We start from the raw sequence: 53,995 nt of genomic DNA on the forward strand, positions 1-53,995 counted from the left end.
GCCCAGGGCGTGCTGTTCTCGGTGCACCTGAAGGCCACCATGATGAAGGTCTCCGACCCCGTCATCTTCGGCCACGTCGTGTCCGTGTTCTACAAGGACGTGCTGGCCAAGCATGCCGACGCGCTGAAGCAGGCCGGTTTCGACCCCAACAACGGCATTGGCGACCTGTACGCCAAGATCCAGAGCCTGCCCGCCGACCAGCAGGCCGCCATCACCGCCGACATCGACGCCGCCTACAAGACGCTGCCCGCGCTGGCCATGGTCAACTCCGACCGCGGCATCACCAACCTGCACGTGCCCAGCGACGTGATCGTCGACGCCTCCATGCCCGCCATGATCCGCGACTCGGGCAAGATGTGGAACGCCGCCGGCGAACTGCAGGACGCCAAGGCCGTCATCCCAGACCGCAGCTACGCCGGCGTCTACCAGGCCGTGATCGACGACTGCAAGGTCAACGGCGCCTTCAACCCGGTCACCATGGGCAGCGTGCCCAACGTGGGCCTGATGGCCCAGGCCGCCGAGGAATACGGTTCGCACAACAAGACCTTCGTCATTCCGGCCGCCGGCACCGTGCGCGTGACCGACGCTTCGGGCAAGGTGCTGCTGGAGCAGGCCGTCGAGGCCGGCGACCTGTGGCGCATGTGCCAGACCAAGGACGCCGCCGTCCAGGACTGGGTCAAGCTGGCCGTCGCCCGCGCCCGCGCCAGCAAGACGCCCGCCGTCTTCTGGCTGGACGAAAACCGCGCCCATGACGCCCAGGTCATCGCCAAGGTCAAGCAATACCTGAACGACCACGACACCACCGGCCTGGACCTGCGCATCCTGAGCCCCGTCGAAGCCACCAAGTTCTCGCTCAAGCGCATCCGCGCCGGCCAGGACACGATCTCGGTGACCGGCAACGTGCTGCGCGACTACCTGACCGACCTGTTCCCCATCATGGAACTGGGCACCAGCGCCAAGATGCTCTCCATCGTGCCGCTGGTCGCCGGCGGCGGCCTGTTCGAAACCGGCGCGGGCGGCTCGGCCCCCAAGCACGTGCAGCAGTTCCTGGAAGAAGGCTTCCTGCGCTGGGACTCGCTGGGCGAGTTCATGGCGCTGGCCGCCTCGCTGGACCACCTGGGCAAGGCCTATGACAACGCCCGCGCCCTGGTCCTGGCCAAGACGCTGGACCTGGCCACCGCCAAGTTCCTGGACGAGAACAAGTCGCCCGAGCGCAAGGTCGGCGGCCTGGACAACCGCGGCAGCCACTACTACCTGGCCATGTACTGGGCCCAGGCCTTGGCCGCGCAGACCGACGACCGCGAACTGGCTGCCCAGTTCGCCGCCGCCGCCCGCGCCCTGGCCGACGGCGAGGACAAGATCCTGGCCGAACTGAAGTCTGCCCAAGGCAAGCCGGTCGACATCGGCGGTTATTACCAGCCGAACGAAGCCCTCGCCAGTCAGGCCATGCGCCCCAGCGCCACGCTGAACCAGGCGCTCGCCGCCATCGCCTAAGCGGCGTCGCCACAAAAAAACCGGCAGCTTTCGGGCTGCCGGTTTTTTTTCGCGCCGCCTTCCTAAGGCATCAGCCGGTCCAGGCGAAGCCGGCCGCGGTCATCGGTGAGCCGGCGCATGGCGCCGTAGGCCGCGCCGATCGCCGCCATGCCGCTTGCGCCGCACAGCAGGAACATCAGCAGGATCTGGTATTTCGCGGCTTCTATCGGGTCCATGCCGGCGATGATCTGGCCGGTCATGATGCCCGGCAGCGTGATGATGCCGGCGGCCGACATCTGGTTGATGCTGGGCACGATCCCGCGCCGCACCGACTCGCGCAGCAGCGACGAGAACGCCAGCCTGGCGGGCGCGCCCAACGCCAGCCGGGCCTCGATGGCGAGCTTTTCCCGCCGCACTCCGGACAGCATGCCATCCAGCGCCAGGCTGGCGGCATTGAGCACGCTGCCCAGCACGATGCCGATCAGCGCGATCGTATAGCGCGGGTCGTACCAGGGATCGGGGCGCAGCGCCGTATTCAGGATGAAGAGCACGGTAATGACCGTGGTCCCCGCCACGGCCATCGCCCCCACCCAGCCGTTGCCGCGGCCGGCCAGCCTGGCCTTGGGCCGCGAGGCCACTTCCCTGGCGGCCAGCGCCATCATCACCGCGACGACCAGCGCGGTCAGCCAGGGGGCCGCGTGGGCGAACACGATGCGCAGGATATGTCCCACCAGCAGCAATTGCACCACCGTGCGGACCGCGGCCCAGAGGACCTGGCGCTGCATGTTCAGCCGCAGCGCGAAGGAGATGCCCGCGCTCAGCACCACCAGCAGCGATGCGACCGCCAGGTCCAGCGCCTGCAGTTTGATCACGTCCATAGCGGCTCCAGCCTGCCCTGCTCCATGCGCCAGCTGCGGCGCGCCATGCGCTGGGCCTGGTCCGCGCTGTGCGTGACCATCAATATCGCGGCGCCGCCCTGCAGGCAGCGCCGCAACTCGTCCTCCACGCGCCCGGTGGCCTCCTGGTCCAGCGCGGCCGTCGGCTCGTCCAGCAGCAGCACGCGGGGGGCGAGCGCCAGCGCGCGCACCAGTCCGAGACGCTGGCGCTCGCCGGTGGACAATTCGTTCACCAGCGCATCCAGTTTGTCCTCGGCCAGGCCCAGCCGGACCATGATGGCCGCCGCCGCGGCGCGGTCCGCGAAATGCGGCGCCACGCGGTCTTCCCACCAGCCGGCCTCGGCCTGGCAGTACATGACCAGGCGCCGCCACTCGTAGCCGCGCATGCGGGAACGGGGCCGGCCGGCCAGCTCGGCCTCGCCGTGGCCCGGATCCAGATCGGCGATCTGGCGCAGCAACAGCGACTTTCCGGCTCCCGAGGGACCCATGACGGCCGCGCATTCCCCAGCGGCGAGATCCAGGCTGACGGGCGACAGGCGCGGGCTGTACAGCCCGCGCAGACGGAGCAGCGGCTTGTCGGAGGGAGCGGCAGGCATGGACGGACGTCGGCCGGCGGCCCGGCTCAGAGCATGTGCGCCAGGAATTCCCGGCTGCGCGCATGCTGCGGCGCGCGGAAGAATTCGGCCGAGGGAGACTCCTCGACGATGCGGCCTTCGTCCATGAATATCACGCGATGCGCGACCTCTCGCGCGAATCCCATTTCGTGAGTGACGACCAGCATGGTCATGCGTTCGTCGGCCAGCTGCTTCATGGTGCGGAGCACCTCCCCGGTCAGCTCCGGGTCGAGCGCGGACGTGGGCTCGTCGAACAGCATGATGTCGGGTTCCATCGCCAGCGCCCGGGCGATCGCAACCCGCTGCTTCTGGCCGCCCGACAGGCGTCCGGGGTAGTTGTCGCGCTTGTTCAGCAGCCCGACCTTGCGCAACAGCTCCTCGGCCTTGGGAACGATCTCGGCGCGCGCCATGCCCTTGACCGTGATGGGGGCCTCGATGACGTTCTGCAGCACCGTCATGTGGGGGAACAGGTTGAAAGACTGGAACACCATGCCCATCTTGCGGCAGATGCGGCGCACGTCGGCGTCGCTGGCATACTGGCTGCGGCCGCCCTCGACCGCGCGGGCCATGACCTCGCCCTCGACCTCGACACTGCCCTCGTCTATGGTTTCCAGGTGGTTCAGGCAGCGCAGAAAGGTGCTCTTGCCGGAGCCGGACGGGCCGATCACCGCCACCACCTCGCCCTGCCCCAGGGTGAGCGACACGCGGTCGAGCACGCGGTGGGGGCCGAACGACTTGACGATGTCGCGCGCCGCTATCATGACGGGACGCTCCGACGGCGGGTTACTGGTCATATTTGGCATAACGCTTTTCCATGTGCTGGAAGAACCACGTCAACACCAGCGTCATGATGAGATAGAAGGCCGCGGCGACCAGGAATGGCGTGGTCGTGAAATCGCGCTGCACGATGCCGCGCGCCGTGCGGAGAATGTCATTGAGCGCCAGCACGTAGATGAGCGAGGTGTCCTTGACGAGCGTGATGGTCTCGTTGCTCATGGGCGGCAACACGCGCTGCACCATCTGCGGCAGCACGATGCGGCGCAAGGTCTGCAGGTAGGTCATGCCCAGCACCTTGCTGCCCTCGTACTGGCCCCGGTCGACCGACAGGATGCCGGCGCGGAAGATCTCCGCGAAGTAGGCGGCGTAGTTCAGCGCGAAGGCCACCACGGCCGCGGGAAAGTCCGGCAGGCGCACGCCCACCACGGGCACGAAAGGCAGGGCGAAATAGATGAACAGCATCTGGAGCATCAGCGGCGTGCCGCGCATGAGCCAGATGTAGCCGTTGACGAGGCGGCTCAACAGCTTCCATTTGGATATCCGCACCAGCGCCAGCACCAGCCCCAGGGGGACCGCCAGCGCCAGCGTGATGAAAAACAGCGTCAAGGTGACTTTCGCGCCTTGCGCCAATGGCCCCAATAGGGAGAGTACGTAGTCCATGCAGTGGGTTCGCGCCGCCAGGGCAACAGGGAATCATGAGCAAGCCCGCCTGGCGCGCGCTGGCGCTGCGGCGGGCTGCGAAAACAGGGCGAGAGGCGCCCGGCCGGCGGGCCGCGGGCGCCTTCCGCCGCTTACTTGATGATGTTGGCGCCGAACCACTGGGTCGCGATGCGGCCGGCGGTGCCGTCCTGCTTCATCGAATCCAGCGTGGAATTCAGCTTGCCCAGCAGTTCGGTGTCGTCCTTGCGCACGCCGACGCCGTAGTCTTCGGTGCCGAAGTTCTCGTCCAGCACGCGGTATTCGCCCGCGCGCTTGCTGATCAGGTAGCGGCCCACCACTTCGTCGACGACGATGGCGTCGAGGCGGCCGGCGGCCAGGTCCATCAGGGCCGTGACGTTATCGCCGAACTTCTTCACTTCCTTGATCTGCGCGGCGACCGGGTCCTTGGCGATGGCGTCCGTGGCGCTGCTGCCGTCCTGGGCGCCGACGACCTTGCCGGCCAGGTCGGCCTTGAGCTTCACGGGCGACGCGTTGCCCACGATGATGATCTGGTGGTTGGCCATGTACGGGGCGGTGAAGCTGATGTTCTTCTTGCGCTCCTCGGTGATGGTCAGGCCGTTCCACAGCACGTCCACGCGCTTGCCGTTCAGCTCGGCTTCCTTGGCGCTCCAGTCGATGGGCTTGAATTCGACTTCCAGGCCCAGGCGCTTGCTGGCTTCCTTGGCCATATCGATGTCGAAACCGACGATCTGGTTGTTCGCGTCCCGAAAGCCCATGGGCGGGAAGTTGTCGTCCAGGCCGACGACGACCTTCTTGGCGGCGGCGGGCGCCTGCGCGCCAGCCGTGGGCGCGTTGTCGCCGGGGCCGCAAGCCGTGAGCATCGCGGTTGCGGACACGAGAAGAAGTGCAGTCAGTTTTTTCATAGTTATGGGCGCCCGAGGCGCTGGAATGAAGAAAGCCGGGAGGCCGGTAAAAGCCGCGAGCCGGTATTTTAGCCTCCCCGCCGGTCCCGGGCATGGGGCCCCGCCGGATGCCCGCGCTATCGCGGCGGGTGGAAACGCTCCAGCAGGCGCAGGAATAGTTCCACCGCCCGGGAGGCCGGCCGCGAGACCTCGGTGATGGCGCAGATCGTGTTCTCGTACGCGGGCCCGCCGGGCAGGCGCGTCAGGGCATGCCGCCGCGAGACCGAATCGGCGTAATGCTGGGGCAACAGGCCGACGTGCTAGGCTAGCCGGCCGATACACGACACCAACGGCGGCAATGAATATCGACGACCTCCACGCGGGCGCAGGCCACGGCCGGACCGGCGCGCAACACGGGGATGCGGCATGAGCCCGGCGATCCGGCTGGGCCCTTTGGTCTTTCCCACCGAACTGGCCGTGCTGGCCGCGGCCGTTCTGGCCGGGCTGCTCGCGGCGCGCCTGTGCGGGCGCGCGCGCGCGGCCGAACTCGGCACGATCCTGTGGCGCGCCCTGTTCATCGGCCTGGCGGTGGCGCGGCTGGCTTTCGTCTGGCAGTACCGCGAGCACTACCTGCCCGAACCGCTGCGCATGCTGGACCTGCGCGACGGCGGCTGGCACGGCATGGCCGGCCTCGCCGCGGCCTGGATCTACGCGCTCGGCGCGGCGTTGCGGCGCCAGGCGGCGCGGGTCGCGCTGCTCGGCGCGCTGGCGCTGGCCAGCGCCGTCTGGATCGGCGGCGGCCGCTGGCTGGCGCCGGCGCCCGAAACCCGGCCCGAACTGGCCGCCCTGGCCCTGCGCCAGCTGGACGGTCAGCCCGCCACGCTGGCGGCGTTCCAGGGCAAGCCCACGGTAATCAATCTGTGGGCGAGCTGGTGCCCGCCCTGCCGGCGCGAGATGCCGGCGTTCGCCGCGGCGCAAGCCGCCAATCCGGACGTGAACTTCGTTTTCCTGAACCAGGCCGAAACGCCGGACGACGTTGCCGGCTTCCTGCGCCAGCACGCGCCGGCGCTGCGCAACGTGCTGATCGATCCGGCCGGCGAGGCCTCGCGCGCGATGAGCAATCGCGGCCTGCCCGCCACCCTGTTCCTGGACGCGCAGGGAAGGCTCACCGATTTGCGGGTCGGCGAGCTGTCCACGGCCTCGCTGGCCCAGCGCCTGGACGCGATCAAGGCGCCGGGCGCCGGCCGCTAGCCGCTAGTCGGCCCGGCGCCCGCCCGCGCTAGCCCATCGCGGCGAGCATGAGGTCCAGGTTCTGCACCGCCGCGCCCGACGCGCCCTTGCCCAGGTTGTCGAACACGGCTGTAAGCAGGACTTGGCCGTGCTGCGCATTGCCGTAGACTGCCAGGCGCAGGTCGTTGGTGCCGTTCAGGGCCTGCGGATCCAGGTGCGTGTGCGCCGCCGCATCCTCGGGCGCGACCACCCGCACGTGCGCCGCGCCGGCGTAGTGCCGGCTCAGGCAGTCGTGCAGGCGCGCGGCATCCACGCCAGAGGGCAGCAGCCGCAACTGCAGCGGCACGGTCAGTACGATGCCTTGGCGGAAAGCCCCGTAAGCGGGCACGAAGACCGGCCGCTGGGTCAGGCCGGCGTGCCGTTCGATTTCCGGGGTGTGCTTGTGCGCCAGTCCCAGCCCGTACAGCTGGAACGCCGGCCCCTGCGGGCCGCCCGGTCCTTCGTAGGCCTCCACGCTGGCGCGGCCGCCGCCCGAATAGCCCGACACGGCATGCACCGTGACCGGGTAGTCCGCCGGGACCAGCCCCGCGCGCACCAACGGCCCCAGCAGCGCGATGGCCCCGGTGGGATAGCAGCCGGGATTGCTCACGCGCCGCGCCCGGGCGATCAACCCGCCCTGCTCCGCGTTCATTTCGGGGAAGCCGTACACCCAGCCGGGATCCGTGCGATGGGCCGAACTGGCGTCGATCACGCGGACCGCCGGGTTCTCGATGGAGGCCGCTGCCTGGCGCGCCGGCTCGTCGGGCAGGCAGAGGATGGCGACGTCGCAGGCGTTGATCGCTTCGGCCCGGCGTTGCGGATCCTTGCGGTCCGCGAACGGCAGGGTCAAGAGCCGCAGGTCGGCGCGGCCTTGCAGGCGTTCATGGATCTGCAGGCCCGTGGTGCCTTGGTCGCCGTCGATGAAAACAAGAGGATGGGTCATGGCGCGATCTTCCTGGTACAGAGGGATGTGCGGGGAAACAGGCTCTATCATCTGCCGGCTCGCCAGATAGCAAAAGTCGAATATCATGACCATAAAATTCATGTTTTCTGAACGATTCAATGACAAGCCATGCGTGAAATCAGCCTGGACCGGCTCCGCACCCTGGTCGCCATCGCCGACCTGGGTTCATTCGCCGAGGCGGCCCGCGCCCTGCATCTTGCGCCGCCCACCGTCAGCCTGCACGTGGCGGACCTGGAGGAGCGCATCGGCGCGCCCCTGCTGACGCGCAAGCGCGGCCAGGTCCGGCCGACCTCGATCGGCGAAACGCTGCTGGAACGCGCGCGCAGGCTGCTCGCCGAGGCCGACCAGGCGCTCGACGACGTGCAACGACAGGTGCAGGGACTGGCCGGGCGCGTGCGGCTGGGCGCCTCGACCGGCGCCATCGCCCATCTGCTGCCCCAGGCATTGGAAACGCTGGGGCGCAATCACCCAAGCATAGACGTGCAGGTCGCCGTGCTGACCTCGCACGAAACCCTGCTGCGCCTGGCCGACGGATCGCTGGACGTAGGGCTGGTGGCCTTGCCCCAGCCGCCCCTGGACGGCATCGTGCTGCGCCCGTGGCGGCGCGATCCGGTCATGGCCTTCCTGCCCGCCGGCTGGCCTGCGCCCGCCCGCATCGCGCCGGCCTGGCTGGCCGAGCGCCCCCTGATCCTGAACGACGCCAGCACCCGGCTGTCGCGCCTGACCGCCGAATGGTTCGCCGCCGCGGGCCTGAACCCGCGCCCGCGCATCCAGCTGAATTACAACGACGCGATCAAGAGCCTGGTGGCAGCGGGCTATGGCGCCACGCTGCTGCCGCACGAAGCCACGGCGCCGCAGCCCGATCCCCGCATCGCCATGCGTCCGCTGCGGCCGGCGCTGTGGCGCCCCCTGGGCATCGCGCACCGCGCCGGCCAGGTGGAACGGGCCACCCAGCACGTGCTCGACGTGCTGTGGGAACTGCGCGCCGCCAATCCGCGCGGCGCTCAGGCCCCGGAGGGCGGCGACCTGCGGAAATAGCGGGTGCGCTGGCTTTCCTCGCGCAGGCGCCGGGCCCGCGACCGGAACAGGTCCTTGCGGCCCACGATGCCCACCAGCCGGCCGCTTGCTCGATCCAGGATGGGCACGCGGCCCGCGCCCGACAGCGCCATGCGGTCGGCGATCTGGCTGGCCAGTTCCTCGGGGTAGCCGTAGACCAGTTCGCGCCCCTGCAAGGCTTCGGCCAGGGTCCGCTCATGCCGGTCACCATCCAACGCCCAGCCCAGCGTGTCGGCGCGGGTCACTTCGCCCACCACGACGCCCTCTCCGTCGAGCACCGGATAACTGGTATGGACGGGATGCGCGGTCGTGAAGTGCTCGATGGCCTGCCCTACCGTCCAGCCTTGCGGCAGCGTCTCCACGGGCGTGGTCATCACGTCCCGCACACGCAGCAGATCGAACGGATCCACCCGGTATTCGCGGCTGATATGGTGGCCGCGCCGGGCGATTTTCTCCGTCAGGATGGAACGCTTGAGCAGCAGGACCGTAACGCCATACGCGAATACGCAGGCGGCCAGCACCGGCAGCAGCGCGCCGACGTCGCCCGTCAGCTCCACCGCGAACAGGGTCGCGGTGAGCGGCGCGCGCATGGTGCCGCCCATCATCGCGGCCATGCCCAGCAGCGCCCAGAAGCCGGCGTCCGCCTGCGGCAGCAGCGGCGTCGCCAGCGCGCCCAGCGCGCCGCCGAAGATCAATAGCGGGGCCAGCACGCCGCCCGAGGTGCCCGACCCCAGCGCGATCGACCAGATGAGGACCTTGACGACCAGCAACAGCAGCACCGCCTGCAGCGCCAGGTCGCCCGCCAGCAGGTGCCGGATGTTGTCGTAGCCCACGCCCAGCGCGGCGGGATCGATCAGGCCGCCGATGCCGATCGCCAGGCCGCCGAAGGCCGGCCACCACATCCAATGCAGGGGCAATTTTTCGAACAGATCCTCCGCCGCGTAGACCATGGAGGTCAGGACGCCCGATCCCAGCCCGGCGATCACGCCGACCGCCGCGGCGGCCAGCAGGTGCACGGGCGTGAACGGCAGCGTGCCCGCGTAAGCGAAGATCGGCCCGGCGTCCAGCGCGTAGGCGCGCACGGCGGCCGCCACCAGCGCCGCCATCGCGACGGGCAGGAAGCTGCGCGGCTTCCATTCGAACAGCAGCAGTTCCACCGCCAGCAGCACCGCCGCCAGGGGCGTGGAGAAAATGGCCGTCATGCCGGCGGCCGCGCCGGCCACCAGCAGCGTCTTGCGCTCGCCGTCGTCCAGGTGGATGGTCTGGGCCAGCAGCGAGCCGATCGCGCCGCCCGTCATGATGATGGGGCCCTCGGCGCCGAAAGGGCCGCCCGTGCCGATCGACACCGCGGAAGACACCGGCTTCAGGACCGCGACCTTGGGCTGGATGCGGCTCTTGCCGATCAGGATGGCTTCCATGGCCTCCGGAATGCCATGGCCGCGGATCTTCTCGGATCCGTAGCGGGCCATCAGGCCGATGATGAGGCAGCCGACCACGGGAATGGCCACGGATGCGGGCCCGAGCTGGCCCGTCGTGATGGGTTGGTCGGCGAAGGAGAACTGGCCGTGATAGGCCAGGTTGGTGCATAGCGCGATCAGGCGCAGCAGCATCCACGCGGCAACCACGCTGGCCAGGCCGACCGGTATGGCCAGGCCCATGAGCAGGACGACGCGTTTGTCGGTGGTGAAATCGCCCAGGCGCAACGCGGCCCGGGCGGAAGAGGAAGTGGGAGGCATGTTCGGGAAACGGGGGAAGTAATCCGCGGGAATTTGCGGCGCATCAATATATCGTATCACGACATATATTAGAATCGGTCGGGTGAAAGCGCCCCCATCCCCAACCAGCCTCTCCCCCGCGGACTACGAACTGCTGGCCGATTTCCGCTACGCGCTGCGCCGCTTCGCGGTCTTCAGCGAGGGCGCCGCGGCCCGCCTGGACCTGATGCCGCAGCAGCACCAGGCCTTGCTGGCCATCAAGGGATCCCGCCAGGGCGCGGCCGGCCGGCGCGGCCTTTACGTGGGCGAAATCGCGGAACGCCTGCTGATCCGTCCGCACACCGCCGCCGAGCTGGTCGGCAGGCTGGCGCGCCTGGACCTGGTCCGCCGCGAACCCGATCCCGAGGACGGCCGCCGCGTGGAGGTGGTGCTTACCTCGAAGGCCGAGCGCCTGCTGGAAGACCTGTCCGCCTCTCATCTGGAAGAGCTGCGCGCCATGCGCCCCCTGCTGACCCGGCTGCTGGCGCGCATCGGCGAGGAGCCCGCCCGCTCCTGACTGCGTCTTGCGGCATAAGCTTATGCTGCACCGCAACCATTCACATGCTAAATTATCGCCCCGCGACATAATCGAAGGTCGCGAGGAGATCGTTTTGGGTGTTGCAATCAAGCGCTGGCTGGGCTCGTTCGCGCCAGCGCCGGTGGGTGTCAACGGACGCGAAAAGCTGTTAGGCGCGGTGGGCGCGCTCCTGGGGCTCTTCTGTACGGAATGGGTGGGCCGGCACGCCCTGGGCAGCGCCAGCCCGTGGTTCATCGCGCCGATGGGCGCCTCGGCGGTGCTGTTGTTCGCCGCTCCCGCCAGCCCCCTGGCCCAGCCCTGGTCGCTCATGGCCGGCAACCTGATCTCCGCGCTCATCGGCGTCTTCTGCGCCCAATTCATCCCCGTGCCCGGACTTGCCGCGGCCGCCGCCGTGGCGCTGGCCATCGGCGCCATGTTCTCGCTGCGCTGCCTGCATCCGCCCAGCGGCGCGGTGGCGCTGACCGCCGTGCTGGGCGGGCCGCCCGTCGCCAGCCTGGGTTACGGCTTCGCCCTGTGGCCCGTGGCGCTGAATTCCCTCATCCTGCTGTGCATCGCCGTGGTCTTCAACGGCGCGCTCAAGCGCAACTACCCGCGCCGCCACGCCGACACGGCCGGCGGCCACCACACCCGCGACCTGGCGCCCAGCGCCCGGCTGGGCTTCAGCCTCAGCGACCTGGACGAAGCGCTGAACCAGCGCGGCGAGCTGCTCGACATCAGCAAGGAAGACCTGGAGGAAATCGTGCTGGCGGCCGAATTGCGCGCCAGCGTCCGCCGCTTCGGCGACGTGCGTTGCGCCGACATCATGTCGCGCGACGTGGTCACCGTGCGGGCCCACGATCCCCTGGACTACGCCGTGCGCCTGTTCGACAAGCACCGCGTGCAGGCGCTGCCGGTGCTCGATCCGGAGGGGCGCTACGCGGGCATGATCGCCCAGGACGACGTACTGGCGCGCCGCAACCGCCTGGCCACGGTGGCCGCGGACGCGACCGGGGTGCCGGATCTGGTGGTGGCCGATTGCATGCACAGCGAAGTGCCCTTCGCCACGCCCGGCCTGCCCGTGATCGAACTGGCGCGTCCCATGTCCGACAGCCTGCACTGCGTGCCGGTGCTGGACGAGTCGCGCGACCTCGTCGGCCTGGTGACGCAGTCGGACCTGGTTGCCGCGCTGTACCAGATCGCCGTATCTTCCAGCGCCCAGGCGGACGACCCGCAAGCCCGGAAGCTGGCGGCCTGATCCCCGCCCCTCCGTAGCCATACGGATTCCTGCGGGCGCGGGCCTCAAGGCATAATTTCAGGCGTGAATCCCCTGTCGCGCTCAAGCGCCCTTCTTTGCTGGCTGGTCCTGTTCTGCCTCGGCGCCTTCTGGATCGGCCGGCAGGAATACGTGGACCAGCACGAACGCTTCCTGCAAAGCACCAGCGTGGCGCAGCGCATGCTGAGCCAGAAAACGGTGCAGCACGAAGCCGTCCTCGCCACGCTCGCCGCCCTGTCCCATCCCCCCGCGCCCGAGCGGCTGTTCCCCAGCCTGCAACCGGCGATGCCGCAGCTCCTGGGGCTGGGGCACCTGCCGGGCGGCGTCTGGAGCGGCAGCGTGGCGGAACCGCCCGGCCTGGCCGACGCCGTGGAACGCGCCCGCAAGCTGGGCCGTCCCGTCACCCTGCCCGTGGACGACGCCCGGTACTGGCTGGTGGCGCCCTCCGGCTGGAGCCTGCTGCTGGACGCCCGCCAGTTGGTCCCTCCGGCCGACTTCCCGCCGGGGCTCGCCACCCTCACGCTCGCTGTGGGGGCTGAACCCTTGCGCCTGCTCGACAAGCAGCCGGACGACGGCGCCCCGGGCTGGCGCCTTGCGCTGCAAAAACCCCTGGGCGCGGCCAGCCAGCCTTTCCAGATGCGCAGCGAACGCAGGCTGACGCCCGACACCTGGCCCTGGGCGGCCTGGCTGGCCTGGGCGCTGGCCAGCGCCTTGCTGGTTGCGGGGGCCGTGGCCTGGCTGCGCTCGCGCGCCGAAACCCGCCGGCAGCAGGAACAATTGCGGCTGGGCGCCATGGCGCGGCTGAGCACCCTGGGCGAAATGGCGGCCGGCATCGCCCACGAACTCAACCAGCCCCTGACGGCCATCCTGGCGCAGACCCGCGCCGCCGAGCGGCTGCTGGACGACGAGGACGAACGTCCCGCCGTGCGCCACGCGCTGCTGGCCAGCGCCGAGCAGGCCAAGCGCGCCGCCGACATCATCAGCCGCATGCGGGCGCTGGTGCGGCCCAGTTCTCCGGCGCGCCGCGAAGCCCTCGATCCGGACGCGCTGGTGGCGTCCCTGCGTTTCCTGCGCGAACCCGAACTTGCCCGGCAGGGCATCCGGCTCGGCTGGCACAACGCCAGCCCCGGCGCGCGGCCGCTGGGCGACCGCGTGGCGCTGGAGCAGATCCTGCACAACCTGGTGCAGAACGCCGCCGACGCGCTCGCGGGCTCCGCCGGGCCGCGCCAGATTTCCCTGGAGGGCCGCGCCGACGGCATGCACTACCTGTTCAGCGTCAGCGACACCGGACCCGGCATCGCGGCGGAAGCGCTGCCCCGCCTGTTCGCCCCGTTCTACACCACCCGGCCGCAGGGCATGGGCCTGGGGCTGGCGCTGTGCGACACGCTGGCCGGCTCCATGGACGGCCGCATCTCGGCGCGCAACCTCAGCCCGGCCGGCGCCTGCTTCACCGTCAGCCTGCCCCTTTCGGGCGGCCGGGAGGCCGCCGCAGGAATCTCCCATGCATGAACAATCCCCGCTGGTGTACCTGGTCGATGACGACGACGCCGTGCGCGACGGCCTCGCGCTGCTGCTGCGCAGCGTGGGTCTGCGCAGCGCGGGCTTCGGCGACCCGCAGGCGTTCCTGGCGCAGCTCACCGCGCAGGCCATCGGCTGCGTGGTGCTGGATATCCGCATGCCCGGCATCAGCGGGCTGGACGTGCTGAGCCAACTGGCGGAGCGGTCCGACCTGCCGGTCGTCATGCTGACCGGCCACGCCAACGTGGACCTGTGCCGCCGCGCCTTCAAGGGCGGCGCCATGGAGTTCCTGCAAAAGCCGGTGGACGACGACGTGTTCCTCGACGCCGTGCAGGCCGCGGTGCGCACGCACATCGCCAGCCGCGAAAAGCTCGCGGTGACGCAGGCGGCACAGGAACGGCTCGATAAGCTGTCGGGGCGGGAACGCGAGGTGCTCGAACGGATCGTGCAGGGCCTGAGCAACAAGGAAATCGCGCGCGAGTTCGACCTGTCTCCGCGCACGGTCGAGACCTACCGGGCCAACGTCTTCGCCAAGCTGGAGGCGGAAACGCTGGCCGGCCTGATACGGGAGTACGCCGGGCTGCTGGCGTAGGACGCCTCCGTAGCCCTACGGAGCCCCCAGCGTAGCCGACCGAATACCGCCGATCGGCCCCGGTCCTTAATCTGTCTGCTCCTGTTATCGATCCCTGAAAGGAACCAGACATGTCGCCCAAACTCCTCGCCTCCGCCGTCCTCTTCGCCTGCGCCGGCGCCGCCAACGCGGCCGTGCTGACCGAAAGCAATCTGTCCATGGCCGATGCGCAGAAGCTGGCCACGGCCACCGTCGCCGCCTGCCAGGCCAAGGGCTACAACGTCAGCGCCTCGGTCGTGGACCGCGCCGGCCTGCTCAAGGCCTTCGCCCGCGCCGACAACGCCGGCCCCCACACCATCGAGGCCAGCCGCGCCAAGGCGTTCACCGCCGTCTCGGCCAAGACGTCCACGCTGACCATGATGGAAAACGCCCAGAAGAATCCCGGCGCGGCCAACCTGACCGATATCCCCGGCTTCCTGCTGTTGGGCGGCGGCGTGCCGATCAAAGCCGGTTCCAACGTGATCGGCGCCATCGGCGTGGCCGGCGCGCCCGGCGGCAATCTGGACGCGCAATGCGCCGACGCGGTGCTGGAAGAGAACGCCGCGCTGTTCAAATAAGCAGCGCACGGCGCGGCGGGCCGGCGCCGTTGCGGCGCCGCCCGCAACGCGGTAGGCTTGGGCCGCCATGCCCCTGCCGCCGCCCCATCCCCTGCTGGACGCCACGCTGCGCGCCGTCGCCCGCCGCTATCGCGTGCCGGCCCTATCCGAATTCCCTGACGACGACGCGGTGCCCGCGACGGCGCTTGCCGTTCGCATCGAACAGGCCCGCGCCAGCGTGGCCGCCGGCCGCGCGCCGGCGCCCTCGGTCAGGCAGGCCTTTCTGGCGGCGCTGGCGCGGCTGATCCGCGATGCCATGCGCCCCGGCGAAGGCGATCCCGTGTTCCAGGCCATGTCGATGCGCCACCGCAATGCCGTGGTGCGCGAATACGCCTCGCTGTCCGCCGGCGCCGCCCAGGACCGCCGCGAGATCCTGGCCGCCGCCAACGCCCTCGCCCATCCGGCCAAGGTGGAGCGCATGGCCCCCGGGCCGGCGCGCGACGCCCTGGCCCGCCTGCGCGCGGCCGCGGTGCAGGCGCGCTGGGCGGCGCTGGCCGAGGCCGCCGGCACGTTGCGGGAATCGCCCGGCCCGGCAGCAGACGCCGCGGCTGCCGCGGCGCTGGAACGCCTGACCGCCAGCCCGGCGCTCGCGCGGCTGCTGCGCCTGGACCAGCTGGAACGCGACGAAGACGTCGGCCGGTATCGGACGCTATGGGCGCAACAGGGCCCGCGGCCCGGGAGCGCCACGGCGGCTGCGCAAGGCTATGCCTCGCGGGCGCGCGGCGACGCCGTCGAGGCGCTGGCCTTGCAGGCGCTGGAAGCCCTCGCCCGCAGGCTCAATGCCGCCGAGGCCGGCGCGCCCTACCGCGCCGTTTCTTCGATGCGCGTGCCCGCCTCGTTCCCCGCCAGCCCCGCGCGCGCCAAGAGCGAGTGGGACGCGGCCCTGCTGCGGCGATCCGCTGATGCAGGCGCGGCGCCGGCCTGGGATCTCTGCCTGCTGCTGGAGGCCAAGGCCTCGGCGGACGCCGCTGCCACGGATTTCCCGCGCCTGCTGCGCGGGCTCCGCCTGCTGGCCGAGGCCGACGCCCGGGCCGACTACGTCTTCAGTACCCGGCAGGGCGCTTTCCCCCTGCGCGGCGCCTCGCTGCGCGCTCTGCCCGCCGAAGGCCACGCCCTGGCGCAGGCGGTGCTGTACTTCTGCGACGGCCCCGCAGAAACCTTGCCGCGCCTGCTCAGCGCCGCCAGCCGCATGCAGCTGCTGTCGGCCCCGGCCAGCCTGGAGTACGCCAGCCGGCTGGCGCAGGGCCGGGATCCGGCGCCCGACGCGCTGGAGCCGGTCTGGCGCCAGCTGCTGGAATCGCCGCAATGGGCGGGCGTGCTGCAGCAATACCCGATGCTGTGCGAAGCGCGCGAACTGATGGTGCATGCCGATGACCTGATGGCCGCCATCGCGGACGCGGCGCCTCCCGCGCCCGCCGTATCAGGCGCTAAGCCTGGGCGATGAGGCGGATGTCCTGGCTGCCCTCGCGCTCCAGCTGCGCGACCAGCCCCAGCTCCCAGTCCAGATACTCTCGGAAGCCCTGGTCGCGGGCGGCGAGATCCTCGAACAGGTAGGGGCTGATGCTCTGGTCGTCGTCTCCGGTCAGCACGCCTTGCGCACCGGTCGCCAGCGGCAGCCCTTGCGCCGCCCAGGACCGCGTGCCGCCCAGCAGGTAGCGCACCGGCCGCCCGGTCCGCCAGGCAAGCTCGGCGGCCACCGCGCCCGCCAGCACGCCGTCCGACGACGTCAGCACGACGGCGCGCGCCGTGTCGGCGGGCAGGAATTCGGCCAGGCGGTCCGGCGCCGCGAAGCGCGCGCCGGGCACGTGGCCGCGCTCGTAGGCGCCGCGCGACTCCACGTCGAACACCTCGGCCGCCTGCGCGTCCAGCGCGGCCCGCAGCGCCTCGGCGCGCAGCGTGCCGGCCTCGGGACGGTGCCGCAGCACGCGGCGCGGCTCGGGTCCGGTCAGGCGCGGCGCCAGCGCCGGCGGCGGGTAGAGATAGACTTCGACCGCGCCCAGCTGCGCCAGCCAGGCGCCGGTGGTCAGGGCGCGCACGCCGTCCCAGTCCGCCAGCACTACGCGGGCCCGGCGGGTCGCCAGGTATTCGTCCGTAGCCTGCACCAGTTGTCCGCCGGGGGCCCAGCGCCAGCCTTCCAGGTGTCCGGCTTCGTATTCCTCCCGGGTGCGCACGTCGAACCGGTAGAGCGTGCGGGCGTCCTGCTCGGCCTCGAACGCCCGCAGCGTGGCGGCGTCGATGTAGCCGATGCCCGCCCGCTCGGCCACATTGCGGGCCTGCTCGCGCGCGGCCGCCAGGGATTGCGCGTCCGGTTCGGGCAAGGCCGCCCGCCGCCCGTAGGCCAGCTCGCGGCCGGACAGCAGCCATTCCATGGTCCCGTTGCGCAGCGAAGCCACGCGGTTGGGGATGCCGGCGTCGATCAGCGTCTGCGCGCCGACGATGCTGCGCGTGCGGCCGGCGCAGTTCACCACCACGAAGGTGTTGGGATCGGGCGCCAGTTCGCGGATGCGATAGACCAGCTCCGCGCCCGGCAGGCTGTGCGAGAACGGCAGCGTGAAGTTATGGAATTCCTCGGGAGTGCGGCTGTCGACCACCACGATGTCGTCGCCGCGCGCGACGCGCTCGTGCAGCTCGTCCACGTCGATCCAGGGCGTGTGCTTCTCGTGTTCGATGACTTCGCCGAAGGCCTTGCTGGGCACGTTGGTGCCGGAGAACAGTTCGCGGCCTTCGCGCTCCCAGCCATCCGTGCCGCCCGCGAGCACGGCGATATCGCTCCAGCCCAGGCGCGCCAGCTTGGCCGCGGCCTGGTGGGCCAGGGTCTCGTCGTCATCCACCAGCACGATGCGGGTGCCCCGGCGCGGCACCAGGCGGTCGGCCAGCAGCTCCAGGCGCCACAGCGGCGCGGGGGCGGCATGCAGCAGATGACGGCGCGCGTAGCGGCCGGCCTCGCGCACGTCCAGCACGGCGATCTCGGCCTCCCCGCGCAATTCTTCCTGCAGGGCCTGCGGCGAAACGCGGGCGTGGAAGATCGCCGCGGGGGGCGAGAACGTGCGGTACGCGCCGCCCTGGGCGCTTTCGAATACGACGCGCCCCGGCAGGCGGTCCAGCGCCAGGCCGTAGAAATGCAGGTGCGCGCCCGGTTCGTCGCCCACCAGCTCGATGGTATGGACGTCCTCCGGCCCCAGCACGATCGATTGGCCCGGCCCCACGTCCACGCGGCGGGCGTGCGCCAGGGTGTCGCGGGCGGGATCGGCGCTCTTGCGGCGCGCATACACCTCGTTGCGCTCCACGCCCGCCACGCCGGCGATGATGGCCCAGGTCGTGTGATCGTGCGGCGGCTGGGCCTTGCCCGGCTCGCCCAGCGACAGGTAAAGCGCATAGCCCCCGTCCACGTCCTCCGCCAGCCGGTAGATGGACGCCGGGCGGCCCGGCACCACGCTGAAGGCCTCCGGCGGGAACAGGTCGCGGCGGCGGCCCAGCGCCTCCAGGCGCTCCGCCACCTGCCGCAGCTGGTCCGGCGTCGCGCGGGCGCGGTCCGGCGCCAGCCGCTTCGCCTCGGCGATGAAGGCGAGCACGGCCTGGGCGCGCTCGGTGTGCTTGCTTGCGGCCGGGGCGGCCGCCGGGGAGTGTGTGCTCATGGGATGACCCGTCATTCCTTGGATGAAGAACGGGTCAGACTACGTCCCGCCGGCCTCGCCGGACAACGTAGAAATGCGTCTAAGGATATGCGGCGGGCGCCGCGCTCAGGCCGCGCCCTTCAACTCGTGCTCGACGACCTCGCGCGTCAGGGTGGGCACGAACAGCTCGATGAAGTGATAGGCATAGCCGCGCAACCAGGCGCCGCGGCGGATCGCCAGCCGCGTCAGGTTGATCTCGAACAGGTGGCGGGCGTCGATGGCGCGCAGGCGCGTGTCGCGCTCGGCGTCCCACGCCACGGCGGCCACGATGCCCACGCCCAGTTCCAGCTCCACGTAGGTCTTGATCACGTCCGCGTCCATCGCGGTCATGACGATGTCGGGCGTGATGCCCGCGCGGGCGAAGGCTTCGTCGATATGCGCCCGCCCGGTATAGCCGCGCCCATAGGTGATGATGGGATAGCGCGACAGCTGCGAGAGCGTGACGGCGTCCTGGCGTTCCAGCGCGTGGCCTTGCGGCACGATGATGCTGTGGCTCCAGCGGTAGCACGGCAGGTTGACCAGCCCCGGATAATCGGCCACGGCCTCGGTGGCCACGCCGATGTCGGCCTCGCCCTCCAGCAGCATTTCCGACACCTGCTTGGGCGAGCCCTGGTGCAGATGCAGCACCACGTCCGGATAGCGCTGGCGGAACTCCTTGACGACCGGCGGCAGGGCGTAGCGCGCCTGTGAGTGCGTGGCCGCGATCGACAGCACGCCGGTCCGGCTGTCCGCATACTCCGCGCCCGCGTGGCGGATGTTGTCGGCGCACTGCAGGATCTGCTCGACCAGCGGCAGGATCAGTTCGCCGGGCGGGGTCAGGCCGATGAGCCGCTTGCCCGAACGCACGAAGATGTCCACGCCCACCTCCTCCTCCAGCTCGCGGATCTGGCGGCTGACGCCGGGCTGCGAGGTATGCAGGCTTTCGGAGACGTCGGTCAGGTTGAAATCCTGGCGCACGGCTTCGCGCACGGAACGCAATTGCTGGAAGTTCATCGCGCGCCTCAGCCCATGAAGGCCAGCTGGTTGCCGGACGGGTCTTTCACGTACATGACGCGGGGCGAGGCCTGGGGCGGCGAACAGACGGGATGATGGCCCGCGCGCGTCAATCGCGCGAGGATATCGTCGTAGGCGCGGGTCCGGATCGCGAGGTAGTCGGGCCTGACGGCCCGGTTCAGCTCGTCCACGGGCGACAGCGACAAGGTCGCTTCGCCCAGCGCGAATCGCAGCCGCTGGCCATCCGCGCACGCGACCTCGTCCAACCCGACGATGAGGTGATAGAACTCGCGCATGGCGTCCAGCCGACGCGCGAGGAAGGGAAGCTGCACCGAATCGATCGAAAGAGAAGACATGCCCTGCCGCCTACATGGAACAGGGCTGATTCTAGTGCCGCCGGGCATGCCAGGACAAAGAGGATGAAGTTGCTTCTACATAGCCGGAAACCCTAAAGAAAAACGCTCATTTGCATATGCCTCAGGCGCTGCGGCGCAAGGCGTCGCGGGTCGCGCCGAAGGCGCGTTCGAGGTCTTCGATCAGATCGAGCGGGCTCTCCAGGCCGATGTGCAGGCGCACCACCGATTGCCGAGCGTGGCCGCCTTCCCGCCAGGCGCCGTGCTCGGCCAGGCGCTCGGGCGCGGCTTGCAGCGCCAGGCTTTCGTAGCCGCCCCAGGACGCGCCGATCGAGAAGTAGCGCAGCGCGTCGATGAAATGAGAGGCGGCGGCCGGCTCCGGATGCCGGAAGGCGAACGACACCAACCCGCTCGCGCCGCTGTAGTCGCGCCGCCACAGTTCGTGGCCGGGGTCTTGCGCGAGCGCCGGGTAATACACGCGCGCCACGTCCGGCCGGCCGGCGAGGTACTCGGCCACCGCCAGCGCGTTCTCGTGGTGGCGCGCCAGGCGCACGTCCAGCGTGCGCAGACCGCGCAAGGTCAGGTAGGCGTCGTCGGCCCCGACCGCCAGCCCCAGGGCGTCCGCGGTGGCGCCGAGCCGCCGGGCCAGATCCGGCCCGTCCACCGTCACCACACCCATCATCACGTCCGAATGCCCGGCCAGATACTTGGTCGCGGCCTGCAGCGAAATATGCGCGCCCAGCGCCAGCGGCTGGTAGTACAGGCCGCCGCTCCAGGTATTGTCGGCCGCCACCAGCACGCCGTGGCGACGGGCCGCCGCGGCCAGCGCCGGCAGGTCCAGCACCTCGTACAGCAGCGAACTGGGCGACTCCAGGTACAACAGCCGCGTATTCGGCCGGATCAGCGGTTCCAGCGCGTCGCGCGCGGCGGAGAAATACTCCACCTCGATGCCGTAGCGCTGCAGGAGCGCGCGGTCGACCTTGCGCACCGGCGAGTACACGCCATCGGAGACCAGCGCGTGGTCACCCGGCGCCAGCGTGGCCAGCAGCACCAGCACGATGGCCGACAGCCCCGAGGGCGCCAGTAGGCTGCGGTAGCCCCCTTCCAGCGATGCCACCGCCTCTTCCAGCGCCTGGTGCGTGTCCAGGCCGTGCCGGCCATAGGTGGCCACGCGCTCGCCGGCGGCGCGTTGCCCCGCCAGGGCCGCCTGCGTGGCGGTATCCGCGAAGCGCACGGTGCTGGTGCGCACCACCGGCACGTTCACCGGACCGGCGCCCTGCTTCAGGCCGGGCGAGCCGGCGTGCACCAGCCGGGTCTGGATGCGGGCCTGGGCGGCGGTCATGCGCGCACCTCCTGGCCGGGCTTCATCTGCGTGGCGTTGTAGTTCACGATCTCCCCCGTCGCCAGGTCGATCCCGATCCGGCCCGACAGCGTTTCCAGCGGCTGTCCGTAAAGATGGAAATGCAACGTGGGCGTGCCTCCCGTGACGTGGATGCTGTGGATGTCGTCCGGCAGGAACGAGACCGACTGGCCCGGCCGCACCACGACTTCGCGCAGTTGCTCCAGCGTCGCCCGGCCGGCCCGGGAACCGTCGTCGCTGCGGCGGTACACGCGGTTGAGTTCCTCGCCCGACAGCGCCACGATGCACGCCCAGGTCGTGTGGTCGTGCGGCAAGGTGGTCTTGCCCGGGTTGATCGAGTTCAGGTAGAGCGCAGGCGCGTCCGGCGCGTCGTCCGGGTTCAGGCGGTAGCGCGTGGACGCGCCCACGTCCTGCCCCGCCGCCGGCGGGGGAAAGTCCGACACCGGGAAGAGATCCCGGCGCTGCGCCAGCTGTTCGAGCCGGGCAGTGATGGCGGCCAGATGCGCGCGCGTCACCGCGCCCGCGGTCGGCAGCAAGGATTGGATATCGGACAGGGCCGCCCGCAGCTGCTGGCGGCGTTCGGCGGCAATCGCGGATTCTTGGGTCATGGAGGGCTCCTAGGGATTCACACTGCGAGGCGCAGCGGGTCGATGCGCAAATAGTTCTGGATGGGGTCGGACGCCTTGCGGGCCGCGGGCGCGCCGGACGAACGTTGCAGGAAGGCGCGCGTGCGCCCGCTGGCCGGCGCGCCGAACAGGCGCGACGGCGGGCCGGATTCGACGATGCGCCCGGCTTCGGTGAAGTACACGGTGTCGCTCACCTCTTCGGCGAAGCGCATCTCGTGCGTGACCAGCATGCAGGTCAGGCCGTCCTGCACCAGGTCGCGGATCACGGTCAGCACTTCGCCGACCATCTCCGGGTCCAGCGCCGAGGTCACTTCGTCGAACAGGATCAGCTCGGGCTGCAGCGCCAGCGCGCGCGCGATCGCCACGCGCTGCTGCTGCCCGCCCGAGAGTTCGCCGGGATAGGCGTTCTCCTTGTGCTCCATACGCACCTTCGCCAGCAGCTCCCGGGCCCGCGCCTGCGCCTGCGCCCGCGGCTCGCCGCCGACCTTGACGGGCGAGATCACCAGGTTCTGCAGCACGCTCAGGTGGGGGAACAGGTTGTATTGCTGGAACACGAAGCCCACCCGCCGGCGCAATCGGATCAGCTCGGCTTCCGTCCGCAATTCGTCCACCCGCAGGCCGTCGACCTCGATCTCTCCGCGCTGCGGACGCAGCAGGCCGGTGACGCAGCGCAGGATGGTGGACTTGCCCGAGCCCGACGGCCCGATGATGGACACGGCCTGGCCGCGCCGGACTTCGACGTCGATGCCCTTGAGCACCTCTGTCTGGCCGAAGGCCAGGTGCACGTCGCGCAGGCTGACCAGGGGCGCGGGCTGCGGCGCGGCGGCCGCGGGCGAGGCGGCGCGCGCCTCGGAATCAATGATGCTCATGGCGTCGTTCCAGATACCGCGTCCAGCGCGCGATGGGATAGCAATAGGCGAAGAAAAGCGCCAACAGGGTGAAATACACAAGGATGGTGAAGTCGCTGCGGGCCACGGTGTTGCTTGCCACGGTGGCCGTGTCGACCAGGTCGTGCACCCCCACCAGCGAGGCCAACGAGGTGCTCATGGTGATGCTGGCGTACAGGTTCATCCACGAGGGCAGCATCCGGCGCACGCATTGCGGCAGCACGATCATGCGGAAGATCTGCGCGCGCCGGAACGCCAGCGACTGGGCCGCCTCCCATTGCGCGCTCGGGATGGACTGGATCGCCCCGCGGAAGATCTCCGCCACGTTGGCGCTGGCCGGCAGGCCCAGGCCGATCACGACCTTGATCCAGTCCGGAAACGGCACGCTCCACCCGCCCACGCTCAGCTCGAACGGGAATACGTAGGTCGTGAAATACACCAGCACCAGGATGGGCGCGTTGCGAAACAGCAGCACATAGGCCCGCGTCAGCCGCCGCAGCAGCGCGGACGGCGACAGCGACAAGGCGCCGACCGCCAGGCCCACGACCGTGCCCAGCGCCATGGCCAGCACGCTGATCTGGATATTGACCCCCAGGCCGCGCAGCAGCGCGGGCGACCAGTGCCACAGCGCCCTCGCGGCCGCCGGCGCGGTATCGGTGGCGGCCCAGGCCAGGGCCAGCGCGGCAAGCGCCAGCAGCAGGACGACCCATGGGTCGCGCAGCAGCGCCGACGGCCCGCCTCGGGCGGCTTGGCCGCGCCCCGCGTTCAATGCAAGATCATTGGCCATAGCCGGGCATCCTCAAACGTTCTTCCAGCCAGCGCCCGCCCGCGCTGACCAGCCAGGTCAGCAGGCCGAAATACAGCAGGATCAGGAGCAGCAGCTCCAGCACATTGTCCCGGTGCGACCAGATCATGATGGACTCGTAGGTCACGTCGCCCACCGCGATGGCCGAGGCGATCGCCGTCATCTTCACCAGGTCCACCAGGTTGTTGACCAGGGCCGGCAGCGCAAAGCGCAGCGCCAGCGGCAACTGCACCTGGACCAGGATCTGGCCGCGCGAAAACGCCAGCGAGCGCGCCGCTTCCAGCGTCACCCCCGGCACCGCCTGGATCCCGGCGCGCAGGGCCTCGGCATGGAACACGCCCTTGTGCAAGGCGACCACGATCACCACCCAGGCGAACGGCGTGATCGGATTGCCGCCGCCCAGCTTCTGCGTGATCAGCATGTTCAGCACCAGGAAGGCGCAGTACAGCTGCACCAGCGTGGGCGTGTTGCGCGTGACTTCCACGAAGGCCTGCAGCGGCCGGGCCAGCCAGGCGCGGCCGCTGGTGAGGCCGGCGGCGATCAGCACGCCGACCAGCAGGCTGACGGGAATCGTCCAGGCGCACAGCTGCAGGGTCACCAGCAGCCCGTGGCCGAAGGCCGCCAGTTCACCCGGATCGAGCACGAAGCCGTAGTTCAGGCCCAGCGGCTTGAAGAATTCCACCCATGCGCGCAATGCCGGCTCGATCATGCGGCCTCCTCCCGCGGCAGGACGTCGGACCCGGCCGGCGCCAGCGCCGCGACCGCGCGCCCGACGCGGGCAATGGCGGCCTCGATGTCGGCGTCCGACGCCGCGAACGACAGCCGCAGGTACGGCGACAGGCCATAGGCCGCGCCGCGCACCACGGCCACGCCTTCCGCCTCCAGCAGCCAGGAGGCCACATCGCCATCGTCCGCGACGAGCCGCCCATCGGGCCGCGCCGCGCCGATCAGGCCCGCTACGCCGATCCAGGCGAAGAACGCGCCTTGCGGCGCATGCACCCGCAGGCCCTCGATCGCCCCCAGCCCCTCCACCACGCGCCGCGCCCGCCGCGCATAGGCCAGGCGGGCCGTTTCGACAAAGCCGTCGGCCGCGCCCTCCAGCGCCGCGAGCGCCGCTGCCTGGCCCACCGAACTGGGGCCCGAGGACACTTGGGACTGCACCGCTTCCAGCGCGTGGATCAGCGGCTGCGGCCCCGTGCCCCAGCCGATCCGCCAGCCGGTCATGGCATAGGCTTTGGACACGCCGTTGACCGCCAGCACGCGATGGGCCAGATCCGGCGCCACGCGCAGCAGATGAGCGGGCGGCCGCTGGAACCATATTTCCTCGTACATCTCGTCCCACAGCACCAGCACCTGCGGCGCCTCGCGCAGCACCGCGGCCAGCGCCGCCAGCTCATCGGCGCCGTAGACCGCGCCCGAGGGATTGGCGGGCGAATTCAGGATCAGCCATTTCGTGCGCGGCGTGATCGCCTCGCGCAGCGCCCGCGGCGTCAGCGTGAACCCATCCCCGGCGCGTGTCTCCACGACGACCGGCGTTCCGCCATTGATCCGGACGGCGTCCGGAAAGGTCGGCCAGTACGGGGCCGGCACGATCACTTCGTCGCCCTCGTCCAGCGTGGCGTTGAGCGCCAGGTAGATCACCTGCTTGCCGCCGTTGGACACGATGACATTGGACGCGTCCACGTCCAGCCCATGGCGCTGGCGGTAGCCTTGCGCCACGGCGCGGCGCAGCGCCGCCGTGCCCGCGGTGGGCGTGTACTTGGTCTGGCCCCGCGCAAGCGCCGCGCCGGCGGCGTCCTTGATGGGCGACGGCGTATCGAAATCGGGTTCGCCCGACGTCAGCGTCACGATGGAACGGCCTTCGGCCGCCAGCCGCGCCGCGCGCGCGCCGGCGGCGGCGATGGGCGACAGTTCGGCGCCGCGGGCCCGGCGCGACAGGACGCCGGGGAACAGGGATGCAGTCATGATGAACCTTGCGGATGGGTCGGTTGCGGGCATGGCGGGCCGGATGGCGCCGCCATCGGTCATGGCCGGGCGGCGGCCTCGGGCGGCGCGCTTTCGTAGCGGCCTTCCCGCGCCGCCGCGCTCGCCTGCCTCAGGTAATCGGCCGGCACGCCGAAGCGTTCCGCTTCCCGCAGCAGCAGCCCGGTCTTGAGCCAGTCGCGGATCGCGCCGTCCACGAAGGCGCGCGTCTCGGTCTCCCCGCGCCGCGTCCAGATGACGGTGGGCGACGGGATCAGCTGGTCGGCCGTGGCCAGTTCGTAGCCGCTCCACTGCCCGCCGTTCGGACCGTGCAGCGTCTCGTACAGGGCCGGCTGGATGTGCACCGACGCGTCGCAACTGCCCCCTTTCAGCGCCAGCAGCGACTCGGGAATGTTGCGCAGGCCCTTGACGACCGCGCCGTAGGTCTCCTGCAGCGGCTTGGCGAAATTGCTGCCCTGGGACACGCAGGCCACCTTGCCTTTCAAGTCCTCCCAGCGCTTGATGCCGCTCTGTTTGGACACCATGGCCGCGCCGCCCACCAGGTTGTAGGGCGTGGGCGCATAGCTGAGGATCTCGCTACGTTCCTGCGTCCATTGGATGTTCGCGATCAGCAGGTCGACCTTGCCCGCCTGCAGGAACTGCACGCGCGTCGCGGCGGTGACCGGCACGGTCTCCAGCGTTACGCCCAGCCGCCGGGCGAGATCCGCGCCCAGCTCGGTCTGGAAGCCGCCCACCTTGCCGGTGGCCGGATCCAGCAGCCCGAAAGGCGGGCTGGCGCCGTCGATTCCGATGGCGATCCGGCCGCGCTGCTTGATCCGGTCCAGCGTGGCGTCCGCGTGCGCGGGGCCGGCCGCCAGGGCCGTCGCCGCGGCCAGCGCCAGCGCGAGGGCCGGCTCGATGCGTGATTGCTTCATCTGCGTGGTTCCGTCGGGGTCCCGGGCGCGCTCAGCTGCCCTGCTTGTACTTGGCGTGCAGCGCTTCGAGCAGCGGCTGCGGCGGCTCGATGCCCAGGCGTTTTTCGGTGGCGATCAGCCAGCCGCTGCGGTGCCAGTCCTGCACCACCTTGTCCACGGCCGCGATGGTGTCGGCCTCGCCCTTGCGGGTCCAGACGACGGAATTGGCCGGCAGCACTTCGGTGGCGATGGGCGCGTGGTAGTCCGCCCATTCCGGGTTGTTGCGCAGCAAGGGATGGATCAGCGTGGAGTCGTGCACCGCCGCCACGCACTGGCCGCCGCGCAGCGCCAGCAGCGAATCCGACGAACTCTTGTAGCCCTTGACCTGCGCGCCGTAGTCGGCCGACAAGGGACGCGCGAAGCTGCTGCCCTGCGACACGCACACCGGCTTGCCGCGCAGGTCTTCCCACTTGGCGATGCCGCTGTTCTTCCGCGTGGCCGCGGCGCCGCCGACTCGGAAGAACGGCGTGGGCGCGTAGCCCAGGATCTCGGCACGCTCCGGGTTCAGTTCCATGGACGCGATCAGCAGGTCCACCTTGCCCGAAATGAGGAACTGCGTGCGCGTGGCAGTCTGGACCTGCACCAGTTCCGCCTTCACCCCCAGGCCCTTGGCCAGCTCGCGCGCCAGTTCGGGGTTCCAGCCCACCAGCTGCTGCGTGGCCGGATCCAGCGAACCGAATACGCCACCGTTGGCCAGCACGCCAATCGTGATCGTGCCGCGTTCCCTGACCTTGTCCAGGGTCGCGTCGGCGTGGGCCGCGCCGGCGGCGGCGGCCAGGGCCAGGGAGATTGCGATCCGGGCCGCGCCCGGTGACTTGCGGATAGCCATGAGATTCTGTCGTGTGCAATGAACGGACCTCCATGCTGCTTGCCGCAAGACGCCAAGGCAAAGAAGCGTTTCAGATATCCATATGAGGCCGCCGCCGCCACGTCTTCCCAAGGCGCGAACGACAAAGGGCGCGGCAAGCGCCGCGCCCCTCGATGCCGCCCTCGCCCCGCGGCTACTTCAGTTTCACGTCCGCCGACACGATCACTTTCCGATAGGCGGCGATGTCGTCGCGCACTGTCTGGTCCACGGCCTCCGGCGGACTGGCCGCGATGGTGAAGCCCAGGTTCTCCAGCAGCGCGGAGGTTTTGGGCTCGCGCAGCACCGCCACCACGTCGCGGTGGATGCGGTCGACGATCGCGCCCGGCGTGGAGGCCGGCACGGAAAAGCCCTGCCAGCTCTCGACGACGTAATCCGCCAATCCGGCTTCCTGGATGGTGGGCACGTCCGGCAGCGCCTTGGAGCGGTACGGCGTGGTGACGGCAAGCGCCACCAGCTTGCCGCTGCGCACGTTCTCGGTTGCCGCGGCAAGCGTGATCAGCATGGCGTCCACGTGGCCGCCCAGCACGTCCAGCGTGGCCGGCCCGCCGCCGGGGTACGGGATCTGGTTGGTCTTGGCGCCGATGCGCTCGTTCAGCAGCTCCACCGCCAGATGCTGCAGGCTGCCGGCGCCGCCCGGCAGCGCCATCGAGATTTCGCCCGGCCGGCGCCGCACCAGTTCCACGAACTCCTGGAACGTCCGGACGCCCAGGCTGGGACGCACCACCAGCAACTGCGGATTGACGACGGCCTTGGTCACGCCGCGCAGGTCGCGCAAGGGATCGTACGAAAGCTTGCCGGGCTGCAGGGCGTTGAGCGACAGCGCGTCGCCCGCCAGCAGCAGCGTGTAGCCGTCTCCGTGGGCATGGGCCACCGCGGCGTTGCCGATGGCGCTGCTGGCCCCAGGCTGGTTCTCGACCACCACGCTCTGCTTCCACTTCTCGCCCAGCTTCTGCGCGACGGTGCGCGCGAGCTTGTCGGCGCTGCCGCCCGCCGACACCGGCACGATGATCTTGACCGGCCGGTTCGGATAACGGTTGACATCCTCGCCCGGCACAGGCGCCGACCCCGCGAAATTGCCCAGCAGGCCGGCCCCCAGCACGACGCCGGCCAACAACCCCAGCCCGCCGCGGAGGGCGGATTTGCGCGTGATGCTCATGCCACGGCTCCCGTATCGATGCCATAGGCGCTGAACGGCTTGCCGAGCACCGCGCTGGAACGCCTGCCGTCCACACCCTGCGGCACGTCGCCTTCCAGCGTGATGCGGTACAGCACGCGTTCGACGTCGAGGTGGGCGAAATCCCCCGGGCCCTGGTGCGCGGTGGCGCGGTTGTCCCAGAAGGCAATGCTGCCGGGCCGCCAGCGGAAGCGCGCCGTGTATTCCGGCCGCGCGATCTCCTCGAAGAACAGGTTCAGCAGATGGCGGCTTTCCTCTTCGCTTACATCCTTGATCCGGCGCGTGAAGCCCGGATTGACGAACAGCACGCGTTCCCCCGTTTCCGGCAGCACCCGCACCACCGGATGCTCCGACACCAGCGGACTGGCCTGCACGCGCTGGGCGTACACGGTTTGATTGTCCAGATCGCCGTTGTAGCCCCCGAACTGATGCCGCGCCCACAGTCCGTCCGCAAGCGCGCGCACCGCGGGCGACAGGTGCCGGTATGCCGCCGCGAGGTTGGTGAACACCGTATCCCCGCCGTACTCCGGCACCTGGGCGCCAGCGCGCAGTATCGAGGCCGCGGGCGGATTGACCACCCCGGTGACGTCGGTATGCCAGCGCTCGCCGCGCCGGCCGACCTTGGACGTCGACGAGATCGTGCGGATCTGCGGATAGCCTTCCGGCGGGTTGGCGTCATAGGGATGGGCCGAGGTCGGCCGCCCGAAATGCTGCGCGAACGCCAGGTGCTGCGCGTGGTCGATGTGCTGGTCGCGGAAGAACACGACCTTCCAGCGCTGAAGCGCGGCCTTGATCTGGTCGATCTCGTCCTGCGCCAGCGGCTGCCTGAGATCCACGCCGTGGATCTCGGCGCCGGTGAAGACGGAAAGCGGCCGGACATCCAGCCGCGTGCGTTCAAGTGTGGTCATGTGCCGCCCCTATCGATGTCGGTGAAAACAGGATAGGGGCGTGCAATACGCGCAACAAATACCGATACGCAATGTGAAAATGCCTTCCCGGGCCGCCGGCGCGGGCGATTGGTGCCCGGCAGGCAACATGGTGATCCCCTCGCCGCGCCTACCGCGGGAGTTCCTCGGCGCCTACGATTTGTACGTTGCCTGCACGCCTGCAACTTACTCTGCGGCCCGCCCTGCGGGCAGCGTCCAACCTACCGAGGGAATCACCATGAGCCAACGCGTCAACGCCTTCGCGCAATCTCCCGAACTGTTCAGGAAGTTCGTCGAATTCGGCATGCTTCTGCAGTCCGGCGCCATCGAGTCTTCGATCCTGCATCTCGTCGAGATCCGGGCCTCCCAAATGAATGGCTGCGGCTTCTGCCTGGACATGCACGTCAAGCAGGCGAAGATCCACGGCGAGCGCGAGCTGCGCCTGCACCATATCGCCATCTGGCGCGAATCCACGCTGTTCTCGCCGCGCGAGCGCGCCGCCCTGGCCTGGACCGAAGTCCTGACCCGCCTGCCCGAACACGGCGTGCCCGACGAGGTCTACGAACGCGTGCGCTCCGAGTTCTCGGAGAAGGAAATCTCGGACCTGAGCTTCGCAGTCATGGCCATCAATGGCTGGAACCGCCTCAACGTAGGCTTCCGCACCGTCCCGGGCTCGGCCGACAAGGCCTACGGCCTGGACAAAGCCAAGCTGGACTGAGGAGGCCGCCATGAAGATCCTCGTCATCGGCGGAACCGGCCTGATCGGCTCCAAACTCGTCAAGATCCTGGCCCAGCGCGGCCATGAAGCGATTGCCGCGTCGCCCGCCACGGGCGTGAACACCATCACGGGCGCGGGCCTGCCGGAAGCGCTGGCAGGCGTCGACGTCGTGGTCGACGTCGCCAATTCCCCCTCGTTCGAGGACCGCGCCGTGCTCGAATTCTTCGAGACTTCGGGGCGCAACCTGCTGGCGGCCGAAGCCGCGGCGGGCGTGCGCCACCACGTGGCGCTGTCGGTGGTGGGAACGCACCGGCTGGCCGAAAGCGGCTACTTCCGCGGCAAGATCGCGCAGGAGAAGCTGATCGAGGCCGCTGCCATTCCGTACACCATCGTCCACAGCACCCAGTTCTTCGAGTTCCTAGGCGGCATCGTGCAGTCCGGCGCCGTCGGCGACGAAATCCGCCTGTCGCCCGCCTACGTGCAGCCCATCGCCTCGGACGACGTGGCCCTGGCCATGGCTGACGCGACGCTTGCTCCGCCGGTCAACGGCACCATCGAGATCGCTGGCCCCGAGCGCGTGCGCCTGGCCGCCCTCGTGCAACGCTACCTGCAGAAGACCGGCGATGGACGCAAGGTGGTGGCGGATGCACAGGCGCGCTACTTCGGCGCCCTGCTGGAGGACGATACCCTGGTGCCCGGCCCCGGCCCGCGCCTTGGAGAGATCGGGTTCGAGACCTGGTTCAGCCGCGCCACCGCAAGGCAGTAAAGACGAACTGCGAGAAAATGGCGGCATTCAGCGGCCGCCGCCGCCATTTCCCGCGAACCGGTCCAACGGGACATTCATGAGCAAACTGCAACCTCCCCCCCTGACCCTGCTGGACAAGTACCGCGGGGAAGAATTCCAGCCTTTGTATACCGCGACCGTCATGGTCGAAGGCGGCGAAGCCGCGCATGGCCGGGCTTCCGGCATCGCCCGCTCCGACGACGGCGCGCTGCGGGTCGACTTGCGGCTGCCGCCCGAACTGGGCGGGCCCGGCGGAGGCAGCAACCCGGAACAGCTGTTCGCGGCCGGCTATGCCGCCTGCTTCCACGGCGCCCTCTGCCTGCTCGCCGCCAAGGCCGGCCTGGCGATACCGGACGCCACGGTCAAGGCGGCCATCACGTTCGGCCGCGACCCGGTGGACGGCCTGTATGCCCTGGCCGCTCACATCACGATCCGCCTTCCCGGCCTGGACCGGCCCGTGGCCGAGGAACTGGTGCGCAACACCGAGCGGCTGTGCCCCTATTCCAAGATGGCGCGGCAAGGCATGCATAGCGTGGTCGTGCTGACGGAATAGCGGATCGCTAGGGCTTCAGCAGCTGGCTGTCCAGGCTTTGCAGGTCCAGCGCGCGGATGTTCGTGGTCATGTAGTCGATGAATACGCGGATGCGCCCCGGCAGGTGCTGGCGGCTGAGATAGCAAAGGTAGTGCCCGCGGTCGTCGGGCGAATACTGCGGCAGGCACGCCACCAGCGTGCCCGCGCGCAGGTGCTCGCTGATCTGGTAGCCGGCCATCTGGGCGATGCCCTCGCCGTCGAGCACGGCCTGCAGGACCAGGTCGGCATCGTTGAAGGCCAGCATCGCCGGCGGCGCGAACTTGCGCATATGGCCGCCCACCTTGAACTCCCACTCGTATACGCGGCCCGACGCCAGCCGGAAATTCACACAGCGGTGCCGGGCCAGGTCCTCGATCTCCCGCGGCAGCGGGTGCGCCCTGGCATAGGCCGGCGAGGCGCACAGCGACATCTGCATGGGAATCAACTGCTTGGCGATCACCTGGCTGTCCTCCATCCGGCCGTTGCGGAAGGAAACGTCGATGCGGTCCTTCGTGAAATCGGTGGTCGCGTCGTCCAGCATGAGTTCGACGGATACGTCCGGATAGGCTGCGCGGAAGCCTTTCAGCAGGGGCGCGACGATCTTGCGCCCGAAGCCCACCGTCGAACACACCCGCAGGTGCCCCGAAGGCGGCCCCTCGCGCAGCTCGCGCATGTCGTCCAGCGCCTGCACGATGCGCTCCACGCCCGGAAAGCAATTCTCGTAGAACCGCTCGCCTTCCCGCGTCAGCGAGGTGCTGCGGGTCGTGCGCACGAAAAGCCGGACGCCCAGCTGGTCTTCCAGTTTCTGCACGCTGCGACTCACGGCGGAGCGGCCGATGCCCAGGCGGTCTCCGGCCTTGGCGAAATTGCCCTCGGACGCGACGGCGATGAACGCCACGACGCCGGCATGACTGGTGGCGAAACTGTCCGCCAGCGAATCGGCGCCGGTGGCCGGGGCGGAATGAGGATCGGAGGCGGCCGCGATCTCGCCGGCAGGGAAATTTTTGGTGTCCATTCCCCTAAGACGCGCGAGCCGCCCGGTTTGTGACGTCCTTCTCGAAAAAAATCCGCGGGACCGTTCGCGCCATCCCGTCCTACTGTGCGGGCAGCACGGCGGGCGCGCCCTGCTTCTTGATCAACAGGACCAGGAACTTGGCGGGCTTGGTCCGGCTGGCGTTGCGGCCGACGGTATGGACGTCGTCCGGGCCTTCGTAGAACGTCTGGCCTGGAGTCAGCGTCACTTCCTTGCCGCCCCGCAGCTGCATCACGATGCTGCCTTCCAGCACGTAGATGAAACTGTCCGCGTCATGGCGGTGGACCGGATCTGCCGCCCCCGGAGGGTAGTCCACCGTAATCATGAGCACGTCCTTGCCGGCGATGTCGGGCAAGTCCTTGGTCATCAATTCCGTCACGATGGGATCCGCGGCCTTGCCGCCGTGCGGTCCCGGGTGCGGCGGCGCAGCAAACGCCAGGGGGCCGGCGAGCAGTCCGGCGGCGATCAAGGGCAATCCCTTGCCTATTCTCTTCAACATGGCCTTTCCTCGGTGGTGAGTGGGAACGGGTCCATGGTAGGAAACCGGGCGGCGCCCCGGTAGATCCCTGGGCGGGATCATGATGTTGTCCGCGCGGCACCAATGCGCGGCCCCGGATTCAGCGCGGGAAGAAAGCGGTGGCCACGCGCGCGAGCTTGTCCGGGTTGCGCTGCACCAGGACCCGGACGATACGCTCGCCGTCGGTTTCGTAGGATTGCACCGATTCCAGCTCGCCCTGGATGAAGCGCAGCAGGGTCCATTCGCCGTTCACCTGCGCCAACTCCACCCGCAGGTCATCCCCATACCGCCGCTTGCCGGCGTAGAACAGCTGCGCCAGGCGCCTGCCGCCCACCAGGCTGGAGAAGCTGGGCACCTTGCCGCCGCCGTCGCCGATCAGCTCGGCATCGTCGCTGAGCAAGGCGTGCAGGCCATGGAAGTCGCCATGCCGCATGGCGTCGGCGAAGCCCTGCATCAGGCGATGGTGGGTTTCACGGGAGACGGCACGGCGGGGGGCCTCCTGGCGCAACTGCTGCTTTGCGCGCCGCACCAACTGGCGGCAGGCAGCCTCGGTCTTGCCAAGGGTGCGCGCGACGTCCGGGTAATCCTCGTCGAACACTTCGCGCATCAGGAATGCGGCCCGGGCCTCCGGCGACAACCGTTCCAGCATGAACAGAAACGCCACCGACACATCATCGGCAAGCTCATGGATCTCCTCCGGCGTGGCCGGAGCCGGCATGAGCACGGGCTCGGGCAACCAGATGCCCATGTAGCTTTCGCGCTGCGACTTCACGGCGCGCAGGCGGTCGATGGAAAGCCGCGTGGCCACCGTCACCAGCCAGGCCTCGGGGTTGTCCAGCCGGGAAGGATCGGCCTCGTGCCAGCGCAGCCAGGTATCCTGCACCACGTCCTCGGCTTCGGCGACTGCGCCCAGCATGCGGTAGGCGATCGCGTGCAGTCGCGCGCGATGGCGGTTGAACAGACTGGTGGGGTCGGTCATGGGCGACGCCCTTGTGGCGGGGCGTGAAATGGTCGGAGGACGCGCGCTATTTTGCGGCCTCACCCTGAAAACGGCAAGCGCCCCTCCCCGCCTGCCTGCCCGCGCGCCAGCGCCGTCGCCAGCGACAGCGCCCGTTCGAGGAACGGGGACGCGTCGTCCTTGCGATAGCTGACGATCACGGGCGAAACGAAGGCGTCCGCGTCGATGCGCACGTGCGCCACGTCCTGCCGCTGCAGGCGCTGCGCCGAGGCCGGCACCACGCTCACGCCCAGCCCCGCCGCGACCAGGCCGATAGCGGTCTGCAGCTCATTCGCTTCCTGCACCACCTGCAAGGCGTGCCCCGCCGCGCGGAACAGGCCCAGCACGTGGTCCGCGAAGTTCGGACGCGGCCGCGCCGGATACAGCACGAAAGGCTCCTGCGCCAGCCGCTCGACCGACACGCGCGTCAGGCCCGCCAGCGGATGGCTCAGGGGCACCGCGGCCATCAGCGGTTCGGTCATCAGCACCCGCCGCTCGATGGCCGGATCGTCCAGCAGAATGCGACCGATGCCCAGGTCGATGCGGCCCGCCTTCAGCGCCTCGAGCTGCGGCAAGGTCGTCATCTCCGCCAGGCCCACTTCGACCAGCGGATCCGCCCCGCGCAGCCGCCGGATCAGTTCGGGAACGAAGCCATACAGCGTGGACGGCACGAAGCCTATGCCGAACCATCGCCGCTGCGTCTGCCCCAGCCTGCGCGTGCCTTCCAGCACTTCCTCCAGGCGCACCGTCAGCAGCCGCGATTGCTCCAGCAGAAAGCGGCCGGCATCCGTGAGGCGCAGGGCCCGGGTCGTCCGCTCGAACAATTGCACGCCCAGTTCCTCCTCGAACTGCCGGATCTGGCGGCTGAGCGGAGGCTGGGCCATGTGCAGCCTGGCGGCGGCGCGGGTGAAGCTGCCCTCCTCCGCGACCGCCTGGAAATAGCGCAGATGCCTGAGTTGCATGGATTATTCAGACCATAAAGGTATTAATTGGAACCCATATAGTCTTGGACTCGGGCTGATAATGCAAGCCATACTGCCGTCATCCTAGAATCCTGGCAATAAAAGTATGAATCAGGCAAGCATTCTCTCCGTCGAGGCGATCCTGGTGGACCTGCCGACGATCCGCGCCCACCAGTTGGCCATGGCCGTCATGCAGCGCCAGACGCTGGTGATCGTGCGCCTGCGTTGCGGCGACGGCATCGAAGGCATCGGCGAAGCCACCACCATCGGCGGCCTTTCCTATGGCGAGGAAAGTCCCGAAGGCATCAAGCTGGCCATCGATACCTACCTGGCGCCGGCGCTGGCCGGTATGGACGCCACCAACATCCACGCCGCCATGCGCCGATTGGACGCCGTGGCCCGCGGCAACCGCTACGCCAAGTCCGCGCTGGAAAGCGCGCTGCTGGACGCCCAGGGCAAGCGCCTGGGCGTATCCGTGTCGACGCTGCTGGGCGGCGCGGTGCGCACGCGCCTGCCGGTGCTCTGGACCCTGGCCAGCGGCGACACCGCCCGCGACATCGAGGAAGCCGAATCGCTGCTGCAAAGCCGCCGCCACAACACCTTCAAGCTGAAGGTGGGCCGGCGCGCGGTCTCGGAAGACGTGGCCCACGTCTCGCGCATCAAGCAGGCCCTGGGCGACCGCGCCCGCGTCACCGTCGATGTGAACCAGGCCTGGAACGAAGCCGACGCGGCGGGCGCCATCGCCCGGCTGGAAGCGGCGGGCGTGGACCTGATCGAACAGCCCATCCCCCGCGCCAACCTGGCCGGCATGGCCCGCCTTGCCGCCCGTTTCGTGGTGCCCATCATGGCGGACGAGGCGCTGAACGGCCCCGAGGACGCGCTGGACATCGCGCGGCTGGGCGCCGCCGACGTGCTGGCCCTGAAGATCTCCAAGTCGGGCGGCATCCACGAGATGCTGCGCACCGCCGCCGTGGGCGACGCGGCCGGCATGTCGCTCTACGGCGGCACCATGCTGGAAGGCTCGGTGGGCTCTATTGCGTCCGCTCACGGCTTCGCCTGCCTGCCGCGCCTGTCCTGGGGCACCGAGCTGTTCGGCCCACTGCTGTTGAAGGACGACATCGTCGCCAACCCGCCGCGATTCTCGGATTTTGAAATGGAACTGCCCGATGGCCCCGGCCTCGGACTGGCGTTGGACGAGGACAAGCTGTCCTTCTACCGCCGGGACCGCTGACCCCCGGCGGCATCGCGCGCGCCACGGCGCCGCGCCACGATAATTCAAGCACTACGGAGACAATCATGCGCTTGCGTCAAGCATTCAACACCCTCGTCCTGGCCTGCGCCGGGCTGGCCATCCTGGGCGGCGCCCCCGCCGCGCGGGCCGACGGCTATCCGGAACGCCCGGTCAAATGGATCGTGCCCTTCCCGCCCGGAGGCGCCATGGACAGCATCGCCCGCACGCTGGGCGAATCGATGGGCAAGCAGCTCAACACCTCGTTCATCGTCGAGAACCGCGCGGGCGCGGGCGGCAACATCGGCGCGGCCAGCGTGGCCCGCGCCAAGCCCGACGGCTACACCATCCTGATCGTGGCCAACGGCATGGCCGTCAATCCCGCGCTGTACGCCGACCTGAACTACGATCCCATCAAGGACTTCGCGCCCATCTCGCTGCTGGCCGTGGTGCCCAACGTGCTGGTCACCAATCCCGCCCGCACCGACGCCGCCAGCGTGCAGGACGTGATCGCCAAGGCCAAGGCGCAGCCCAACCACTACACCTACGCCTCGGCGGGCGTGGGCACGTCCATCCACCTGGCGGGCGAACTGTTCCTTTCCATGGCCAACGTGGAAATGCTGCACGTGCCCTACAAGGGCAGCGGCCCGGCCATCGCCGACCTGCTCGGCGGGCAGGTGGACTACATGTTCGACAGCATCACCTCGGCCAAGCCGCACATCCAGGCCGGCAAGCTGCGCGCCCTGGGGGTGACCACCAGCAAGCGCTCGGCCGCCTTGCCCAACGTGCCCACCATCGCGGAAAGCGGCCTGCCCGGCTACGAGCTGATGCCCTGGTTCGCCGCCTTCGCGCCGGCGGGCACGCCGCCGGAAGTCGTGGCCAAGCTGAACGGCGCTATGCGCCAGGCCCTGGCGGACCCCAAGGTGCGCGCCACCCTCGATTCGATCGGCGCCGAATCCATCGGCGGATCGCCCGACGAACTGCGCGACTACCTGGCCCGCGAAACCGCGCAATGGAAGACGCTGGTCAAGGAGCGCAACATCAAGATCAACTAGGCCGCGCTATTCCACCGTTGCGCCCGACTTCCTGACGACTTCCGCCCAGCGCGGGATCTCGGCCGCCATCAGGTCGCGCAGCTGTTCGGGGGAGCTGCCCACCAGCTCCATCCCCATCGTCTTGCCCAGCTTTTCCCGCACGTCCGGCTCTTTCAGGATCAGCGCGATTTCCTGCGCCAGCCTGTCCAGGATGGGCTTGGGCGTGCCCTTGGGCGCGTACACGGCCTGCCAGGACGCCATCTGGAAACCCGGCACGCCGGCCTCCTGCATGGTCGGCACGTCCGGCGCCAGCGCGATGCGGTCCTTGGTGGTGACGGCCAGCAGCTTGAGCTTGCCGGTCTGCAATAGCGGCAGCGCGGCCGTCATCTGGTCGAACATGAAGGTCACGGCGCCCGAGGACACGTCCACCATGGCGGGCGGCGTGCCCTTGTAGGGCACGTGCGTGAGCGGCACGCCGATCATGCCCGAGAACAGTTCGCCCGCGAGGTGGGTGGAAGTGCCCGCGCCGGAGGACGCGAAGGTGCGCTTGCCCGGATCGCGCTTCAGGAGCGCGATGAGCTCGGCCACCGAATTCACGCCCAGGTTCGGATCCACCAGCAGCACGTTGGGCAGATAGGCGATCAGCGATACGGGCTCGAAATCCTTGACCGGGTCGTACTTCAGGTTCTTGTACAGGCTGGCATTGATCGCATGCGTGCTGATCGTGCCGCCGAACAGCGTGTAGCCGTCGGGCGGCGCCTTGGCTACGTAGGTCGCGCCGATGCCGCCGGCCGCGCCCGGTTTGTTCTCAACGATGACGTTCTGGCGCAGGCGATCGCCGAGCTTCTGGGCCAGCACGCGGCCCACCACGTCGGTCGACCCGCCCACGGTGAACGGCACCACATAGGAAATGGGTTTCTGCGCCGGCCAGTCGGCCGCGCGCGCGGGCAATGCGAGCGCGCCCAGCATGGCGGCGCCCAGCAGCGCGGCCAGCGCGCCGCGTCGTTGCTTGTTCATGTTGTCTCCTGCCTCTCGTTATCGGTCTGGGGGGCCGGCCTTGCCGGCGGCAAGGCTCAACGGCCCTGTTCCTTGCGCCATGCGGCGAATTTGTCCTTGGTGCCCGGATCGGTGGGCGGATACAAACCGAGGATGGACGCGCCCTGCCGCACCTGGGCGGCCACGAAGTCCTCGAAGGCGGTCATTTCCACGGCTTCGGCCGCAATCTCGTCGGCCAGGTGCGCCGGGATCACCACGACGCCCTCGCGGTCGCCCACCACGATATCGCCCGGAAACACCGCAACGTCGCCGCAGCCGATGGGCGCGTTGATATCCAGCGCCTGGTGCAGGGTCAGATTGGTCGGCGCGGACGGCCGCTGGTGGTAGGCGGCGAAGCCCAGCTCGGCGATCTCGGGCGAATCGCGCAAGCCGCCGTCCGTGACCACGCCGGCCACGCCGCGCTTCATCAGGCGCGTCACCAGGATGGAGCCGGCCGACGCCGCCCGCGCGTCCTTGCGGCTGTCCATGACCAGCACCGCGCCCTCCGGGCAGGTCTCGACCGCGACGCGCTGCGGATGCGAACGGTCTTCGAATACCTTGATGGTGTTCAGGTCCTCGCGCGCGGGGATGTACCGCAAGGTGAACGCCGGGCCCACCATGTTGGGCAGCGAGGCGTTCAGCGGCCGCACGTCCTGGATGAACTGATTGCGCAGGCCGCGCTTGAACAAGGCGGTGCACAGGGTGGCGGTGCTGACGCCGGCCAGCCTGGCGCGGGTTTCGGGATGCAGTTGGGACACGGTGGCTCCGGAAGCGGGGATGAGGGAAAGCGTCAGAAAATCTCGGGTTCGGGCACCGGGGCGCCGAAGCCGGTTTCGAGGAAGTCGAAGTCGCAGCCGTCGTTGGCCTGGAGGATGTGGCGGGAGTACATCCAGCCGTAGCCGCGCTCGTAGCGTTTGGGCGGCGGCGTCCAGGCGGCGCGCCGCGCCGCCAGTTCTTCGTCGCCGACGTTCAGGTGGATGCTGCGGGCCGGCACGTCCACGGTGATCAGGTCGCCCGTTTTCACCAGGGCCAGCGGACCGCCCACATAGCTTTCGGGAGCGACGTGCAGAATGCAGGCGCCGTAGCTGGTGCCGCTCATCCGGGCGTCGGACAGGCGCAGCATGTCGCGCACGCCCTGCTTCACCAGCTTGGTGGGGATGGGCAGCATGCCCCATTCCGGCATGCCGGGGCCGCCCTGCGGGCCGGCGTTGCGCAGGATCATGATGTGGTCGGGCGTGACGTCCAGGTCCTCGTCGTCCACCGCGGCCTTCATGCTGGGATAGTCGTCGAACACCAGCGCGGGCCCGGTATGGCGCAGGTACTGCGGCGCGCAGGCGCTGGGCTTGATGACGCAGCCGTCGGGCGCGATGTTGCCGCGCAGCACGGCCAGCGCGCCTTCTTGGTAGATGGCCGTCTCCGGCGTGCGGATCACGTCGTCGTTGCAGACCTCGGCCCCCGCGATGTTCTCTCCCAGCGTCTTGCCGGTAACCGTCATGGCGGAAGCATCCAGGTGGCCGTGCAGGCGCGACATCAGCGCCGGCAGCCCGCCGGCGTAGTAGAAATCTTCCATCAGGTAGGTGTCGCCGCTGGGCCGGATGTTGGCGATCACCGGTACCTTGCGGCTGGCGGCGTCGAAGTCGTCCAGGCCGACGGCGCAGTTGGCGCGGCGCGACATGGCGACCAGGTGCACGATGGCGTTGGTGGAGCACCCCATGGCCATGGCGACATTGATGGCGTTCTTGAAGGAGGCGAGGCTCAGGACGCGCTGCGGCGTCAGCTCTTCCCAGACCATCTCCACCGCGCGCCGCCCGCACTCGGCCGACATGCGCATGTGGTTGACGTCCGCCGCGGGAATCGACGAGGCGCCAGGCAGCGTCATGCCTATGGTCTCTGCGATGGCGGTCATGGTGCTGGCCGTGCCCATGGTCATGCAGGTGCCGTAGCTGCGGGCGATGCCGCCTTCCACTTCGGTCCATTGCTCGCGCGTGATCCTGCCGGCGCGCCGCTCGTCCCAGAGTTTCCAGGCATCCGAGCCGGAACCCAGGATCTTGCCCTTCCAGTTGCCGCGCAGCATGGGGCCGGCAGGCACGTAGATGCAGGGCAGCCCGGCGCTGATGGCTCCCATGATCAGGCCCGGGGTGGTCTTGTCGCAGCCGCCCATGAGAACGGCGCCATCCACCGGATGGCTGCGCAGCAGCTCCTCGGTCTCCATGGCCAGGAAGTTGCGGTACAGCATGGTGGTCGGCTTGACGAAGGACTCCGACACCGAAATGGCGGGCAGCTCCACGGGGAAGCCGCCCGCCTGGAACACGCCGCGCTTGACGTCCTCCACCCGCTGCTTGAAATGGCTGTGGCACGGATTCAGGTCGGACCAGGTGTTGACGATGGCGATGATGGGGCGGCCCGCCCAGTCATCGGGGCCGTAGCCCATCTGCATCATGCGGGAGCGGTGGCCGAAGGAACGCAGGTCATCCTTGGCCATCCAGGCGGCGCTGCGGAGCGTTTCGTAGGAACGTTTCATGGGTGCGGCGTTTGGACCGGAATGGGATGAAGGCATTTAAACACTAATGTATTAGTGCGTCAGTTAGGTGAAAACCCGCTACACTCGGCATCTCCGTTTCCGTGGCCCTTGCCCTTCGCGCTACCCGATGCCTAGCCCCAAGCTCCGACTGGACCGCTCGCGCCATGCGGCGCCGCAAGTCTTCGAACACCTGCGCGAACAGATCGTATCCCTGGAACTCGCCCCCGGGGCGCCGCTGTCGCGCGTAACGCTGGCCGACACCTACGGCCTCAGCCAGACTCCCATCCGCGACGCCCTGATGCGGCTGGCGGAAGAAGCGCTGGTCGAGATCTACCCCCAGCACACGACGGTGGTCAGCCGCATCGACATCGCCGCCGCCCGCGAGGCGCATTTCCTGAGGAAATCCCTCGAACTGGAGATCGTGCAGATATTGGCGCAACGGCCCGATCCGGTGCTGTTCCAGCGCCTGCAGGCCAGCATCGCGCTGCAGCGCGCCAGCCACGCCAGCGGCCAGTACCGGCAATTCATCGACGCCGACCAGGCGTTCCACCGCGACATGCACGAAGCGGCGGGCGTGGGCCGGCTATGGGAGCTGGAACAGCGCTACAGCGGCCACCTGGACCGCCTGCGCCGCCTGCACCTGCCGGAAGCCGGCAAGGCCGAGCGCATCCTGGACGATCACCAGCGCCTGCTGGACGCCATCGTCGCCCAGGACCCGCAGCGCGCGCAGCAGGTGCTGCGCGAACACCTGTCGGGCACCCTCAGCCAGGTGGCCGAGATCTGCAAGCGCTATCCGGAATACGTATTGACAGCCTAGTCCCGAAAGGAGGCGCCCAAGCGCCCGCCCCGCCAGTATGATCAAGGGCATCCCATGGCTTTCTGGGAGTCCGCCGGGCAATGGCCCGTTGCTTACCGAACGGAACGTCCCCATGACCGCAAGGCACGCAAGATCCCGAATTGCCCTCGCCGTGCTGGCCGTCGCGTGCGCAGGCGCCGCGCCGGCCGCCCCGCCCGGCGCTTGCGAAACCATCACGGTGCGCGAAGGAGACCCCGTTCCTGCCGGCGCGTGCGCGGTGAACGTGGTGCCCCGGGACCCCGGTCCGGCCGGCATGCTGTTCGGCGGCCCCGAATGGGCGCCGCTGGATCCGCAGACCATGCCGGGCGTGTTCTACGACAGCGCTTCGATCAAGCCCGTAACCGAACGCCCCGCCGTGATGGCCGTGACGGTCGCCTGGTTCTACGCCCAGCCGAGAATCTCCGAAACCAACGGGCAGTCGTATCGCTCGGTGACCCAGCCGGTCAGCTTGAACTGCGAAGCCAACACCTACACCGTGGACCAGACCCTGCATTACGCCGGCGAGAACGCCACCGGCAAGCTCGTGGAGTCCCTGCCGACGGCGGGCATCCGCAACGCACCCATTGCGCACGATCCCGTGCAGCGCAGGCTGCGCGAGCTGGTCTGCCCCGCCGGCGGCAGAGGCCGGCTCAAATAGGCCTGGCGGCGCGGGCCGCGGCCGCGCCGCCCGCTGCCGTCACGCTTGGGCCAGCGCCTGGTCCAGGTCGGCCAGCAGGTCGTCGATGTGCTCGATGCCGATGGACAGGCGCACCGTTTCCTCGCGCACGCCCGCTTTCCGGAGCTCTTCCGGATTGAGCTGGCGGTGGGTCGTGGACGCAGGGTGCGTCGCCAGCGACTTGGCGTCGCCGATATTGACCAGCCGCGTGAAAAGCTGCAGCGCGTCCTGGAAGCGCGCGCCGGCCTCGCGGCCGCCCTTGACGCCGAACGTGAACAGGCCGGGCGCCTTGCCGCCCAGGTACTTCTGCGCCAGCGCATGGTCCGGATGGTCGGGCAGGCCCGCATAGTTGACCCATTCGACCTTCGGATGCTCGCGCAGGTAATTGGCGACCTTGACCGCGTTTTCGACGATGCGGTCCACGCGCAGCGCCAGCGTCTCGATGCCTTGCAGGATCTGGAAGGCGTTGAAAGGCGAGATCGCCGCGCCCGTATTGCGCAGCGGCACCACGCGGGCCCGGCCGATGTAGGCGGCCGCGCCGAAGGCCTCGGTGTAGACCACGCCGTGGTAGCTGATGTCGGGCTCGTTCAGGCGCTTGAAGCGGGCCTTGTGCTCGGCCCAGGGGAATTTGCCCGAATCGATGATGGCGCCGCCCAGGCTCGTGCCGTGGCCGCCCAGGTATTTGGTGAGCGATTGCACCACGATGTCGGCGCCGTGCTCGATGGGACGCAGCAGGTACGGCGACGGCACCGTGTTGTCCACGATCAGCGGCACGCCATGGCGATGCGCCAGTTCGGCCAGGGCCGCGATGTCGGTGATGTTGCCTAGCGGATTGCCGACGGATTCCGCGAAGATGGCCTTGGTGCGCTCGTCGATCTGCGCTTCGAACGACGCCAGGTCGGCGGGGTCGGCGAAGCGCGTGGAGATGCCGTACTGCGGCAGCGTATGCGCGAACAGGTTGTAGGTGCCGCCGTACAGCGTGCTGGAGGAAACGATGTTGTCGCCGGCCTCGGCGATCGTCATGACGGCGTAGGTCACCGCGGACTGGCCCGAGGCCAGCGCCAGCGCGGCGACGCCGCCTTCCAGGGCCGCCACGCGCTGCTCCAGCACGTCCGTCGTGGGATTCATGATGCGGGTGTAGATATTGCCCGGCACCTTCAGATCGAACAGGTCCGCGCCATGCTGCGTGTCGTCGAACGCGTAGGCCACCGTCTGGTAGATGGGCACGGCCACGGCGCGCGTGGTGGGATCGGGACGATAGCCGCCATGCACGGCAATGGTTTCAAGCCGCCAGGGCTTCTTCTGGTCGCTCATGTGTCTCTCCAGGAAATGCGTTATGAATGGTTCTTGGACGGCGAACGCGCTCGCAGCGCGCAGGATACAGCCGATGCCGCGCCGTTGCCATGGGCTGCGGCGGACAGACGCACGTAACCATACCCCACAATCCCGGCCGCCCTGGGCTGCGTGCATAGGGCCGCATAGCCTCCCGCCTGCCCGAGGGCTTCCTCATCTTGCCTGGGAACCGCCAGGCGCGCGCATTCATCCCGCCCGCGATTCCAGCTGCGTGCGGTTCAGGAAGCGTTCGAAGGCGGCCAGGTAGGCAAGTTCCACGGCGCTCAGCTTGCGCTGCTTGTGCCATGCCAGGAACACATCGATTTCGGCCACCGATTCCGCGGGGGGCAGGCGCCGCAGCTCGCCGCTCATCACGTCCTGGCGGATCAAGTGTTCGGGCAGAAAGCTCAGCCCGATACCGGCCACCACCATGCGCCGGATTTCCTCGATATTGGGCGACGTGCCCACGATGCGGCCGGTAAAGCCCTGCTGATCGCGAAAGATGGTCAGCGGCGACAGGGTGTCGCCGATCTGGTCGCTGGCGAAACAGACGAAATTCTGGTCCATCAGGTCTTCCAGGCTGACCCGCTGCCTGGAAAACAGCGGATGATGCCGTCCGCAGACGACCGCGTAGCGATGGCGCAGGAACAGCCGGCGCTCCAGCGCCTCGACGGGCTTGCGGCACAGGCATATGCCCAGCGCCGGCACGCGCTTGGCAAGCGCGTCCAGGATGGCGGCGCTGGGCAGCACATCGACATGGAATTCGATCCTGGGATAGCGCCGGTGGAACTGCGCCAGGAAATCGTCATACGCCGGACTTTGCACCTTGCTCATTACCAGCAGGCGCAAGGCGCCCGCGATTTCGGCCCGGTCCTGCGTCGCGGCGTTCTCGATGCGCGCCATCGTGCCGTACATATCGCGGGCGATGGCGTAGATCTCGTCGCCCAGCCCCGTCAGGCGGAATTCGCCATTGCGCCGGTGCAGCAGCATGCCGCCCACCGCGTCCTCCAGCCGCTTCAGCGCCTGGCTGACCGCGGGCTGGCTGAGGTGCAGCGCCTGCGCCGCCCTTCCGACCCCGCGCTCCTGCACCACGAACATGAACGTGCGCAACAGGTTCCAGTCCATGCGCTCGGGAGCCAACGACAGCGGTGACGGTTTACGGGCGGCGGGCAGTGGCATGGCATGGCGGCGGAGTCGAAGGGAGCGGCGGGTCGGATCCCGCGCCGGCCGCGCCGCCGCCGCGCGCTCAGGCGCCGGCCAGCCCCGCGAAAAAGCGCGATGCGTTGGATTCCAGACCCTCGATATAGTAGCCGCCTTCCTGCACGATCAAGGTCGGCAAGCGCATCCCGCCCACTTCGCGGCCCAGGCGCTCGAAGCCATCCTCGGTGACGCCGACCATGGCCTGCGGATCCTTTTCGAAGATATCGAACCCCAGAGACAGGACCAGCGCGTCGGGCTGGAACAGCTCGATCGCGCGGCGCGCCTGAGCCAGGCGGTCGAAGAACACGGCTTCCGGTGAACCGTGCGGCATGGGCAGGTTGATGTTGTACCCATAGCCCTCGCCCGCGCCGCGCTCGTCTTCGAAACCCGCCACCACCGGGTAGAAATTTTCCGGATCCCCGTGGATCGACACATACAGCACGTCATTGCGCTCGTAGAAGATTTCCTGGATGCCCTGCCCATGGTGCATGTCCGTATCCAGGATGGCCACGCGCGCGAACCGGGACCGCAGGCGCTGCGCGGCGATCGCCGCGTTGTTCAGATAGCAGAAGCCTCCCGCGGCGTCGCGCCGGGCGTGATGGCCCGGCGGACGGCAGATCGCGTAGGCCTGGCGTTCGCCGGCCAGCAGGCATTCCGCGCCCGCCACGGCGCACTGCGCAGACCAATAGGCGGAATGCCAGGTCTGCGGCCCCACCGGGCAGCTGCCGTCGGCCAGATAGCGTCCCGCCTTGGCCAGCACCCCGCGCAAGGCGTTGGGTTCCCTGACGAAGATGTTGGACACGACCTCGCCGCCCCAATCTCCCGGCAGCTTCATCCAGTCGTCGTGGGCGCCTTGCAGGAAACGCAGATAGTCCAGCGTATGCACGGCCGACAGCGCCGCCGCTCCATGGTCGGCCGGCGCCTGGACGTCGAAGCCCAGCTTGCGGGCGGCGCGCACCAGGCCGTCCAGGCGCGCCGGCACTTCCTGAGGCGTGCGCATCTTGCCGCGGGAAAAATAGGTCTGCGGATGATGAAGCTTCTGATCGTCGTGGAAAAATGCCTTCATGCTTGCTGATCCTTCAATTGAAAATGCTCGGTGCGCTGGCCGGCATTGCCCAGCAGCAGCACGGAAACCAGGGAGAGCAGCGATATCGCCGAGAACAGCACGGCCAGCGGCCACCACTGGCCTTTGAAATTCTCGGCCAGCACCGTGCCGAGCAAAGGCGTCAGCCCGCCGAAAATGGCGCCCGACAACTGGTACGCCAGGGAGATGCCCGTGTAGCGGATGCCCGTCGGAAAGCTGTCGCTGACATAGCCCGCGATCACGGCGTAGTAGGCGCCCATGAACAGCACCGCCACGCCCACCCCGAGCGTGATGCTGGTGAGCGAGCCCTGGTCCACCAGGTTGAACATGACGTAGGGCGTGAAAATCGACGCCAGTGCCGTCGCCCCAAGAAAGCGCAGATTGCCTACGCGGCTTGCGATGTAGGCGGCGAGCGGCGTAATGAAGAACTGCATGATGGACACGACCAGCAGGCAGTCCAGGATCACCGCGCGGCTCAAGCCCGCGTACTGCGTGGTGTAGGCGATCATGAAGGTATTGGTGAAGTAAAAGCCGGCGATGCCCAGCACATTGGCGCCGACCGCCAGCGCCAGCAGCCGCGGCGCGCCGCGCAGCACCTGCGCGAGCGGCGCCTGCGCGGGGCGGGCGCGCTGGGCCTGCGCCTGCTTTTCCGCCAGGAAGTCGGGCGATTCGTTCACGCTCAGGCGGATCACGAAGCCGACGACCAGCAGTACGGCCGAGAACAGGAAGGGAACGCGCCACCCCCAGGCCAGGAAGGCCTCGTCGTCCAGGGACGTCACCAGTTTGAACATCAGCATCGACAGGATCAGGCCGGCGGGACTGCCGAGCTGCGCGAACGACGCGAAGAACGTGCGCTTGGCCCGGTCCGGCGAATGCTCGCCGGCCATCAGGACCGCTCCGCCCCACTCGCCCCCGACCGCGATCCCCTGCACGATGCGCAGCAGGATCAGCAGCACCGGCGCCCAAACGCCGATGGACGCGTAGGTGGGCAGCAGGCCGATCAGCACCGTCACCGTGCCCATCATCACCAGCGTGATCACCAGCGATTTCTTGCGCCCGATCTTGTCGCCGATGTGGCCGAAGATCACGCCGCCCAGCGGGCGGGCGAAGAAGCCGACGGCGAAGGTGCCCAGCGCGGCCAGCGTCCCGTAGAAACCCGTCGCCGATGGAAAGAACAGCTTGCCGAACACCAGCGCGGCGGCGGTGGCGTAGATGTAAAAGTCGTACCACTCGATCATGGTGCCGACGAACGCGGCGGTCGACGCGCGCACCGGCTGGTGCCCTGTCGCGGTATTTCCCCTCATGTTTATCTCTCTTAAGGCAGGTTGAGGTCTATCAGCCAGCTTTTATAGCCTTCGCCCAACCATAAGAAAAATTCTTATTTCTTATCTGTGGAATTACTTTGACTAATGAGGGAAAACCCGTATTTCGGCGTATTCAAACGCTCGCGGCGCCGCTGCGCTGCAGCCATGCCGGCCGCGGCGCGGCATCGAGCCAATTCTTCACGATCAAGCCCAGCTCCGTGTCCCCCGAGATCCGCAGGCGGCGCTGGAAGAACAAGGTGTCCGCATCGGTCTCGGCGCGCATCAGGCTCAGCAGGTCCGCCAGCTTTGCGCCCAGTTCCAGGTCGGACGGCGCCCCGTTCCATACGGGCCGGAAGGCGCCGTCACGCACGGCGAAGCAGCTGCGCAGCCCGAGGTCTTCGACTGTGATGGCGAAACTGCGACCGTCCAGCTCCTGCGGCGGCAACAGCCATTTGAAGCGGCGCGCCAGTTCCAGCGCGGCCACGCAGTGCATCGACACCAGCGGCGGCGGAATGCGCCGGCCGAGCCTGGCGAACAGCGCCGGCACCTGCAAGGCGGCGCTCATGCCACGGCCTCCAGCATCTCGATGCCGGACTTGCCGTAGTAGTAGCCATTGCAGCGGCCCATGCCCGCGGGCGGCTCGACGGCCGCTGCCGGAACGTTCCGTCGGACCGCGTCCAGCGCGGCGACCGCCTCCAGCGTGCCCGACGATTGCGGGCTGACGCGTAGCACCTCCACGCCCAGCGACGCCAGTTCGGGCGCCCGGGACAGCAAGTCCAGACAGGCGGCCGACTGCACCTGGATGCCGTTGATCGCCAGGAAATCCCGCGATTCGCGAGTGCGCATGTCCAATCCGTCCGGATGCTCGATGCAGCGGAATCCGCACTCGTCCTTCTTCAGACGGAAGTGCCGCGCGGTGAAGCAGCGCGCGGAAAACGCCAGCGCCATGCGGCCCCACACCATGACCTCCGCCTCCAGGCCCGCCGGGCGTTCCTGCAGCAGGCGCGCCAGCGTCTTGCCGTCCATTTCCAGCGGAACCACGAAGCGGGCCGCGCCGCGCCGGGCCAGCCATTCCAGGGTGCCGCCGTGGTAGGCGTTCATGTGCGGGCCGGCGACGAAGGGACGCCCCGCCAGATGCCGCATGGCGCCCACCTCCCCGGCCTCGACCATGAAATCCTGCTGTTCGCACAGCTTCTTCAAGGCGCTGGCCTCGGCGCCGGTCTCGATCAGCGTGCGGCCGGACAACACCACCGTCTTGCCGGCGGCGCGCAGGTCGCGCGCAAGCGCGAGCCAATCCTCGGCGCGCAATTCGTGCCTGCGGCTGCAGACGGTTTCGCCCACGTAGAGGATGTCGGCGGGGCTGTCGGCCAGCGCGGCATAAAAGTCCAGCGTGTGCTGGCGAGGCCAGTAGTACAGCAAGGGGCCGACTGAAATCTGGTAAGCGTGGGATCTCATTTCCATGGACGTTCGAATGCCCCTTGCGTGACTTGGGAACCCTCGGAGTGGCGCGCCAGCATGGCGTTCCATTCTGGACGGGGAGAAAAGCGGGAAGCGTCCGCGTGCGCGCTATCCAGGGCAGCGCGCAGGGTCGACACCACTTGCGTGACGTAGGCCGGGCTGCGCTGCCGCCCCTCGATCTTGATGGCGGACACGCCCATCTCCGCCAGGCGCGGCAACAGGCCGATGGCGTTCAGGCTGGTCGGCTCCTCCAGCGCGTGGTCGGCCTGTCCGTCCACGTCGAAGCGGCCTTTGCACAAGGTGGGATAGGCGGCGGCTTCGCCCGGTTCGTAGCGGTCGATCAGGATGCCGTTCAGGCGCGCGTCCATGCGGCCGTTCTCTTCCGACCAGCGCACCGCATGCGCGGGCGAACAGACGCCCTTGTTGTTGGGAGAGTCGCCGGTGGCGTAGGACGACAGCAGACAGCGCCCCTCGGCCATGACGCACAGGCTGCCGAAGCCGAATACCTCGACCTCGACGCTGACGTTGGCGCAGATGCGCGCGATCTCGGCCAGGGTCAGCACGCGCGGCAACACCACGCGGCGGATGCCGAACTGTTCTCTCATCAGCTCGATGGCGTCCGCATGGGTGGCCGAGCCTTGCACCGACAGATGCAGGCGCAGGTCTGGATAGCGGTCGCTGGCATAGGCCAGCAGGCCCGGGTCGGCCATGATGACCGCGTCGGCGCCCAGGCCGTGGGCGGCGTCCACGGCGGCGCGCCACTCAAGCGCCCTGCCCGCCTGCACGAAGGTGTTGATGGCGAACAGCACCTGGCGCTTGCGGCTGTGCGCCAGCTCGACGCCCGCGCGGATATCGCTTTCGGTGAAATTGAGCCCGGCGAAATTGCGGGCGTTGGTGGCGTTCTTGAGGCCGAGGTAGACCGTGTCGGCGCCCGCCTCGACCGCCGCCTTCAGCGCAGCCAGGCTGCCGGCGGGGGCCACGAGCTCCATGGGAGAGGTTCGAGTTTCCATGACGGCCAGTCTAGGGGCCGGCAGCCATGGCGGCCTTGTCGCAGATCAAAGCCCCCGCCGTCCGGATGCCGGACCGCCGCGCGTCACTCGTCCGTGTACATGCCGTGCTCCACCGCATACACCGCGACCTGCACGCGGCTGGTCAGGTTCAGCTTCTTCAGCACGTTCTGCACGTGGATCTTGACCGTGCTTTCGCTCACGTCGAGTTCCCGGGCGATGACCTTGTTGCTGGCGCCGCGCGCCAGCCATTGCACGATCTGCCGCTCGCGGGCGGTCAGGCGGTTGCGGTCGCCCGCCCCCTGCGTCTGGGCGGCCTGGCCGGACTGGCCGCGGAACTGCTCCACGAGCTTGGCGGTCATGCTGTCGGCGATCACCGGCTCGCCGCCGGCGGCGCGGCGGATGGCGGCGGTAAGCGCGTCGGCGTCGATGTTCTTCACCAGGTAGCCCCGCGCGCCGTCGCGCAGCGCCTGGCCGAGCTCGTCCGCCTCTTCGGAAACCGTCAGGATGATGACCGCGCAGGAAGGCAGGTCCTGCGTCAGCAACTGCAGCGTTTCAAGCCCGGACAGCCCGGGCAGGTTGAGATCCAGCAGGACCACGTCTGGCTTGAGTTCTTTCGCGCGTTTCAGGCCCTCGACGCCGTCTCCGGCTTCCGCCACGACTTCGAAGTCGGGCTGGCGTTGCAGCAGCAGGCGCACGCCGGAGCGGAACAGCGTGTGGTCGTCGACGAGAAGGATACGGATGGGCATGGTCGGGATGGTGTCAGGCGGCCTGGCGTTCGCTGCCGGGCAGGACCAGCGAGACGCGCGTGCCGGCGCCAGGCTGTGATTCGAGTTTTATCATGGCGCGCATGCGCGCGGCCCGCTCGCGCATGATGTGCAGCCCCACGTGGGACTCGCCGCGCTCGGCCACCTCGGCGGGATCGTATCCCTGGCCGTTGTCGGCAATCGACAGGCTGAAGTCCCGGCCGTTGTCGACCGCGATCTCGACGCGGTCCGCCTCGGAGTGCTTGCGCACGTTGGACAGCGCCTCCTGCAGGATGAACAGCACCTGCAGCTGCTGCTCGGGCGGCAGCGGCGCGCCCTGCCCCAGGCCGAAACGCAGTTCGGTTTCGATGGCGGTCTGGCGGCGGAAACGGTCCACGGTGTCTTCGATGGCGGCCTGCAGGTCGCCCTGCGCCAGCTTGGTGCGGAAGTTGGTCAGCAGCTCCCGCACGTCCTGGTAGCTCTCGTCGACGCCCGTGCGCAGCAGCGGCAGGATTTCCTCGATTTCCTCGGTGTCGCCCCGCTTGACCGCGGCGTCCAGCATCTGCAATTGCAGGTTGAGGAAATTCAGGGCCTGGGCCAGGCTGTCGTGCAGCCCTTGGGCCACCAGCCCGCGCTCTTGCACCACGGCCAGCTGGCGCGCCTGCGCGCCCAGCCGCCGGTTGTCCAGCGCCACGCCGAGGTGCCGGCCCAGCGTTTCGAGCAGCTGGGACTCCGCCGGCGTCAGACGGCGCTGGTGGCGAAAGTGCAGCGAGTACGAGCCCAGCACCTCGTCGCGCGTGACGATGCGGAACACCGCCACGCTGGCGAAGCCCTCGCGCTGGCAGTTCAGGTCCTTGGCCGGCGGCGAGCGGCGGAAGTCCTGGATGACGATGACGCCGTCCTGCCGCGTGGCGGCGCCGCAATAGCAGTCCTCCACTTTCATGCAGTGTTCGGACTCCACCAGTTCGTCGGACAGGCCCACCGACACCATCAGGTTGAGCTTTTCGTTGTTCGGGTCCAGCGCCCGGATACTGCCGCCCTCGGCGTCGAACTGCAGCATCACGCGGCGCAGGAAGCCATCGCACAGGGCCTCGATCTCGTTGGGCAGATTCAAGAACGCCGCCATGTCGTAGAGCGCGCCGATGTCGCGGTTCTGCGCGGCGAGCTGGGCGGTCTTGTCCTCCACCCGCTGCTCCAGGCTGGCGTACAGGTCCTGGAGCTCGTCCGCCATGCGGTTGTAGCCCCGGGCCAGCACGCCGAATTCGTCCTGGCTTTCCACCGGCAGGCGCGTGCTGAACTCCCGCGCGGCCATGCGCTGCAGGCCGTCGCGCAGGCGCAGCACCGGGGAAATGATCCACAGGTACAGCAGGTAGATCATCGCCAGCGTGCCCGCGCTGGCGATGGCGGCCAGCACGCCCTGCGACAGGCGCAGGGACGTGGTTTTTCCCGCGTTGTCCCGCTCGATCATCCGGACCAATGTGTCCGCCCGGCTAACGAACTCCGGCAGCGTCTCCAGGTAGGCCGCCGCATCCGGCGCTCCAAGGGCCCGGATGGCCGCCGGTTTCATCCGCTCGTTCCAGTATCCGGCGACGTCCCTCCATTGGACCCGGATGGCCTCGTCGTTGGGGATGAAGAGAGGGCGGGCGGGATTGCCGCGCTCCAGCCGGGCGATCGTGTCGTCCATGACGCCGATCTGCTCGCGGGTGCGGAACTCGCGGCCGGCCTGCGGCCGCATGAGCTCCACCGCGACCCGGTTGGCGCGCATCCGCAGGCTGCCGGTGTCGTTGATGGCCGCGCCCGCGCCTTCCAGCTGCCAGGATAGCCACAAGGTCCAGCCGACCATGGCAAGCACCACCACCAGCGCGATGAGCGAACTGGCGACGATGCGCGTGGACAGGCGGTGGCGCGGCGAAGGAAGGCCGTCGGACTCGGCGATGGGATCGGTGGACTTCATGGTCATGGGAGGTATCGGCGCCCGCGGGACGGGTCGGGTACCAGTGTAGTCGGTCCCCCTTCCTGCGCTCCGTCCCCCGGTAGCGCTCAGCCCAAGGCCAGGGCGCGGCAAATGAACGCCACGACCGTCTCCGGTTCGTTCAGGGGCAGGCACGGCAGCCCGATATCCAGCGGCGCGTCGGTCGCCACCGCCAGCAGATTGCAATCTTCCGCGTGCAGGGGCGGCTTGCCCGCGGCGGGCCGGTATACCTCGATGCGGGGGATCGGCGCCTGCTTGAATCCTTCCACCAGCACCAGGTCGGCGGGCGACAGGCGGGCGAGCTGCTCGTCCAGCGGAGGCTCCGGCGCCTCCCGCAATTCGTGGACGATGGCGTAGCGAAACGGCGACGACACCATCACCTCCTGGGCGCCCGCCCGGCGAAAGCGCGCGCTGTCTTTGCCCGGGGGCTCCATCTGGAAGTCGTGGTGGCTGTGCTTGATGACATTGACGCGCAGGCCGCGCGCGGCCAGCAAGGGCAGCATCGACTCGATCAGGGTCGTCTTGCCGCTGCCGGAACGGCCGGCGATACCGAAGACTGGGGTCATGCAAGCTCCGTGAACAGTGGGCATACGATGGGAAGAAATGCGTCCGCCCGCGCCGAGTATGCCAGCAAAGCGCCCGCGACCAGGTCGAAATACCAGCCATGCAGGGTCAGCCCCCCCGCCAGGACCGCCCGCCTGACGAAAGGCAGGTCCTCCAGGTTGCGCAGCGAAATCAGGATGGACGCCTGCTCGCAGGCGCGGCGGCGTTCCGCGGCCGACGCGGCGGGCATCTGCTGCAGCACACGCTGGCGCGCCGGCTCGGCGATGTCCATCCAGCGTTCCAGGTAGTCGGTCTCGCCGCTGTTCGCGCCGAACCCCAGGCCGCGGTCCATCAGCTTGCGGATGCCGCCGCAGTGCGCATGGCCCAGGACGATGATCCGGCTGACCTGCAACTGCTCCACCGCGAACTGTATCGCGGCCAGCACGCCCTGCAGCCCCCGGTCCGTGTTGGACGGCGGCACCAGATTGGCCACATTGCGCACGGTGAAGATGTCGCCGGGGTCGCAGCCCAGCAGCATGGCCGGGTCCACGCGGGAATCGCAGCACCCGATCAGCAGGGTGCTGGGATGCTGGCCCTCGCGCAGGCTGCGGTATAGCGACGGCGCGTCTTCATAGTATTGCTGCTGGAACCGCTGGAAGCCGTCGACGAGGCGTTCGATGTCGCGCATGTCAGCCTCCCGTCTGCGCCATGAAGCGCACGATGCGTTCCGGCCGGCTGGTGAACTCGTGCCTCTCCGGCTTGGCGGCGATGCCCGCCAGGATGGCCTGGACCAGCTCCGCGTCGCTGGCGCCGCGGCGCAGCAGTTCGCCCAGCGGCACCCGGTCTTCCTGCCCCAGGCACAGGTACAGCGTGCCGTCCACGCCCAGCCTGACGCGGTTGCAGCTGGCGCAGAAGTGACGCGACATGGGCGTGATC

The 53,995-nt window shown here is 69.1% G+C and carries 56 protein-coding genes (1 of these 56 cut by a window edge); 16 read left to right on the plus strand and 40 right to left on the minus strand.

What is annotated here, in order from left to right; translation table 11 throughout:
• On the plus strand, nt 1–1,494 hold a 1,494-nt coding region (locus ACN6PJ_RS14245; protein ID WP_427996514.1), incomplete at its 5' end, for an NADP-dependent isocitrate dehydrogenase.
• 62 nt (nt 1,495–1,556) lie between these two features.
• Here the strand turns inward: ACN6PJ_RS14245 and ACN6PJ_RS14250 are convergent.
• The 6 genes from ACN6PJ_RS14250 to ACN6PJ_RS14275 form a co-directional block, all read right to left on the minus strand.
• Nucleotides 1,557–2,351, minus strand: coding sequence for an ABC transporter permease (locus ACN6PJ_RS14250; protein WP_427996515.1), 795 nt, complete (start codon nt 2,349–2,351; stop codon nt 1,557–1,559).
• Nucleotides 2,342–2,965, minus strand: coding sequence for an ABC transporter ATP-binding protein (locus tag ACN6PJ_RS14255; RefSeq protein WP_427996516.1), 624 nt, complete (start codon nt 2,963–2,965; stop codon nt 2,342–2,344). The genes ACN6PJ_RS14250 and ACN6PJ_RS14255 overlap by 10 nt, the downstream gene beginning before the upstream one ends.
• 26 nt (nt 2,966–2,991) lie before the next feature.
• The gene (locus tag ACN6PJ_RS14260; RefSeq protein ID WP_427996517.1) at nt 2,992–3,744 is read right to left on the minus strand and encodes an amino acid ABC transporter ATP-binding protein; all 753 of its coding nucleotides are present in this window, start codon (nt 3,742–3,744) and stop codon (nt 2,992–2,994) included.
• Nucleotides 3,745–3,766: 22 nt separating this feature from the next.
• Nucleotides 3,767–4,420: an amino acid ABC transporter permease gene (locus tag ACN6PJ_RS14265; protein WP_129528477.1), complete on the minus strand. Its 654-nt coding sequence runs from the start codon at nt 4,418–4,420 to the stop codon at nt 3,767–3,769.
• Between the two features lie 131 nt (nt 4,421–4,551).
• Entirely contained in the window at nt 4,552–5,343 is a 792-nt protein-coding gene (locus ACN6PJ_RS14270) for an amino acid ABC transporter substrate-binding protein (RefSeq protein ID WP_427996518.1), read from the minus strand.
• Nucleotides 5,344–5,459: 116 nt separating this feature from the next.
• The gene (locus ACN6PJ_RS14275; protein ID WP_427996519.1) at nt 5,460–5,630 is read right to left on the minus strand and encodes a hypothetical protein; all 171 of its coding nucleotides are present in this window, start codon (nt 5,628–5,630) and stop codon (nt 5,460–5,462) included.
• A gap of 118 nt (nt 5,631–5,748) precedes the next feature.
• Between ACN6PJ_RS14275 and ACN6PJ_RS14280 the strand changes: the two genes are divergently transcribed.
• The gene (locus ACN6PJ_RS14280; protein WP_427996520.1) at nt 5,749–6,573 is read left to right on the plus strand and encodes a redoxin family protein; all 825 of its coding nucleotides are present in this window, start codon (nt 5,749–5,751) and stop codon (nt 6,571–6,573) included.
• A gap of 28 nt (nt 6,574–6,601) precedes the next feature.
• Here ACN6PJ_RS14280 and argC read toward each other — a convergent pair whose 3' ends face one another.
• Nucleotides 6,602–7,534 (minus strand): N-acetyl-gamma-glutamyl-phosphate reductase, encoded by a 933-nt coding sequence (gene argC, locus ACN6PJ_RS14285; protein ID WP_427996521.1) that lies wholly within the window; start codon nt 7,532–7,534, stop codon nt 6,602–6,604.
• Between the two features lie 129 nt (nt 7,535–7,663).
• On the opposite strand from argC, the gene ACN6PJ_RS14290 reads away from it, so the two are divergent.
• Entirely contained in the window at nt 7,664–8,593 is a 930-nt protein-coding gene (locus tag ACN6PJ_RS14290; protein WP_427996522.1) for a LysR family transcriptional regulator, read from the plus strand.
• Here ACN6PJ_RS14290 and ACN6PJ_RS14295 read toward each other — a convergent pair.
• Nucleotides 8,560–10,347 carry a chloride channel protein gene (locus ACN6PJ_RS14295; RefSeq protein WP_427996523.1) on the minus strand — a complete coding sequence of 596 codons (1,788 nt, stop codon included), beginning with the start codon at nt 10,345–10,347 and terminating at the stop codon, nt 8,560–8,562. The genes ACN6PJ_RS14290 and ACN6PJ_RS14295 overlap by 34 nt on opposite strands.
• Before the next feature lie 82 nt (nt 10,348–10,429).
• Here ACN6PJ_RS14295 and ACN6PJ_RS14300 point away from each other — a divergent pair, with 82 nt between their 5' ends.
• The 6 genes from ACN6PJ_RS14300 (at nt 10,430) to ACN6PJ_RS14325 (ending at nt 16,344) form a co-directional block, all read left to right on the plus strand.
• Nucleotides 10,430–10,882: a MarR family winged helix-turn-helix transcriptional regulator gene (locus tag ACN6PJ_RS14300; RefSeq protein WP_427996524.1), complete on the plus strand. Its 453-nt coding sequence runs from the start codon at nt 10,430–10,432 to the stop codon at nt 10,880–10,882.
• 94 nt (nt 10,883–10,976) lie between these two features.
• Nucleotides 10,977–12,137: an HPP family protein gene (locus ACN6PJ_RS14305; RefSeq protein WP_427996525.1), complete on the plus strand. Its 1,161-nt coding sequence runs from the start codon at nt 10,977–10,979 to the stop codon at nt 12,135–12,137.
• Between the two features lie 63 nt (nt 12,138–12,200).
• Nucleotides 12,201–13,664, plus strand: coding sequence for a sensor histidine kinase (locus tag ACN6PJ_RS14310; RefSeq protein ID WP_427996526.1), 1,464 nt, complete (start codon nt 12,201–12,203; stop codon nt 13,662–13,664).
• A complete protein-coding gene (locus ACN6PJ_RS14315) occupies nt 13,657–14,265 on the plus strand; it encodes a response regulator transcription factor (RefSeq protein ID WP_427996527.1) in 609 nt (202 codons plus the stop codon). Before ACN6PJ_RS14310 ends, ACN6PJ_RS14315 begins: the two co-directional genes overlap by 8 nt.
• Nucleotides 14,266–14,375: 110 nt before the next feature.
• On the plus strand, nt 14,376–14,861 hold the full coding sequence (locus ACN6PJ_RS14320) for a GlcG/HbpS family heme-binding protein (RefSeq protein WP_427996528.1): 486 nt from the start codon (nt 14,376–14,378) through the stop codon (nt 14,859–14,861).
• Nucleotides 14,862–14,928: 67 nt separating this feature from the next.
• Nucleotides 14,929–16,344, plus strand: coding sequence for a 3-deoxy-D-arabino-heptulosonate 7-phosphate synthase (locus tag ACN6PJ_RS14325; RefSeq protein WP_427996529.1), 1,416 nt, complete (start codon nt 14,929–14,931; stop codon nt 16,342–16,344).
• Here ACN6PJ_RS14325 and ACN6PJ_RS14330 read toward each other — a convergent pair.
• The 13 genes from ACN6PJ_RS14330 to ACN6PJ_RS14390 form a co-directional block, all read right to left on the minus strand.
• Nucleotides 16,328–18,535 carry a rhodanese-like domain-containing protein gene (locus tag ACN6PJ_RS14330; RefSeq protein WP_427996530.1) on the minus strand — a complete coding sequence of 736 codons (2,208 nt, stop codon included), beginning with the start codon at nt 18,533–18,535 and terminating at the stop codon, nt 16,328–16,330. The two genes, ACN6PJ_RS14325 and ACN6PJ_RS14330, sit on opposite strands and share 17 nt — an antisense overlap.
• Before the next feature lie 105 nt (nt 18,536–18,640).
• The gene (locus tag ACN6PJ_RS14335) at nt 18,641–19,567 is read right to left on the minus strand and encodes a CysB family HTH-type transcriptional regulator (RefSeq protein ID WP_427996531.1); all 927 of its coding nucleotides are present in this window, start codon (nt 19,565–19,567) and stop codon (nt 18,641–18,643) included.
• An 8-nt stretch (nt 19,568–19,575) separates the two neighbouring features.
• Nucleotides 19,576–19,923 (minus strand): VOC family protein, encoded by a 348-nt coding sequence (locus ACN6PJ_RS14340; RefSeq protein ID WP_427996532.1) that lies wholly within the window; start codon nt 19,921–19,923, stop codon nt 19,576–19,578.
• Between the two features lie 121 nt (nt 19,924–20,044).
• A complete protein-coding gene (gene metC, locus ACN6PJ_RS14345; RefSeq protein ID WP_427996533.1) occupies nt 20,045–21,262 on the minus strand; it encodes a cystathionine beta-lyase in 1,218 nt (405 codons plus the stop codon).
• Entirely contained in the window at nt 21,259–21,888 is a 630-nt protein-coding gene (locus ACN6PJ_RS14350; RefSeq protein WP_427996534.1) for a cysteine dioxygenase, read from the minus strand. The genes metC and ACN6PJ_RS14350 overlap by 4 nt, the downstream gene beginning before the upstream one ends.
• Nucleotides 21,889–21,905: 17 nt before the next feature.
• Nucleotides 21,906–22,775, minus strand: a complete 870-nt coding sequence (locus ACN6PJ_RS14355; protein ID WP_427996535.1) for an amino acid ABC transporter ATP-binding protein — start codon at nt 22,773–22,775, stop codon at nt 21,906–21,908.
• Nucleotides 22,762–23,580: an amino acid ABC transporter permease gene (locus ACN6PJ_RS14360; RefSeq protein WP_427996536.1), complete on the minus strand. Its 819-nt coding sequence runs from the start codon at nt 23,578–23,580 to the stop codon at nt 22,762–22,764. Before ACN6PJ_RS14360 ends, ACN6PJ_RS14355 begins: the two co-directional genes overlap by 14 nt.
• The gene (locus ACN6PJ_RS14365) at nt 23,570–24,307 is read right to left on the minus strand and encodes an amino acid ABC transporter permease (RefSeq protein ID WP_427996537.1); all 738 of its coding nucleotides are present in this window, start codon (nt 24,305–24,307) and stop codon (nt 23,570–23,572) included. The genes ACN6PJ_RS14360 and ACN6PJ_RS14365 overlap by 11 nt, the downstream gene beginning before the upstream one ends.
• A complete protein-coding gene (locus tag ACN6PJ_RS14370; protein ID WP_427996538.1) occupies nt 24,304–25,563 on the minus strand; it encodes an aminotransferase class I/II-fold pyridoxal phosphate-dependent enzyme in 1,260 nt (419 codons plus the stop codon). Before ACN6PJ_RS14370 ends, ACN6PJ_RS14365 begins: the two co-directional genes overlap by 4 nt.
• Before the next feature lie 59 nt (nt 25,564–25,622).
• Nucleotides 25,623–26,495, minus strand: a complete 873-nt coding sequence (locus tag ACN6PJ_RS14375) for a transporter substrate-binding domain-containing protein (RefSeq protein WP_427996539.1) — start codon at nt 26,493–26,495, stop codon at nt 25,623–25,625.
• 31 nt (nt 26,496–26,526) lie between these two features.
• Entirely contained in the window at nt 26,527–27,363 is an 837-nt protein-coding gene (locus ACN6PJ_RS14380; protein ID WP_427996540.1) for a transporter substrate-binding domain-containing protein, read from the minus strand.
• A 172-nt stretch (nt 27,364–27,535) separates the two neighbouring features.
• Nucleotides 27,536–28,558, minus strand: a complete 1,023-nt coding sequence (locus tag ACN6PJ_RS14385) for a Bug family tripartite tricarboxylate transporter substrate binding protein (RefSeq protein WP_427996541.1) — start codon at nt 28,556–28,558, stop codon at nt 27,536–27,538.
• Complete coding sequence (locus ACN6PJ_RS14390) at nt 28,555–29,484, minus strand: TauD/TfdA dioxygenase family protein (protein WP_427996542.1); 930 nt, start codon at nt 29,482–29,484, stop codon at nt 28,555–28,557. Before ACN6PJ_RS14390 ends, ACN6PJ_RS14385 begins: the two co-directional genes overlap by 4 nt.
• 256 nt (nt 29,485–29,740) lie before the next feature.
• On the opposite strand from ACN6PJ_RS14390, the gene ACN6PJ_RS14395 reads away from it, so the two are divergent.
• The 3 genes from ACN6PJ_RS14395 (at nt 29,741) to ACN6PJ_RS14405 (ending at nt 31,557) form a co-directional block, all read left to right on the plus strand.
• On the plus strand, nt 29,741–30,220 hold the full coding sequence (locus tag ACN6PJ_RS14395) for a carboxymuconolactone decarboxylase family protein (protein WP_427996543.1): 480 nt from the start codon (nt 29,741–29,743) through the stop codon (nt 30,218–30,220).
• Nucleotides 30,221–30,230: 10 nt separating this feature from the next.
• Complete coding sequence (locus ACN6PJ_RS14400; protein ID WP_427996544.1) at nt 30,231–30,986, plus strand: SDR family oxidoreductase; 756 nt, start codon at nt 30,231–30,233, stop codon at nt 30,984–30,986.
• Nucleotides 30,987–31,062: 76 nt separating this feature from the next.
• The gene (locus ACN6PJ_RS14405) at nt 31,063–31,557 is read left to right on the plus strand and encodes an Ohr family peroxiredoxin (RefSeq protein WP_427996545.1); all 495 of its coding nucleotides are present in this window, start codon (nt 31,063–31,065) and stop codon (nt 31,555–31,557) included.
• A 7-nt stretch (nt 31,558–31,564) separates the two neighbouring features.
• Here the strand turns inward: ACN6PJ_RS14405 and ACN6PJ_RS14410 are convergent, their stop codons facing one another.
• The 4 genes from ACN6PJ_RS14410 to ACN6PJ_RS14425 all read right to left on the minus strand — a co-directional run bounded on the left by ACN6PJ_RS14410 (nt 31,565) and on the right by ACN6PJ_RS14425 (nt 35,084).
• Nucleotides 31,565–32,590 carry a LysR family transcriptional regulator gene (locus ACN6PJ_RS14410; RefSeq protein WP_427996546.1) on the minus strand — a complete coding sequence of 342 codons (1,026 nt, stop codon included), beginning with the start codon at nt 32,588–32,590 and terminating at the stop codon, nt 31,565–31,567.
• Between the two features lie 79 nt (nt 32,591–32,669).
• Nucleotides 32,670–33,107 (minus strand): cupin domain-containing protein, encoded by a 438-nt coding sequence (locus tag ACN6PJ_RS14415; RefSeq protein ID WP_427996547.1) that lies wholly within the window; start codon nt 33,105–33,107, stop codon nt 32,670–32,672.
• 118 nt (nt 33,108–33,225) lie between these two features.
• Complete coding sequence (locus ACN6PJ_RS14420; protein WP_427996548.1) at nt 33,226–34,104, minus strand: RNA polymerase sigma-70 factor; 879 nt, start codon at nt 34,102–34,104, stop codon at nt 33,226–33,228.
• A gap of 59 nt (nt 34,105–34,163) precedes the next feature.
• Nucleotides 34,164–35,084: a LysR family transcriptional regulator gene (locus ACN6PJ_RS14425; protein WP_427996549.1), complete on the minus strand. Its 921-nt coding sequence runs from the start codon at nt 35,082–35,084 to the stop codon at nt 34,164–34,166.
• Between the two features lie 106 nt (nt 35,085–35,190).
• Here ACN6PJ_RS14425 and ACN6PJ_RS14430 point away from each other — a divergent pair, with 106 nt between their 5' ends.
• Nucleotides 35,191–36,315 carry a muconate/chloromuconate family cycloisomerase gene (locus ACN6PJ_RS14430; protein ID WP_427996550.1) on the plus strand — a complete coding sequence of 375 codons (1,125 nt, stop codon included), beginning with the start codon at nt 35,191–35,193 and terminating at the stop codon, nt 36,313–36,315.
• A 65-nt stretch (nt 36,316–36,380) separates the two neighbouring features.
• Nucleotides 36,381–37,367 carry a Bug family tripartite tricarboxylate transporter substrate binding protein gene (locus tag ACN6PJ_RS14435; protein ID WP_427996551.1) on the plus strand — a complete coding sequence of 329 codons (987 nt, stop codon included), beginning with the start codon at nt 36,381–36,383 and terminating at the stop codon, nt 37,365–37,367.
• Between the two features lie 6 nt (nt 37,368–37,373).
• On the opposite strand, the gene ACN6PJ_RS14440 is transcribed toward ACN6PJ_RS14435, so the two are convergent.
• Genes ACN6PJ_RS14440 through araD form a run of 3 tightly spaced genes read right to left on the minus strand, consistent with a single transcriptional unit; the run spans nt 37,374 to nt 40,902 of the window.
• Nucleotides 37,374–38,363, minus strand: a complete 990-nt coding sequence (locus ACN6PJ_RS14440) for a Bug family tripartite tricarboxylate transporter substrate binding protein (RefSeq protein ID WP_427996552.1) — start codon at nt 38,361–38,363, stop codon at nt 37,374–37,376.
• A 56-nt stretch (nt 38,364–38,419) separates the two neighbouring features.
• Nucleotides 38,420–39,130 carry a ribonuclease activity regulator RraA gene (locus tag ACN6PJ_RS14445; protein WP_427996724.1) on the minus strand — a complete coding sequence of 237 codons (711 nt, stop codon included), beginning with the start codon at nt 39,128–39,130 and terminating at the stop codon, nt 38,420–38,422.
• A 41-nt stretch (nt 39,131–39,171) separates the two neighbouring features.
• Nucleotides 39,172–40,902 (minus strand): L-arabinonate dehydratase, encoded by a 1,731-nt coding sequence (gene araD, locus ACN6PJ_RS14450; protein WP_427996553.1) that lies wholly within the window; start codon nt 40,900–40,902, stop codon nt 39,172–39,174.
• Nucleotides 40,903–41,029: 127 nt separating this feature from the next.
• Between araD and ACN6PJ_RS14455 the strand changes: the two genes are divergently transcribed.
• Together ACN6PJ_RS14455 and ACN6PJ_RS14460 are read left to right on the plus strand one after the other, a co-directional pair.
• Nucleotides 41,030–41,719 carry a GntR family transcriptional regulator gene (locus ACN6PJ_RS14455; RefSeq protein ID WP_427996554.1) on the plus strand — a complete coding sequence of 230 codons (690 nt, stop codon included), beginning with the start codon at nt 41,030–41,032 and terminating at the stop codon, nt 41,717–41,719.
• A 112-nt stretch (nt 41,720–41,831) separates the two neighbouring features.
• On the plus strand, nt 41,832–42,395 hold the full coding sequence (locus ACN6PJ_RS14460; RefSeq protein ID WP_427996555.1) for a surface-adhesin E family protein: 564 nt from the start codon (nt 41,832–41,834) through the stop codon (nt 42,393–42,395).
• A gap of 39 nt (nt 42,396–42,434) precedes the next feature.
• Here ACN6PJ_RS14460 and ACN6PJ_RS14465 read toward each other — a convergent pair whose 3' ends face one another.
• From ACN6PJ_RS14465 to moaA, 12 genes are all read right to left on the minus strand, one after another.
• Nucleotides 42,435–43,727, minus strand: a complete 1,293-nt coding sequence (locus ACN6PJ_RS14465; protein ID WP_427996556.1) for an O-acetylhomoserine aminocarboxypropyltransferase/cysteine synthase family protein — start codon at nt 43,725–43,727, stop codon at nt 42,435–42,437.
• Nucleotides 43,728–43,952: 225 nt separating this feature from the next.
• A complete protein-coding gene (locus ACN6PJ_RS14470) occupies nt 43,953–44,924 on the minus strand; it encodes a LysR family transcriptional regulator (RefSeq protein WP_129528417.1) in 972 nt (323 codons plus the stop codon).
• 67 nt (nt 44,925–44,991) lie between these two features.
• A complete protein-coding gene (locus ACN6PJ_RS14475; protein WP_427996557.1) occupies nt 44,992–46,011 on the minus strand; it encodes a histone deacetylase family protein in 1,020 nt (339 codons plus the stop codon).
• A complete protein-coding gene (locus tag ACN6PJ_RS14480) occupies nt 46,008–47,333 on the minus strand; it encodes an MFS transporter (RefSeq protein WP_427996558.1) in 1,326 nt (441 codons plus the stop codon). Before ACN6PJ_RS14480 ends, ACN6PJ_RS14475 begins: the two co-directional genes overlap by 4 nt.
• Before the next feature lie 133 nt (nt 47,334–47,466).
• Entirely contained in the window at nt 47,467–47,898 is a 432-nt protein-coding gene (gene ubiT / locus ACN6PJ_RS14485) for a ubiquinone anaerobic biosynthesis accessory factor UbiT (protein WP_427996559.1), read from the minus strand.
• Nucleotides 47,895–48,794, minus strand: a complete 900-nt coding sequence (locus ACN6PJ_RS14490; protein WP_427996560.1) for a U32 family peptidase — start codon at nt 48,792–48,794, stop codon at nt 47,895–47,897. The genes ubiT and ACN6PJ_RS14490 overlap by 4 nt, the downstream gene beginning before the upstream one ends.
• On the minus strand, nt 48,785–49,801 hold the full coding sequence (ubiU, locus tag ACN6PJ_RS14495) for a ubiquinone anaerobic biosynthesis protein UbiU (RefSeq protein ID WP_427996561.1): 1,017 nt from the start codon (nt 49,799–49,801) through the stop codon (nt 48,785–48,787). The genes ACN6PJ_RS14490 and ubiU overlap by 10 nt, the downstream gene beginning before the upstream one ends.
• 83 nt (nt 49,802–49,884) lie before the next feature.
• Complete coding sequence (locus ACN6PJ_RS14500; protein ID WP_427996562.1) at nt 49,885–50,547, minus strand: response regulator; 663 nt, start codon at nt 50,545–50,547, stop codon at nt 49,885–49,887.
• A 13-nt stretch (nt 50,548–50,560) separates the two neighbouring features.
• Nucleotides 50,561–52,498 (minus strand): type IV pili methyl-accepting chemotaxis transducer N-terminal domain-containing protein, encoded by a 1,938-nt coding sequence (locus ACN6PJ_RS14505; protein WP_427996725.1) that lies wholly within the window; start codon nt 52,496–52,498, stop codon nt 50,561–50,563.
• 86 nt (nt 52,499–52,584) lie between these two features.
• Nucleotides 52,585–53,082, minus strand: coding sequence for a molybdopterin-guanine dinucleotide biosynthesis protein B (gene mobB / locus ACN6PJ_RS14510; protein ID WP_427996563.1), 498 nt, complete (start codon nt 53,080–53,082; stop codon nt 52,585–52,587).
• Nucleotides 53,079–53,747 carry a carbonic anhydrase gene (locus ACN6PJ_RS14515; protein ID WP_427996564.1) on the minus strand — a complete coding sequence of 223 codons (669 nt, stop codon included), beginning with the start codon at nt 53,745–53,747 and terminating at the stop codon, nt 53,079–53,081. Before ACN6PJ_RS14515 ends, mobB begins: the two co-directional genes overlap by 4 nt.
• Before the next feature lies 1 nt (nt 53,748).
• Nucleotides 53,749–53,995 carry the 3' end of a GTP 3',8-cyclase MoaA gene (gene moaA, locus ACN6PJ_RS14520; RefSeq protein WP_427996565.1) on the minus strand. The gene runs 752 nt beyond the window's last position, so the window shows 247 of its 999 coding nt (coding positions 753–999); its start codon lies beyond the right edge, outside the window — the gene reads right to left on this strand; the stop codon is at nt 53,749–53,751.

Origin of the sequence: Achromobacter sp. (assembly GCF_050285585.1) — a bacterium.
Lineage (GTDB): Bacteria > Pseudomonadota > Gammaproteobacteria > Burkholderiales > Burkholderiaceae_B > Achromobacter.

Excerpts from the sequence above, each read along its gene's own strand:
- ACN6PJ_RS14250 (WP_427996515.1), bottom strand. The coding sequence starts at position 2,351 with ATGGACGTGATCAAACTGCAGGCGCTGGACCTGGCGGTCGCATCGCTG.
- ACN6PJ_RS14255 (WP_427996516.1), bottom strand. The coding sequence starts at position 2,965 with ATGCCTGCCGCTCCCTCCGACAAGCCGCTGCTCCGTCTGCGCGGGCTG.
- ACN6PJ_RS14260 (WP_427996517.1), bottom strand. The coding sequence starts at position 3,744 with ATGATAGCGGCGCGCGACATCGTCAAGTCGTTCGGCCCCCACCGCGTG.
- ACN6PJ_RS14265 (WP_129528477.1), bottom strand. The coding sequence starts at position 4,420 with ATGGACTACGTACTCTCCCTATTGGGGCCATTGGCGCAAGGCGCGAAA.
- ACN6PJ_RS14270 (WP_427996518.1), bottom strand. The coding sequence starts at position 5,343 with ATGAAAAAACTGACTGCACTTCTTCTCGTGTCCGCAACCGCGATGCTC.
- ACN6PJ_RS14280 (WP_427996520.1), top strand. The coding sequence starts at position 5,749 with ATGAGCCCGGCGATCCGGCTGGGCCCTTTGGTCTTTCCCACCGAACTG.
- argC (WP_427996521.1), bottom strand. The coding sequence starts at position 7,534 with ATGACCCATCCTCTTGTTTTCATCGACGGCGACCAAGGCACCACGGGC.
- ACN6PJ_RS14290 (WP_427996522.1), top strand. The coding sequence starts at position 7,664 with ATGCGTGAAATCAGCCTGGACCGGCTCCGCACCCTGGTCGCCATCGCC.
- ACN6PJ_RS14295 (WP_427996523.1), bottom strand. The coding sequence starts at position 10,347 with ATGCCTCCCACTTCCTCTTCCGCCCGGGCCGCGTTGCGCCTGGGCGAT.
- ACN6PJ_RS14315 (WP_427996527.1), top strand. The coding sequence starts at position 13,657 with ATGCATGAACAATCCCCGCTGGTGTACCTGGTCGATGACGACGACGCC.
- ACN6PJ_RS14320 (WP_427996528.1), top strand. The coding sequence starts at position 14,376 with ATGTCGCCCAAACTCCTCGCCTCCGCCGTCCTCTTCGCCTGCGCCGGC.
- ACN6PJ_RS14325 (WP_427996529.1), top strand. The coding sequence starts at position 14,929 with ATGCCCCTGCCGCCGCCCCATCCCCTGCTGGACGCCACGCTGCGCGCC.
- ACN6PJ_RS14330 (WP_427996530.1), bottom strand. The coding sequence starts at position 18,535 with ATGAGCACACACTCCCCGGCGGCCGCCCCGGCCGCAAGCAAGCACACC.
- ACN6PJ_RS14335 (WP_427996531.1), bottom strand. The coding sequence starts at position 19,567 with ATGAACTTCCAGCAATTGCGTTCCGTGCGCGAAGCCGTGCGCCAGGAT.
- ACN6PJ_RS14340 (WP_427996532.1), bottom strand. The coding sequence starts at position 19,923 with ATGTCTTCTCTTTCGATCGATTCGGTGCAGCTTCCCTTCCTCGCGCGT.
- metC (WP_427996533.1), bottom strand. The coding sequence starts at position 21,262 with ATGACCGCCGCCCAGGCCCGCATCCAGACCCGGCTGGTGCACGCCGGC.
- ACN6PJ_RS14350 (WP_427996534.1), bottom strand. The coding sequence starts at position 21,888 with ATGACCCAAGAATCCGCGATTGCCGCCGAACGCCGCCAGCAGCTGCGG.
- ACN6PJ_RS14355 (WP_427996535.1), bottom strand. The coding sequence starts at position 22,775 with ATGAGCATCATTGATTCCGAGGCGCGCGCCGCCTCGCCCGCGGCCGCC.
- ACN6PJ_RS14360 (WP_427996536.1), bottom strand. The coding sequence starts at position 23,580 with ATGGCCAATGATCTTGCATTGAACGCGGGGCGCGGCCAAGCCGCCCGA.
- ACN6PJ_RS14365 (WP_427996537.1), bottom strand. The coding sequence starts at position 24,307 with ATGATCGAGCCGGCATTGCGCGCATGGGTGGAATTCTTCAAGCCGCTG.
- ACN6PJ_RS14370 (WP_427996538.1), bottom strand. The coding sequence starts at position 25,563 with ATGACTGCATCCCTGTTCCCCGGCGTCCTGTCGCGCCGGGCCCGCGGC.
- ACN6PJ_RS14375 (WP_427996539.1), bottom strand. The coding sequence starts at position 26,495 with ATGAAGCAATCACGCATCGAGCCGGCCCTCGCGCTGGCGCTGGCCGCG.
- ACN6PJ_RS14380 (WP_427996540.1), bottom strand. The coding sequence starts at position 27,363 with ATGGCTATCCGCAAGTCACCGGGCGCGGCCCGGATCGCAATCTCCCTG.
- ACN6PJ_RS14385 (WP_427996541.1), bottom strand. The coding sequence starts at position 28,558 with ATGAGCATCACGCGCAAATCCGCCCTCCGCGGCGGGCTGGGGTTGTTG.
- ACN6PJ_RS14390 (WP_427996542.1), bottom strand. The coding sequence starts at position 29,484 with ATGACCACACTTGAACGCACGCGGCTGGATGTCCGGCCGCTTTCCGTC.
- ACN6PJ_RS14395 (WP_427996543.1), top strand. The coding sequence starts at position 29,741 with ATGAGCCAACGCGTCAACGCCTTCGCGCAATCTCCCGAACTGTTCAGG.
- ACN6PJ_RS14400 (WP_427996544.1), top strand. The coding sequence starts at position 30,231 with ATGAAGATCCTCGTCATCGGCGGAACCGGCCTGATCGGCTCCAAACTC.
- ACN6PJ_RS14405 (WP_427996545.1), top strand. The coding sequence starts at position 31,063 with ATGAGCAAACTGCAACCTCCCCCCCTGACCCTGCTGGACAAGTACCGC.
- ACN6PJ_RS14410 (WP_427996546.1), bottom strand. The coding sequence starts at position 32,590 with ATGGACACCAAAAATTTCCCTGCCGGCGAGATCGCGGCCGCCTCCGAT.
- ACN6PJ_RS14415 (WP_427996547.1), bottom strand. The coding sequence starts at position 33,107 with ATGTTGAAGAGAATAGGCAAGGGATTGCCCTTGATCGCCGCCGGACTG.
- ACN6PJ_RS14420 (WP_427996548.1), bottom strand. The coding sequence starts at position 34,104 with ATGACCGACCCCACCAGTCTGTTCAACCGCCATCGCGCGCGACTGCAC.
- ACN6PJ_RS14425 (WP_427996549.1), bottom strand. The coding sequence starts at position 35,084 with ATGCAACTCAGGCATCTGCGCTATTTCCAGGCGGTCGCGGAGGAGGGC.
- ACN6PJ_RS14430 (WP_427996550.1), top strand. The coding sequence starts at position 35,191 with ATGAATCAGGCAAGCATTCTCTCCGTCGAGGCGATCCTGGTGGACCTG.
- ACN6PJ_RS14435 (WP_427996551.1), top strand. The coding sequence starts at position 36,381 with ATGCGCTTGCGTCAAGCATTCAACACCCTCGTCCTGGCCTGCGCCGGG.
- ACN6PJ_RS14440 (WP_427996552.1), bottom strand. The coding sequence starts at position 38,363 with ATGAACAAGCAACGACGCGGCGCGCTGGCCGCGCTGCTGGGCGCCGCC.
- araD (WP_427996553.1), bottom strand. The coding sequence starts at position 40,902 with ATGAAACGTTCCTACGAAACGCTCCGCAGCGCCGCCTGGATGGCCAAG.
- ACN6PJ_RS14455 (WP_427996554.1), top strand. The coding sequence starts at position 41,030 with ATGCCTAGCCCCAAGCTCCGACTGGACCGCTCGCGCCATGCGGCGCCG.
- ACN6PJ_RS14460 (WP_427996555.1), top strand. The coding sequence starts at position 41,832 with ATGACCGCAAGGCACGCAAGATCCCGAATTGCCCTCGCCGTGCTGGCC.
- ACN6PJ_RS14465 (WP_427996556.1), bottom strand. The coding sequence starts at position 43,727 with ATGAGCGACCAGAAGAAGCCCTGGCGGCTTGAAACCATTGCCGTGCAT.
- ACN6PJ_RS14470 (WP_129528417.1), bottom strand. The coding sequence starts at position 44,924 with ATGCCACTGCCCGCCGCCCGTAAACCGTCACCGCTGTCGTTGGCTCCC.
- ACN6PJ_RS14475 (WP_427996557.1), bottom strand. The coding sequence starts at position 46,011 with ATGAAGGCATTTTTCCACGACGATCAGAAGCTTCATCATCCGCAGACC.
- ACN6PJ_RS14480 (WP_427996558.1), bottom strand. The coding sequence starts at position 47,333 with ATGAGGGGAAATACCGCGACAGGGCACCAGCCGGTGCGCGCGTCGACC.
- ubiT (WP_427996559.1), bottom strand. The coding sequence starts at position 47,898 with ATGAGCGCCGCCTTGCAGGTGCCGGCGCTGTTCGCCAGGCTCGGCCGG.
- ACN6PJ_RS14490 (WP_427996560.1), bottom strand. The coding sequence starts at position 48,794 with ATGGAAATGAGATCCCACGCTTACCAGATTTCAGTCGGCCCCTTGCTG.
- ubiU (WP_427996561.1), bottom strand. The coding sequence starts at position 49,801 with ATGGAAACTCGAACCTCTCCCATGGAGCTCGTGGCCCCCGCCGGCAGC.
- ACN6PJ_RS14500 (WP_427996562.1), bottom strand. The coding sequence starts at position 50,547 with ATGCCCATCCGTATCCTTCTCGTCGACGACCACACGCTGTTCCGCTCC.
- ACN6PJ_RS14505 (WP_427996725.1), bottom strand. The coding sequence starts at position 52,498 with ATGAAGTCCACCGATCCCATCGCCGAGTCCGACGGCCTTCCTTCGCCG.
- mobB (WP_427996563.1), bottom strand. The coding sequence starts at position 53,082 with ATGACCCCAGTCTTCGGTATCGCCGGCCGTTCCGGCAGCGGCAAGACG.
- ACN6PJ_RS14515 (WP_427996564.1), bottom strand. The coding sequence starts at position 53,747 with ATGCGCGACATCGAACGCCTCGTCGACGGCTTCCAGCGGTTCCAGCAG.